The 57,671-nt window shown below is 57.4% G+C and carries 42 protein-coding genes (1 of these 42 running past the window's edge); 30 read left to right on the top strand and 12 right to left on the bottom strand.

Features of this window, described 5'->3' with window-relative positions; genetic code table 11:
• Positions 1–124, top strand: partial view of a relaxase/mobilization nuclease RlxS gene (rlxS, locus tag Q0072_RS02855; protein WP_298325450.1) — the end only. The gene continues 1,859 nt to the left of window position 1, outside the view; 124 of the gene's 1,983 nt are visible here — the last part of the coding sequence; the start codon falls outside the window, past its left edge; it ends in the stop codon at positions 122–124.
• Between the two features lie 442 nt (positions 125–566).
• On the opposite strand, the gene Q0072_RS02850 is transcribed toward rlxS, so the two are convergent.
• Both Q0072_RS02850 and Q0072_RS21885 read right to left on the bottom strand, forming a co-directional pair.
• On the bottom strand, positions 567–818 hold the full coding sequence (locus Q0072_RS02850; protein WP_298325447.1) for a hypothetical protein: 252 nt from the start codon (positions 816–818) through the stop codon (positions 567–569).
• Between the two features lie 279 nt (positions 819–1,097).
• Positions 1,098–1,304 carry an SOS response-associated peptidase family protein gene (locus tag Q0072_RS21885; RefSeq protein ID WP_366941774.1) on the bottom strand — a complete coding sequence of 69 codons (207 nt, stop codon included), beginning with the start codon at positions 1,302–1,304 and terminating at the stop codon, positions 1,098–1,100.
• Positions 1,305–1,757: 453 nt separating this feature from the next.
• Here Q0072_RS21885 and Q0072_RS02845 point away from each other — a divergent pair, with 453 nt between their 5' ends.
• From Q0072_RS02845 to Q0072_RS02835, 3 genes are read left to right on the top strand one after another with little or no spacing between them, the layout of a single operon-like run.
• Positions 1,758–2,510 (top strand): damage-inducible protein, encoded by a 753-nt coding sequence (locus Q0072_RS02845; RefSeq protein WP_298325445.1) that lies wholly within the window; start codon positions 1,758–1,760, stop codon positions 2,508–2,510.
• Positions 2,425–3,951: a DNA polymerase Y family protein gene (locus Q0072_RS02840; protein ID WP_298325442.1), complete on the top strand. Its 1,527-nt coding sequence runs from the start codon at positions 2,425–2,427 to the stop codon at positions 3,949–3,951. The genes Q0072_RS02845 and Q0072_RS02840 overlap by 86 nt, the downstream gene beginning before the upstream one ends.
• The gene (locus Q0072_RS02835; protein ID WP_298325439.1) at positions 3,951–7,193 is read left to right on the top strand and encodes an error-prone DNA polymerase; all 3,243 of its coding nucleotides are present in this window, start codon (positions 3,951–3,953) and stop codon (positions 7,191–7,193) included. Before Q0072_RS02840 ends, Q0072_RS02835 begins: the two co-directional genes overlap by 1 nt.
• 74 nt (positions 7,194–7,267) lie before the next feature.
• Here Q0072_RS02835 and Q0072_RS02830 read toward each other — a convergent pair whose 3' ends face one another.
• Positions 7,268–9,511: a hypothetical protein gene (locus Q0072_RS02830; protein ID WP_298325436.1), complete on the bottom strand. Its 2,244-nt coding sequence runs from the start codon at positions 9,509–9,511 to the stop codon at positions 7,268–7,270.
• A gap of 266 nt (positions 9,512–9,777) precedes the next feature.
• On the opposite strand from Q0072_RS02830, the gene Q0072_RS02825 reads away from it, so the two are divergent.
• A complete protein-coding gene (locus Q0072_RS02825) occupies positions 9,778–11,292 on the top strand; it encodes a hypothetical protein (RefSeq protein WP_298325433.1) in 1,515 nt (504 codons plus the stop codon).
• 103 nt (positions 11,293–11,395) lie between these two features.
• Entirely contained in the window at positions 11,396–11,968 is a 573-nt protein-coding gene (locus Q0072_RS02820) for a hypothetical protein (RefSeq protein WP_298325431.1), read from the top strand.
• 43 nt (positions 11,969–12,011) lie between these two features.
• Here Q0072_RS02820 and Q0072_RS02815 read toward each other — a convergent pair whose 3' ends face one another.
• Positions 12,012–12,533, bottom strand: coding sequence for a hypothetical protein (locus Q0072_RS02815; RefSeq protein ID WP_298325428.1), 522 nt, complete (start codon positions 12,531–12,533; stop codon positions 12,012–12,014).
• 510 nt (positions 12,534–13,043) lie between these two features.
• Here Q0072_RS02815 and Q0072_RS02810 point away from each other — a divergent pair.
• The 14 genes from Q0072_RS02810 to Q0072_RS02745 all read left to right on the top strand — a co-directional run bounded on the left by Q0072_RS02810 (position 13,044) and on the right by Q0072_RS02745 (position 28,346).
• Positions 13,044–13,811 carry a hypothetical protein gene (locus Q0072_RS02810; protein ID WP_298325425.1) on the top strand — a complete coding sequence of 256 codons (768 nt, stop codon included), beginning with the start codon at positions 13,044–13,046 and terminating at the stop codon, positions 13,809–13,811.
• Positions 13,812–13,897: 86 nt separating this feature from the next.
• Positions 13,898–16,558 carry a hypothetical protein gene (locus Q0072_RS02805; RefSeq protein ID WP_298325423.1) on the top strand — a complete coding sequence of 887 codons (2,661 nt, stop codon included), beginning with the start codon at positions 13,898–13,900 and terminating at the stop codon, positions 16,556–16,558.
• A 156-nt stretch (positions 16,559–16,714) separates the two neighbouring features.
• Positions 16,715–18,772: a conjugal transfer protein TraG gene (locus Q0072_RS02800; protein ID WP_298325421.1), complete on the top strand. Its 2,058-nt coding sequence runs from the start codon at positions 16,715–16,717 to the stop codon at positions 18,770–18,772.
• Positions 18,773–18,781: 9 nt separating this feature from the next.
• Positions 18,782–19,189: a CopG family transcriptional regulator gene (locus Q0072_RS02795; protein WP_298325418.1), complete on the top strand. Its 408-nt coding sequence runs from the start codon at positions 18,782–18,784 to the stop codon at positions 19,187–19,189.
• Entirely contained in the window at positions 19,189–20,214 is a 1,026-nt protein-coding gene (gene trbB, locus Q0072_RS02790; RefSeq protein WP_298325415.1) for a P-type conjugative transfer ATPase TrbB, read from the top strand. The genes Q0072_RS02795 and trbB overlap by 1 nt, the downstream gene beginning before the upstream one ends.
• Positions 20,215–20,574, top strand: coding sequence for a TrbC/VirB2 family protein (locus tag Q0072_RS02785; RefSeq protein ID WP_298325412.1), 360 nt, complete (start codon positions 20,215–20,217; stop codon positions 20,572–20,574).
• Positions 20,574–20,837 carry a VirB3 family type IV secretion system protein gene (locus tag Q0072_RS02780; RefSeq protein WP_298325408.1) on the top strand — a complete coding sequence of 88 codons (264 nt, stop codon included), beginning with the start codon at positions 20,574–20,576 and terminating at the stop codon, positions 20,835–20,837. The genes Q0072_RS02785 and Q0072_RS02780 overlap by 1 nt, the downstream gene beginning before the upstream one ends.
• Positions 20,831–23,251 carry a conjugal transfer protein TrbE gene (gene trbE, locus Q0072_RS02775; RefSeq protein ID WP_298325406.1) on the top strand — a complete coding sequence of 807 codons (2,421 nt, stop codon included), beginning with the start codon at positions 20,831–20,833 and terminating at the stop codon, positions 23,249–23,251. Before Q0072_RS02780 ends, trbE begins: the two co-directional genes overlap by 7 nt.
• A gap of 94 nt (positions 23,252–23,345) precedes the next feature.
• The gene (gene trbJ / locus Q0072_RS02770) at positions 23,346–24,071 is read left to right on the top strand and encodes a P-type conjugative transfer protein TrbJ (protein ID WP_298325403.1); all 726 of its coding nucleotides are present in this window, start codon (positions 23,346–23,348) and stop codon (positions 24,069–24,071) included.
• 35 nt (positions 24,072–24,106) lie between these two features.
• Positions 24,107–25,345 (top strand): P-type conjugative transfer protein TrbL, encoded by a 1,239-nt coding sequence (gene trbL / locus Q0072_RS02765; RefSeq protein ID WP_298325401.1) that lies wholly within the window; start codon positions 24,107–24,109, stop codon positions 25,343–25,345.
• A 3-nt stretch (positions 25,346–25,348) separates the two neighbouring features.
• On the top strand, positions 25,349–26,095 hold the full coding sequence (gene trbF / locus Q0072_RS02760) for a conjugal transfer protein TrbF (protein WP_298325398.1): 747 nt from the start codon (positions 25,349–25,351) through the stop codon (positions 26,093–26,095).
• The gene (gene trbG, locus Q0072_RS02755; RefSeq protein ID WP_298325395.1) at positions 26,092–26,964 is read left to right on the top strand and encodes a P-type conjugative transfer protein TrbG; all 873 of its coding nucleotides are present in this window, start codon (positions 26,092–26,094) and stop codon (positions 26,962–26,964) included. The genes trbF and trbG overlap by 4 nt, the downstream gene beginning before the upstream one ends.
• Positions 26,957–28,144, top strand: a complete 1,188-nt coding sequence (locus Q0072_RS02750; RefSeq protein WP_298325392.1) for a TrbI/VirB10 family protein — start codon at positions 26,957–26,959, stop codon at positions 28,142–28,144. Before trbG ends, Q0072_RS02750 begins: the two co-directional genes overlap by 8 nt.
• Entirely contained in the window at positions 28,137–28,346 is a 210-nt protein-coding gene (locus Q0072_RS02745) for a DUF2274 domain-containing protein (RefSeq protein WP_298325389.1), read from the top strand. Before Q0072_RS02750 ends, Q0072_RS02745 begins: the two co-directional genes overlap by 8 nt.
• 9 nt (positions 28,347–28,355) lie before the next feature.
• Here Q0072_RS02745 and Q0072_RS02740 read toward each other — a convergent pair whose 3' ends face one another.
• Complete coding sequence (locus tag Q0072_RS02740; protein WP_298325386.1) at positions 28,356–29,108, bottom strand: HEPN domain-containing protein; 753 nt, start codon at positions 29,106–29,108, stop codon at positions 28,356–28,358.
• A gap of 323 nt (positions 29,109–29,431) precedes the next feature.
• On the opposite strand from Q0072_RS02740, the gene Q0072_RS02735 reads away from it, so the two are divergent.
• The 9 genes from Q0072_RS02735 (at position 29,432) to Q0072_RS21875 (ending at position 46,371) form a co-directional block, all read left to right on the top strand.
• Complete coding sequence (locus Q0072_RS02735) at positions 29,432–35,494, top strand: ATP-binding protein (protein WP_298325383.1); 6,063 nt, start codon at positions 29,432–29,434, stop codon at positions 35,492–35,494.
• Between the two features lie 136 nt (positions 35,495–35,630).
• On the top strand, positions 35,631–35,831 hold the full coding sequence (locus tag Q0072_RS02730; protein ID WP_298325380.1) for an AlpA family transcriptional regulator: 201 nt from the start codon (positions 35,631–35,633) through the stop codon (positions 35,829–35,831).
• A gap of 243 nt (positions 35,832–36,074) precedes the next feature.
• Positions 36,075–40,145 carry a helix-turn-helix domain-containing protein gene (locus Q0072_RS02725; RefSeq protein ID WP_298325377.1) on the top strand — a complete coding sequence of 1,357 codons (4,071 nt, stop codon included), beginning with the start codon at positions 36,075–36,077 and terminating at the stop codon, positions 40,143–40,145.
• A 923-nt stretch (positions 40,146–41,068) separates the two neighbouring features.
• Entirely contained in the window at positions 41,069–41,707 is a 639-nt protein-coding gene (locus Q0072_RS02715; RefSeq protein ID WP_298325375.1) for a DUF4433 domain-containing protein, read from the top strand.
• A gap of 8 nt (positions 41,708–41,715) precedes the next feature.
• Positions 41,716–42,750 (top strand): macro domain-containing protein, encoded by a 1,035-nt coding sequence (locus Q0072_RS02710; protein ID WP_298325373.1) that lies wholly within the window; start codon positions 41,716–41,718, stop codon positions 42,748–42,750.
• Positions 42,751–42,881: 131 nt separating this feature from the next.
• Positions 42,882–43,124: an AlpA family transcriptional regulator gene (locus Q0072_RS02705; protein ID WP_366941773.1), complete on the top strand. Its 243-nt coding sequence runs from the start codon at positions 42,882–42,884 to the stop codon at positions 43,122–43,124.
• A 368-nt stretch (positions 43,125–43,492) separates the two neighbouring features.
• Positions 43,493–45,349, top strand: a complete 1,857-nt coding sequence (locus Q0072_RS02700; protein ID WP_298325367.1) for a recombinase family protein — start codon at positions 43,493–43,495, stop codon at positions 45,347–45,349.
• A gap of 664 nt (positions 45,350–46,013) precedes the next feature.
• Entirely contained in the window at positions 46,014–46,268 is a 255-nt protein-coding gene (locus tag Q0072_RS21880) for an Arm DNA-binding domain-containing protein (RefSeq protein ID WP_366941772.1), read from the top strand.
• Positions 46,201–46,371, top strand: coding sequence for an XRE family transcriptional regulator (locus tag Q0072_RS21875; RefSeq protein WP_366941771.1), 171 nt, complete (start codon positions 46,201–46,203; stop codon positions 46,369–46,371). Before Q0072_RS21880 ends, Q0072_RS21875 begins: the two co-directional genes overlap by 68 nt.
• A 608-nt stretch (positions 46,372–46,979) precedes the next feature.
• Here the strand turns inward: Q0072_RS21875 and Q0072_RS02695 are convergent.
• From Q0072_RS02695 to Q0072_RS02680, 4 genes are all read right to left on the bottom strand, one after another.
• Positions 46,980–47,900 carry a sulfate ABC transporter substrate-binding protein gene (locus Q0072_RS02695; protein ID WP_298325364.1) on the bottom strand — a complete coding sequence of 307 codons (921 nt, stop codon included), beginning with the start codon at positions 47,898–47,900 and terminating at the stop codon, positions 46,980–46,982.
• Positions 47,901–47,983: 83 nt separating this feature from the next.
• Positions 47,984–50,356 carry a TonB-dependent receptor gene (locus Q0072_RS02690; RefSeq protein WP_298325361.1) on the bottom strand — a complete coding sequence of 791 codons (2,373 nt, stop codon included), beginning with the start codon at positions 50,354–50,356 and terminating at the stop codon, positions 47,984–47,986.
• A 69-nt stretch (positions 50,357–50,425) separates the two neighbouring features.
• The gene (locus Q0072_RS02685; protein ID WP_298325358.1) at positions 50,426–50,614 is read right to left on the bottom strand and encodes a YezD family protein; all 189 of its coding nucleotides are present in this window, start codon (positions 50,612–50,614) and stop codon (positions 50,426–50,428) included.
• A 707-nt stretch (positions 50,615–51,321) separates the two neighbouring features.
• Positions 51,322–51,615, bottom strand: a complete 294-nt coding sequence (locus Q0072_RS02680; RefSeq protein ID WP_298325355.1) for an MBL fold metallo-hydrolase — start codon at positions 51,613–51,615, stop codon at positions 51,322–51,324.
• Between the two features lie 209 nt (positions 51,616–51,824).
• On the opposite strand from Q0072_RS02680, the gene Q0072_RS02675 reads away from it, so the two are divergent.
• On the top strand, positions 51,825–54,665 hold the full coding sequence (locus Q0072_RS02675) for a beta-L-arabinofuranosidase domain-containing protein (RefSeq protein ID WP_298325353.1): 2,841 nt from the start codon (positions 51,825–51,827) through the stop codon (positions 54,663–54,665).
• A 298-nt stretch (positions 54,666–54,963) separates the two neighbouring features.
• Here the strand turns inward: Q0072_RS02675 and Q0072_RS21870 are convergent, their stop codons facing one another.
• The 3 genes from Q0072_RS21870 to Q0072_RS02665 form a co-directional block, all read right to left on the bottom strand.
• Positions 54,964–55,125, bottom strand: a complete 162-nt coding sequence (locus Q0072_RS21870) for a helix-turn-helix transcriptional regulator (RefSeq protein ID WP_366941770.1) — start codon at positions 55,123–55,125, stop codon at positions 54,964–54,966.
• 126 nt (positions 55,126–55,251) lie between these two features.
• On the bottom strand, positions 55,252–57,066 hold the full coding sequence (locus Q0072_RS02670; protein ID WP_298325351.1) for an Svx/AvrXca family virulence/avirulence protein: 1,815 nt from the start codon (positions 57,064–57,066) through the stop codon (positions 55,252–55,254).
• 8 nt (positions 57,067–57,074) lie between these two features.
• Positions 57,075–57,671: DUF6805 domain-containing protein (locus tag Q0072_RS02665; protein ID WP_366941769.1), on the bottom strand; the 597-nt coding region annotated here is incomplete at its 5' end.

The raw sequence follows: 57,671 nt of genomic DNA, 5'->3' as shown, positions 1-57,671 counted from the left end.
CTTTGCCCTCGTGCCGTGGCGGCCGGTGCTTGAGAAGCATATCGGCAAAGAGGTCTCGGGCATGGTCCGCGAGACCGGCATCAACTGGCGGATCGGGAGAGATCTCGGAAGGGACATAGACTGAGGCGATAGGGTGCGTTTTCGTTAAGTGGAGATGTGCTGCAAAATCAATCGGATGGGTTGTGATTCGAGGGCGGCATGTCTGGGGCGGTTGCGGAAAAGAAAAAGATCGTGGATTTGGATCGTCGATTCTACGATGTGTCTCAAACGAGCGACACAGAGCAAACCTATAGAGCCAACTTCAGAGGTTTCGGCTCGGAGAAGTCAGGCATGCCGTGGCTCGCGCTCCTGGAGCAAAAGCTTGTCGTCATTTTGGGGGCCGCGGGCTCAGGCAAATCGACAGAAATCAAGGCGCAGGCCGCTCGTCTTCGGCTGGAAGGAAGTCTTGCCGTGATATTTAGGCTGGAAGCGCTATGCCGGAGTTCGGCAGACCACAGCATAGACCCTAGACGCCTTCAACGTTGCCTTAAAGCCGGCCGATTAAGGGGTTTGCAAGGAGGCTTTTTTTAGATTTCCAGATCCGGCGTGTGGTGTTCGGCCGCGCATTGGTAGCCAGCGGCAAAGGCTTCAGCCAGAGTTGTTACGCCCATGGCCCCGACTGCCAGAAGATAACCAAACCCTGCGGTGGCTAAGGTGGCAACGCCGCGTTCGTCATCGAAAACAAAGCCGAGCCGTCGGCATTCGTCGGCGCCGAGCTGGGATTGCAGTTTCTCGATCGGCCCCATGTGCTCGAAATCGATGACCTTGCCGGTTGTCATGGGCGCCTCCGTCTAATGCCTCTCAATATATCACCCTGCCGGGCCGCCGGCAAAACACGCCTTGCCAGCTAAAGTGATCATGCGGATTTGACCGTAAACGCCCCTATCCTCCCAAGCCGTGGAGACAGGTAGATTGTCGGCACCGTCCAGGCACGACTGCTAGGAATTGGGTTCAAGGACAACGGGCCCGCGCGGATGCAGGCGCCTCAGGGCCACACGGGCTTCGCAGGTCAGAATGGCGAAAGACGAGATCTGGCCCTCGGCCGTATCGGCGTGATCTCACAGGCCCGCAAACGCTGGGGGCTGGTGGCGTGCGCTTTGGACGCGCCAGCAGATTTTTGCGCCGGTCGGACCAGTCCATTCGTAATAGTGCGAAGCAGGCACGAGCACGCGTCGCTTGAGGTCCCAAGCGTTTTTGAAGGTCGGTTTGGTGTGGGGGTCATCGAGACGTGCGTTGAACGTGGTCAGCTTCCAATCCTTCTGCAAGGCCCTTGTGTGTGGCCTGGAAGAACCATCAACGCATGTCCTTCAGGACCGTCTCACCTCCACGGTTCTTGACGAACACTGAGGCGAGATCGGTCGGCCGATAATCCTGATATCGACGAATATTTGAAAAAGGGGCCACCACATCGAGGAAGCCGGCGTGGACCTCCGCCTCGCGAGGACTGCATATCGACCGCACATGCACTCACGCCTCACGCCACTACCCCTGCGAGATGGTGACAGGTGGCGGGCGGTCATTCACACATTTTTTTGAGCAACCCATTACCCGTCGTTCACCGTCTAACGGCTTGTGACTCCACGCAAAAACGCCGAGGCGGGGTCCAGTGACATTTTTTTTAGCATGATGGTTCGACAATAAGTCCTCTTGACAGCTTACCGGTCGCGGGAACAAAAAGAGAACATATTCGTAAATTCCAGAAAGGATGTGAGCATGTCATGGGCCGAGACAACCGATCCCAATTCCATGCCCTTAGAGCCCGTTTCGGCAATGGACGCGGTACCGACCGAACCGTCCTGCCGCTCGGAATCGAAGAGGTCGATCACAAACTGCCCGGCGGGGGACTGGTTCGTGGCGCCCTTCACGAGGTCGCCGGCGGGGCCAATGGCGCCGTGGACGGGGCAGCCGCAGCCGCTTTTGCCGCGGGCGTAGCGGCGCGAACCGGGGGGAGGGTGCTGTGGTGCTTTGCCCAGCCCGACCTCTTCCCGCCAGCCTTGGCCCAATGCGGACTGACGCTCGACCGCGTGGTCTTCTTCGAGTGTCGCGACGAGACGGCTATTCTAGGGTGTTTTGAGGATGCCCTCCGACACGGCGGTCTGAGCGCCGTCGTGGCTGAGATAGGTCATCTGAGCCTGAAAGCCTCACAGCGACTTCAGTTCGCGGCTGAGGTTTCCGGCACGATGGGCATCGCCGTGCGGCGCTGGCGGCGGCAGACCGAAGCCCGTGATTTCGGGACGCCGACAGCGGCGTCCACACGCTGGCGAGTGACGGAGCTCGAAGCGCAGAGCTTGCCGGTCCGCGGTGTTGGGCCCGGTCGTTGGCTTTTGGAATTGATGCGGGCGCGCGGAGGAGAATGCGCCGATTTTGAAGTAGAGGCGTTCGACAATGCACAGGGTTATCTCGGTCTACCTGCCTACCTGGCCGACCGACCGGCTGCGTCGGTTGCCGGCGGGCGCCGCGCCGCCTCCTGACGTTCCACTGGTCCTGAAAGGATCGGACGGTCGCCGGCGGGTTGTGACTGCCGTTGATGCGTTTGCCCAGTCTCTGGGTATTCGCATCGGTATGTCTGTGGCCAAGGCGCAAGCCCTGGTCAACGATCTTCATTTGATCGATGCCGCCCCTGAGGCCGACCGAAATGGCCTTGACGATCTCGCGCTCTGGGGCCTGCGTCGATACTCGCCCATCGTAATGGCCGATCCGCCCGACGGGTTGGTGCTTGACGTCACCGGTGCCGCGCATTTGCATGGCGGTGAACGCCCGCTTCTGGAGGATCTTGTTTCTCAACTGTCTGCCAAGGGCATTGCGGCGCGGGTGGCGATATCTGAGACGTGGGGCGCGTCGCACGCCTTGGCACGCTTTCTATCGGGTCCGATAACGCTCATCGAACGTGGTAAAACCAACGACACCATACTGAAACTGCCGGTAGAAGCTCTCCGCCTACCTGCCAATACGCTCGATGGCCTGCGTATCCTGGGCTTCGACAGCATTGGCGAACTGGCGTCTCAGCCGCGAGCGCCGCTGACCTTGCGGTTCGGGCCGGAGCTGTTTCGCCGCATCGATATGGCCTTTGGCAGACTGGCAGAGCCGATTTCGCCGATTGAACCGCCTGAAATGATCGTGACGCGCAAAGCCTTTTTCGAACCGATCAGTGCGCCTGAAACGATAGCGAAATACACGAACCTTCTAGTCGAAGACCTTTGCCTCCATCTGGAAGAGGCTGGGCAGGGCGCTCTTCAACTGGACCTGCGTTTCCATCGTGTCGATAGCCGGGTCGAGGCCATCCAGATCAAGACGGCTCGGCCCGTCAGAAACGTCAAGCGCCTGTCCCGGCTTTTGTGCGACAAGATCGAGACCGTCGATCCGGGGTTCGGGATCGAGCGCATGGTGTTGGCGGCTACACTGACGGGGTTGCTGTCTCCGCACCAGACCTATGCGACCTACGGCGAGGCGGCGCCGCCCGATGTCGAGGATTTGTGGGATACGCTCAATAATCGCTATGGCGCGATCGCACGTCTGTACAAAGCAGAAACTTCGCCCAGCGATATTCCGGAAAGGGCGATCCTGCGCCTGCCGCCGCATTCCAAAGCCATCGGCTCGACGCGCAATGTGCGGTTTCGCCGGCCGTTCAGGCTGTTGCGGCCGCCCGAACCCATGCAAACCATGGCCCTCTTGCCGGACCATCCGCCGGTGTCCTTCCAGTGGCGCGGTAGCCGCTATCGTGTGACTGCCGCTGACGGGCCAGAGCGGGTGCGCGGCGAGTGGTGGCATACCGAGAAAGAGGCCGGAAAGGTCAGGGATTATTTCGTTCTTCAGGTCGAAGGCGGCGAGCGCTTCTGGGCTTTCCGGACAGGGGACGGTCAGAACGAAGATACGGGCAGCCTGCGCTGGTATATGCACGGGAAATTCGTCTGATGGCAGGCCATGGCGGCATCCCCTATGTCGAACTGCAATGTGCCTCGCACTTTTCCTTTTTACGGGGCGTCTCGTCATGCGACGAGTTGTTCGAGCAGGCCAAGGTCCTGGGTATGGAAGCCTTGGCCATTACCGATCGCAATACGCTCGCGGGTATTGTTCGGGCGTTGGTCGCCTCGCGTGCCACAGGGGTCCGCCTCATTATCGGTTGTCGACTCGATCTGACAGATGGCAACTCCCTCCTGGTCTATCCCACCGATCGGGCCTCCTATGCGCGACTGAGCCGCCTCCTGTCACTCGGCAAAAGCCGGGCGGGGAAGGGGAAGTGCGACATCGACTGGACCGATGTCGAAGACTTCAGCGAAGGCCTGATCGCCATCTACCTGCCCGATGAGGCGGACGACCAGTGCGGGCTTCATCTGAAGCGCTTCAAAGCGATATTCGGGGAACGTGCCTATGTGGCGCTGACGCTGCGCCGTCGGCAAGGCGACTATCTGCGTTTTCTGGCACTGTCGAATCTTGCCGCCCGCGTACGGGTGCCGATTGTGGTGACTAATGACGTTCTGCACCATGCGCACGACAAGGCCATGCTCCAGGACCTGGTGACCTGTATCAGAAATCGCTGCACCATAGATGATCTGGGCGATCGGCGCGAACTCTATGCCGACCGTTTCCTGAAATCGCCCGAGGAAATGGCACGGCTATTCCCCGACTATCTGGAAGCCTTGCGGCGTACCGTTGACATCGCTGAGCGCTGCCGCTTTTCGATGGAGGAATTGACCTACCAGTACCCGGCCGAAATCACCGACGATGGTCTGGTGCCGATCGAACGCTTGAAACGTCTGTCGTGGGAGGGCGCAAAATGGCGGTTCCCGGAAGGCGTACCCGCCGAAGTCATTAAGCTGCTGAAGCACGAGCTGGGTCTGATCGAACAGTTAAACTATGCGCCGTACTTTCTGACGGTCAATTCGATCGTGCAGTATGCCCGCTCTATTGGAGTGTTGTGCCAGGGGCGCGGCTCCGCCGCCAATTCCTGCGTCTGCTATGTTCTGGGCATTACGTCGATCGACCCTGCCCGGAATGATCTGCTGTTCGAGCGGTTCATCTCGGCCGAACGCGGCGAACCGCCTGACATCGATGTGGATTTTGAACATAACCGGCGTGAAGAGGTCATGCAGTGGGTCTTCAATACCTATGGCCGTCATCACGCTGCGCTATGCTCCGTCGTCACCCGCTATCGCACACGTGGGGCTTTGCGCGACACCACGCGCGCCCTGGGCTTGCCCGAGGACCTGATCAAGACCCTGTCGTCGCAGGTCTCGCATTGGTCGCGGGACGGGTTCAAGGCGGAGGACGCTGCCGGGCTGGGGATCAACCTGAACGACCGGCGCATCCGGCTGGTGATCGATCTGTCGCGCCAGCTCATGGGCGCCCCCCGTCATTTGAGCCAGCACCCCGGGGGCTTCGTCCTGACGCACGACCGGTTGGATGAAATGTGCCCGATCGAGCCGGCGGCGATGAAGAACCGGCAGGTCATCGAATTCGATAAAGATGATATCGAAGTCCTGAAGTGGATGAAGGTAGACTGCCTGGCGCTCGGTATGATGTCGGCGATGCGCCGGGGGCTCGATCTCCTTCGCCAGCATAAGGACATCGACCTCAATCTCGCGACCATCCCTTCCGAAGATCCCCGGACATACGCCATGATCCGGCGAGCCGATACAATGGGCACTTTCCAGATTGAAAGTCGCGCTCAGATGTCGATGCTGCCGCGCATCAAGCCCAGAACATTCTACGATCTGGTCATTGAAGTCGCCATTGTCAGGCCCGGGCCGATCCAGGGGGATATGGTTCATCCCTTTTTACGGCGCCGGGAGGGCAAGGAGCCCGTCAGTTATCCGTCGCCGGAGTTGGAAGCCGTTCTGTCGAAAACCTTGGGCGTGCCCTTATTTCAAGAGCAAGCGATGCGGGTCTGCATGGCCGCCGCGGGGATGTCGGCGGCGCGCGCAGATTTGGTTCGCAGGGCAATGGCGACCTTCAAATTCACCGGCGGGGTCAACAAGTTCCGCGATGAAATCGTCGAAGGCATGCTCAAGAACGGATACACTCAGGATTATGCTGAGACGCTGTTCGGGCAGCTTGAAGGGTTCGGCAGCTATGGTTTTCCAGAAAGCCACGCCGCTTCGTTCGCGCTCATCGCCTATGCCTCGTCCTGGCTGAAGTGCCACCATCCCGATGTCTTCTTGGCGGCGCTGCTCGATAGTCAACCCATGGGATTTTATGCCCCAGCCCAACTGATCCGGAATGCCCAAGAACACGGCGTCCAGATACGGCCGGTTTGCGCCAATAGCTCGCGCTGGGACTCGACGCTGGAACCGACCAGCCACCCGAACCGGTTTGCTGTCCGCATGGGCTTTCGCATGATCAAAGGGCTGAAGAATGCTGACATGGCGACACTGCTTGCCGCGAGAGGTGAGACACCCTTTAAATCCTTGCAGGACCTATGGCGCCGGTCAAGTGTGCCGATCTCGACGCTCCAGACCCTGGCGCGGGCTGATGCCTTCAAACCCTGCTTTGGCCAGGAGCGCAGAGAGGCGCTGTTTGGTCTGAAAGGGATGCGCGACGAACCCTTGCCGCTGTTTGCTGACCTGCTGGACGCTGAAGGCGGGCATCAGCCGGACGCCATCGAGCCGGAAATGCAGCTTAAACCCATGACGGCCGGCCATTCCGTTGTCGAGGACTACAATACCCAGGGCTTCAGCCTGAACCGGCACCCGATCCAGTTCCTGCGCGGGGAGTTGAAGGATAGGGGCCTGATGTCCTGCAAGGAAGCTATTGCGGCACCTGACGGCAAGTACGTGAAGGTGGCGGGGCTGGTGCTGGTGCGTCAGCGGCCGGGATCGGCGAATGGCGTGACCTTCATGACGATTGAAGATGAGTCGAGCGACATGAACATCATCGTTTGGGAAAAGACAGGACAGCTTTTCCGGCGGGTTTTGCTGGCTTCGAGCCTTATCGAAGTGTCGGGGCAAATCCAGAAAGAGGGGCAGGTGGTGCATTTAATCGCGCGTACCCTCAATGATCTTTCGACGCGTCTGGCAACGATCAGCCAGCGCGACGTCGCAATGAACCTGCCGCATCAGCCTGGCGACGAGTTCCGCAATGGTGGCGCGCTGATGGATTCGCGGATGGCGAAGTCGCCAACGGGTCATGCTTTGGTGAAGGCGCGGGATTTCAGGTGATACGCACATGACACGCCCATTGTATCCAAACGTTCGCACTGTTCAGGTTTTGACACTGTGACCGAAATGGGCGGTTACACTTGGGACACACCATCAAAGTCGAGGGATGTATCTGACTCATGGGATTGCGGCCTGACGACATACCTATAGAAGCTAGCTTGGGCGAAGCTTGAAAGTTTTGGACGCCTTACAAATTGAAATGAAACGCATTCGACAGCACCGCCCTCGGGCGATAACCACCGAGTAAAGTTCCTGCCCCAAACGTGAAATTCACTCGGGTCGCGCATTTGCGGCAGAAGGTGAATCGCAACTACAAATTCTTTTTTTCCGACGTTGAACTTGCTGAAAATGACGTCGTCTTTTGGTGTCGGTTCTCCTCGCCGAAAGCGCCGGATCCGGCGTTCCAACTCCCTGAGGGACTGAGGTGGCTGGTTAAGAAGCGTGTTGATGATATCGAAACGGTGGCGCTGGCTTTTATCCCGATATAGATTGACAATGATTTCACGCCATAACGGCGGGTAAAGTTCATTGATTTCAACGACACTGCGATCTTGTCTTGGCGTTTTAGGCTGGCGAACCGCGCCATCGGAATCCTGAAAAATGACTTTGCGACCATCGAGCACCTCCGGATTGATCCAAAATCCGTTGTTTAGGTAGGCGGACAGCACATCCTGCTCGTCGCCATGGAAATCGAGCACCTGTTCAAGGGTGGCCCGACGGCTTAAGTAATGGACAAAGGATACCTCGCTGTCGAGAAACCGAACGATCATCTGCAGTTCGCCCAGTGTGAGCGCCGGAGTCCACGGAGAATCATCTCCTACAAAGCCTAGATCTCTTAGATAGGCCTTGGTGCTTGTCAGCACAGTGAAATGCTCGAGGCAGATGCTGTAGTTGAAAACAACCTTTGGCCTGTCGAGCTGCAGATCGATCAGCTTTCCAGTTACCTTATCTCGAAGTTGAGCTTTAGCGCCGGACGTATCGAGGTATTTCTGAAGTCGATCCGCTTGTCTGGCAGGCTCGATGAAAAGCTCATTTATATTCTTCTGAAGGCTTTTTAGGCCGCCGCGCCGGGCGGCATCTTTAATATGGCCAGACTTGGCTTCGAACACGAATAGAAAGTTGCCGACTACGGCGACAATGTCGTTTTCCCATATTTTACCATCGTCTGTGTCGGTCCATGTAACGTTGCGGTGGATTGAAGCGCTTGGCATTGCTGTCGCGAGCAGATCAAAAACCGCATCTTCAAGATACTTGCTCCGGGCCTGCTCGTAGGATTTCTCAAGACTTGCGTGCCCTTTTACAAATTGTTCGAGGATGAGGAATGGAAACGAGAAGATCAGTGATGGCAACGGCGCGAAGAGATTGTCGTCTGCGGTTCGCACGTAAGGCTGTCGCCAAACAGGATTGTTGAGGTAGATATGGTCCGGGTTCTCGCCCTTGAGCTCGCCTGGCCGGATCGCAAGTTGATACAAGGCCGCAACGATTTCCGGCGAGAAGCTGGTATTAAGCTCATCCTGGGTAATGGTGAACGCCCACGGGTATGCCAGTTCCGAAACTTGAAAGCCTGCGTCTTTCAAGTCTTTAAGGGTTCTGAATTTATCAGTTCGATCGCGCCAAGCGCGGTCCGCCAAGGGGTAACAGGCGCGAAAAAAATCTATAGCTTCTGAGGCGCCTGCCTTATCCTTCGCCTCTAGCAGGCGATAGACCTTGCTCCAATAAAAGCTCAGGTTCTCGCCGATGATTTCAGAAATCCGAACACAGGCTCGAAAGAGATCAGACAAACGATAGCCGAGCACTTTTTCCGACGGTCCATCGATCCGACCGAAAAGTGCCTGCATTGTTTCAATGCAATCCTCGTGTTTGAAGAGGTTTCGATAGAACATCGTTCCCACCTGAGTCTGTCGGATGACAAACCGCTCAATCGGGGAAACGCCAGCTTTATCAGGTTGTTGCTTAAGAAACGCATGCATATGCTTGTCGACGAGAGGCCATAACCGCATCATGTTTCCGGGCGAAGCCGGAACATGCCTTGTCTCATCACATAGTAAGAGAAGGCACTGGATAATCTCAACATGTGCCTGCTGAAGCGTCTCCGGACCACGCTGCGAATGCTGAGCGTCCAGGTAAATCCCAGCCGCCGTTCGGGCGGCCACCATATAAGGGTCGCGAACTTGAAAAAATCGGCAGAGGGACTTGCGAGTAGTGGCGAATTCGTGAGCCCAGTCTTCCCGACTTCGGGTTGTTTCAGCGTCGGAAGCGCTGCCCTCCGATATTTCGGAGAAGGAATAACCGGGAAGTCCGGCTTGTAGATCTTTCATGTGCATCCCCCGTGAAGCCACTCAATATCAGGGCCAAAAGGAAAAACTTCAATCCTTACAAGCTTATTTAAGCTCAACCCAGGATTTGCCGTCTTGCCGCAGATTGAGATCGACGGTTATGTTCGATTGAGTGGGGGATGGAACGGGGGGGATCCAGAACTTGGCGACGTCGAAAGCCATTTCCAATCATTTGGAGTCAATCGAACACATCAAGGCAGTCGACTTACAATAATACTTCCCGCCCTGTTTCTATGATGAAGGACGCTATGGACAATACGAAAGATGATTTTCGGCACGAGTTTTGGGCGGAAGAGTGTGCCCGCTACGGCGATCAGAGCGTCGGCGAATTGTTCAGAGCGCAGGGATGGGCCACGACATCGCAAGTCGTGTCAGGCATGCCCTGCGCCATTCTCACCGGTTCTTTAAACGGGATCACGCGCCGAGTCGCCCTCTTTCCACGCTACAAAATTGCGATGCAATTTCGCGAGGCGGTTATCGGCTCGGCCGATCTACTGCTGTTTCACACCGATCTGCTGTCTGGAGACCCAGCCCCGCAGAGTGAAGGCGGGGAGGGCTGGCCCAAACGTGACGCTGACTTCTGGGCCTACCTCATGGAGTGGAACAGGCTGGCCTGGCCCGGTCAGATGGCGCCGGATACGCCATTGGATCTGAACGATGGGGATCGTCGTGAGATCGACCAGACCCACGCGCTGAAGTCGGAAAACCCGTTAGCCGCTGTGTGGTTGCGGCTCGCTAGGTTGCAGAGTGTCACACTGGCGCGGAAGACCATCAAGGCGCGCTGCGTGGACCAGCCACTTGAGGAAAGCGGTCTCGACAGCAAAGCCACGGGGGTGGCCTTTGCCCTGCGCAATGCCGCCGACTATTACCGGCTAAGTGACGCCGGCAATCTCAGCCAGCGCATTCTGAACCTCTATTATGGAACGATGTCGTTTGCAATCGCTGAAATGTTGGCGCGTCCGGACGGGCCGACGCGATTGGAAGAGGTCGAAAGCGGCACAAAGCAAGGGCATGGGCTCTATACCTTCGATGGCGCAAGCGACGAATTTAAGGACATACATGTCGGCGCATTGGCCAGCGGTTTCTTCGGCACTTGGGTCGCGAATTCAGGCGTGTCGGATTATCGGATGTCGAGCAAGAAGGCAAAAGCAGCGGCCGACATCCCCGGACTGACCGACGGAAGCTATATTACGCTTGAGGGCCTGCTCGCTCGCATCCCGGAGATCGGAGACCTCTACGAGGAGGTTTTCGACGCACCGAATATGTGGATCCGACCGGTCTATATTGACGAATGGAACGAGCAGATGGGATCGATTGGAGGAAGGCCGGCGGAGCGCACTTACTGTCTTGTAATCGATGCGTCTGGTAGACTGAGCAAGGCCGAGGTAGCGGCGTTTCCGTTTAATCTGTCCGAGGTTCGTGAGATCAATCGGCGGGGCAGGGCGCGGTATTACAAAGTCGCCTTTGATCATCCTGGGCACGACACATGGCATGAAGCGCTTGCCTACCACAAATCACCACTGGGTCCGTCGTCACTGATTAAACCGATATTCGGTCAGGTGGGCGATTTCCGGATGATTTGCTTCGTCCTTCTCTATGCTCTGTCAATTATCGTACGCTATCGCCCAAGCCTGTGGCGCCGGCTTCAGGAGGGCGATCTTGATCACGTTCGCGCACTCATTGAGACGTTCTTGGTCACCGTGGAACGGCTTCTGCCGCAGCATTTTCTGGCGTCAGTTACAGGAAATCCCATTGACCAGTAGCTCTGTGATCGATGGAAGCTTTGCGCGTTGAACCCATAGGCATCGACCGACTGGGTACGCTTCAATCCTAACAATATGAGACATTCAGATCAGACAGGTACACATGACCTATACGAGATTGGCGACGCCATTAACCGAGCAAGAAAAAAAAGGCGTGAGTCGCTATTGTGATGACTCCATGATTTTTCACGCCATTCAGCAAGGCTGGCGTGAGCTTGCCTGCCATCACCCTGACTACGCGGCCCTTGCTCATAGCCTGCCAACGGACCTTGTCGGGCTGGATAGCGCGATCGAAAAGTCGTATCTTGTTCAAGCCACGACCCTCTGGTCCGCGCACGGATGTGGTACCGGTTGTCGGGGCGCATTGATAGGCGACGCCAGGAGCTTCGTCGGCACCCAGTTTCAATATCCAGGGTTTGTTTCGACGTCGACCGTAAAGGACGTCGCCGTTTTTTTGTTCCTCCGGAAGAAGGCTTACAGCAACTCAAGGCCGACCCTGTTGCAGTTTGAACTTCCGGCGGGATTTAACGTCGTCGGGTCACATCATTGCGGCCACCATGGCGAGATGGAGTATATAATAGGCCGGGATCGCTTATTCGACGTCGCAGAGGCATCGTACGAAAGATTTCCAGAGGTTGAAGATGAGGCCTTGGTGTTAAAGCTCTTGCCCGCTTAGGCTCTTTTTCTCTTGCTCGACATAGTACTAACGCTCAGCAATATTAAGTCCGTGCCGCAACCCGCTTCTTGTGCACTTCTTTGAACAGGAGGAAGGTGTCGCCCGTAAAGTCGGACCCGGACGCAATCTGCCAAGCGTAGTCGACCTTCGACACTATGGATTCAAGGTTTTTGATAAAGGCAGCTTCAATCTGCTCGGCGTCGTGAAGCGAAATGACAAGCAACCCAAACCGCTTGTCAGCTTCGTGATGCGTCAGCTCACGCGCCGCCTGACAAGCCTTTTCAACCCATTTCAAAATGGTTGCTGGCCTGTGCACCCCGCCACGGTACTTTATCTGCTTGACTTCAAAGGCCCAACTGAGCTGGCGACCGCATATCCAAAGGTCACATCGTCCGTTCGATGGTAACTTTTGGACCCGCTTTGTTGACACGAACTCCGCAAGTGCCAGTAGCTCAACCCGAGCGGCTGCGGCGATCAGTAGGCTAACAGTAGCCGTTTCATTGTATCTAAAAGGGTCGTCTTCCAGCTTGCTGAATTCATGGGCGAGTTCAGCTGCGGAGTTCATCCACCCGTGCCATATCCGATATTCCGGGCTGGACGGTTGCCCGATTAGTCGACGCGCCTTTGTCTGTCCCAATCTATCCCCCTCTCAGAAATCTCATGCTGACCGGGTATGGCGTGATCCGTGACGGATTTTCTGCCCAAACGCGTCCAAAGTATGCTCAACCGCCTTGCCCACTCAAGTTATCAGTTCATCCGCTGTGATGCTTGCGACGGAGTGCGTGCCAAGGATGACATTCCACTTCGAGAGCAACCGATAAAGCCGCTCAATATGGCGGATAAAAGAGGAGTGCGAAGCTTTGCGTATTCCACATGCACATTTTTTTTCCCCTACTGTGTGTGACGCGCACGCACTCCATTCGTGTCTTCCCTTTGCAAATCAGTGTGCCCCCGTTCTACATTGTTAAGCCGCAGATTGGGGAGGTGAGCGATTCTGGTGGTCAGGCAGATTGGCAGCTGTATTCGTAAGTTCTGGACAGACCTTCGGCCTTTTTGGCGGCCTGTAAGTGTCGGGTTGGCCTTTGTCGTGCCCAGATATTGGGGTAGCGCGAACGTCCAGGCGAGAGATGAAATCACACATCTGAAACGAAAGAATCGTTGGGCACAGCGAGAGCCTATCCCCCTTTATGATCGCCTGACTAACTTGGCAGACCACGCGTTACCTTGGCTCTTGTGTAGCCTGCTGATGGCGCTTTGCGGCCATTTGGCCTTGGCCAATATTCGGCCATGGGTGCTCTTTAATCCGGTTACCCTGACCGGGACGTTGATGCCGGACTACCCTATACTGCAAACCTGTAGCTTGTCGGACACCACAAAGTGTCCCAATGGGGACAACTACCACGCCCTGCTTGGTACCATTCAGGCCACGGTACTTGGTCTGCTAATTCCTATCGCGATTTCCGCCTATGAGTTGATGGCTAAGGAACGCCATCTTCAAGACGAAATGAAAGATTTCGTTATGAAGGAAGCTAGGGTCGATCTGATCGTTCGCAGTTCAATTTCCTTACTGATCTGGCTGGCCGCAGCAGAATTATTCAAGGTGAACACGCCAGGGGCGAGGCTTGCAGTCTATACGAACATTGTCGAATGGATATGGGTCTCGCTCAACCTGTTGATGATTGTTTACTTCATGTCCAAAATTTTGGGACTTTTAAGTCAATCCACGTTTAATCAGACAATGCGACGGTTCATCCTTCGACGAGCGTATGAAGGGGAGATGACCTCTAAAATCGCCGGTCTCCGATACCGCAATCTCACTCGCTCGGATCGGGATGACTCATGAAGCCATCTCGTCAGCGGCCGCACATTTGGGTCTATCCCAGCAATGAGGTTGGGCAGTATACGGTAGCACGACGTATATCCCGATCTATGACTTTGACGGATGTGAATGTCACCCTTTTAGATTGGGTGGCGGAACGGTGGTATGCACGAAACTCGCACGAATTGCCCCCTGACCGTCGCGGCCTCTATGCGCCCCGGCCGACCCTTCAGTTTCCTTTGGTCATCGGGCGATATTATGAAGGCAATGTCGTTCTTTCCAAAGTGCTTAACCACGGCGGTGACCTGACGTCCTTCGAAAAAATGTGTGTGTACCGAGCTTTTACGTTTCGGCGATCAACAAAACGGCCAGACTCTATTCTGTCGACACAACAAGGGATGGGAATCCTTGCCGAACAGGCATTGCAAGCCATGTCGTCTGGTCAGTTACAGATGTTCAATTACATATTGGAGCAGATGACGAGTTTACACGCTGAGCTTCTTCAGTTTGGCGAAATCATTGACGAGACCGGTAAACCTACGAATTATGGCCTTGTTCATGACGATAACCAGTACGGAACGGTTGAACGAGCGTGGAACTTTAGTTATCGGCGTTTGTTTGAGGAGGCTGTTCGTCTTCTCGATCAAGAACCTCAATATTTTGCCAAATTGTCCTTTGTGGCGACCAGAGTGGCGCCATCGCTTTTTGCGCTACCCTCGTTAACGGGCGCAACATCCACAATCGATTATCAAGGATATCTTTGGTATCGGCTTAACGATTGGTGGGAACGAACAGCGGAAACGCAACGTTTGCAGCACGGTGCCAACCAACCGGCGGTGTTGTTGGAACCGGTCGCTGGTGTGCACTTCAAGGCACTAAGGGACTTCATTGGCGGATGGGAGTCACTTCTCCAGTACCACATTCGGCCAGAAATCGAGCGGCGCGAGTTATGGGCCGATAAAGTCAAAATATACCCGATCTTGGCCGAACAACTTTCAGAAACCGCTTTATATGCCGCGCGTGCTGTGCTGTCCGGCAATCTTGTGGCCGCCGAACATTGGATCGACGCGTTACTGAGATGGTGCGGTAACGCGCTGCCAATGTCCGCAAACCAGTCCCTTTTTGATCTTAATTTATCCCAAAAGGTAGTACTAGGTCCTCAGGCCATAACTCAGTCGTGGGAGGAAATTCAGGCCAAAATGATGGCGCTGTCGGACTTCCAAAGGCCGAACTTTACTGTCACGTCCATGTTCGCCAATCTCGTGTATAACATGTGGCAGGACACGTGCTTTGTCTTGAGTGCCTTCCTCGTTCAATGGGCTGGTCTGGGCAACGCGGTTGGGTCGACCCTTTCGTTGCAGGCGGCGAAACAATTGATCGATAGCCGTACTGTGGGCGGAGAAGGGGACGACGGGCCGGACGAACACTTCTATTCTCATCAAGCAGACTTCGTTGCATCGTTCCTTCGGCGAAACTCGATACGAGAATGGGCCCTTGATCGATCCGTGCCCGGATTTTGGCGCTTGGCTGAACAGTTTGAACAGTTGACCCGAGAGCCGATGTTGGCGGGACGAGTTTATACGTTTGCAGGACGAGGGATGGGGGCAACGCTCGCCTCTGATCTAATCTTGGGGAGTCTGAGGATGGAGCGGCAGCCTCTTGATTTCCAATCTATCTTCGAGCGACTGCCGCAGTGGCTGACAGACGACAGCGAGGCGTTGCATCTTAAAGATCGACTATCGGCGATTACGGCTGATTTGGACGCTATCGACGTCGCGGGTCTATCGCCCGTGTTTAACTTTCTCCACCAACACGCCCTGCCAGACGCCCCCGTGAGCGAAATTACGCCTGACGTCCCTTTGGAGGCACCTCTGGGCGCTGCGGAGCAAGTGGTCTTCGCAGATCGCTTGGCGGCTTTTAGGGGCCTAATTTCAACCCTAGAATCACGCATTGCCTCATATCGTTCGGAACGAATCCGAAATGCGCCGATCTCCACCCAAAAGCTCGTCGAACTTGCACGCAAGGTTGCAGATGACGTCTTCGCCTACGAAAATGACACCTTTCTTGGCGCATTGTTTGGGCCGGTCGTTTACACAGTCGCAGACTTGGAAGAAGTCCGTATTCAGGATTGGAGCAATTTCCCTAAAGGCGTGATCACTGACCCACAGCTCGATCAAGTAACAGGCTCTGAGGGGATACTTGCCTCTTGGGCGGCGGCTCGCGCGAAAGCGCGAGCCTTAGGACAAGTTCTGGAGCAAAAGCAGGCGTTAGGACTTGAGGGGGTAAAAGCCGTCGGTGACCGGGAGGAACTCTCTCAAGTTATTTTGACGTTCGCCGATAATCTTAGGGCTAGGAAACTAACACCAGTCATCCTCATTGGTTCAGGAGAAGTGTCTGAATGGGTGCGCGAATGGTCGAACGCGACATACCGCCCCAACCTTGTATTGCCGGCGGGCATCGTAGTCGAACGACCACAGCACCGCTCGCAAAACGGAAATACTTACAACATTTCATCTATCCCTGTATTTGCCACAGGCAGCAATTTGGGTGGTGTGTGGGTCGTGGCAAGAGAGGCATTTAAGCAATTAAAAGTCACTAGATCTAGTAGCGCAAATATTACTATCAATCTCACGTTCACTCCAGACCCTGAGGACCCTTATCACGGGACTATGCAAACAAGGTGGCGGCAGGGGATTGAAACAGATACGTCACCCGTGTTGCGCATCATAACTCCGGTCGACGATCCGGACCGACCTGATGGAGTGAGGTGAGAAAAGGCAGTGTCTAGGTCCTTCAGACCATAAAGGGTCTGCGAGATTCGGCAAAACGGTACCAAGAGCGTACGAAACGGCAATGTCTGTTTCATAGGGGATCGAGGATGCTTGGATCCTAGACCCGCCGCGCTGGCGGGCTCGAGAGACAGCATCGTGACCCCCACCAAACTCCTCATTGGCCAAATACTCACCGTCCTCGGGATTATAGTCCTTGGGGTCTGGGCCTCGACGCAATGGGCGGCCCATCAGCTGGGCTATCAGGCGCAATTGGGCCAGCCGTGGTTCTGGACCTTTGGCGGTCGCGTCTATCGGCCGTGGCAGCTCTTTGTCTGGTGGTTCCATTTCGAAGCCTATGCGCCGCAGGTGTTTCACCGCTGCGGCCTCTTGGCGGCGTCGTGCGGCCTTATGTGCTGTAGCGTGGCGGTGGCGGGGTCATTGTGGCGGGCCCGCCAATCGCGTTTGGTGACTACGTATGGCTCCGCACGCTGGGCGTCCGTTCCTGAGGTCGCTCGGGCCGGTCTCTTGCGTGATCGCGGCGTCTTCCTCGGCCGTCTTGGGCCGGACTACCTGCGCCACGACGGACCTGAGCATGTCATGGCCTTTGCACCGACCCGTTCCGGGAAGGGCGTGGGGCTGGTCGTGCCGACCCTGTTGTCGTGGACCGGCTCTGTCATCGTGCACGACATCAAGGGCGAAAACTGGGACCTGACCGCCGGCTGGCGCGCGCGTTTCTCCCACGCCGTCCTGTTCAACCCCACCGACCTGCGCTCCGCTCGCTACAATCCCCTTTTGGAAGTCCGCAAGGGCGTCAACGAGGTGCGCGACGTCCAGAATATCGCCGACATCCTGGTCGATCCCGAAGGCTCATTGGAGCATCGCTCTCACTGGGAAAAAACCAGCCATTCCCTTTTGGTGGGAGCCATTCTTCACGTTCTCTACGCCGAAGAAGAGAAGACCTTGGCGCGTGTCGCCACCTTCCTGTCGGATCCTCAGCGCAGCCTGACCGACACCCTTCACCGCATGCTTGCCACGAACCACCTCGGTGGGGAAGGGGAGGTGCCTCTGGTCCATCCCGTCGTCGCATCAGCGGCGCGGGAACTCCTGAACAAGTCCCCGAATGAGCGGTCGGGCGTCCTATCCACGGCCATGTCGTTCCTGGGCCTATATTACGATCCCGTCGTGGCGGCGACGACGTCGACCTGCGATTGGCGGATCGCTGATCTGGTCAACGCGAAAAGCCCCGTCTCCCTCTATCTGGTTATTCCCCCGTCCGACATCTCGCGCACCAAGCCTTTGGTCCGTCTCGTGCTGAACCAGATCGGCCGCCGCCTAACGGAGCGACTGGAAGGCGATCCGGCCAAGCGCAACCGGCATCAACTCTTGATGATGCTTGACGAATTCCCCGCCTTGGGCCGGTTGGACTTCTTCGAGTCGGCCCTGGCCTTCATGGCGGGCTATGGGCTGCGGGCCTATCTGATCGCCCAATCCCTGAACCAAATCTCCAAAGCCTACGGCGACAACAATTCGATTCTCGACAACTGCCACGTCCGTATCGCCTTCTCTTCGAACGATGAACGCACGGCTAAGCGCATTTCCGACGCTTTGGGCACCGCGACCGAACAGCGCGCCCAGCGCAATTACGCCGGTCATCGCCTTGCACCCTGGCTCTCCCACGTCATGGTCTCACGTCAGGAGACCGCCCGCCCGCTGTTGACGCCTGGCGAGGTGATGCAATTGCCATCGACCGATGAGTTGGTGCTGGTGTCGGGTCTGGCCCCGATCCGCGCCAAGAAGCTGCGCTACTACGAGGACCGGAACTTCACCGGTCGTCAGGTGCCAGCGCCGGCGCTGGCAGCGGGTCGCTTCGGCGACTGCCCGCCCGCGCGCCCTAATGATTGGGAAGGCCACGTCCGCGATACCGATCAGAGGCTCGTGGCCGCTCTGGGCGATGCCGGTGCCGAGGTAAGTGAAGAGGGCGGACTGGCGAAGGATCGTCATCCAGTGGTGCCTGAACCCAAGGGGCCGCCCATGCCTCTTGATCAGGGTGAGGTTGAGGTGCGGGGCGACGACGACAGCGATGTGGCGTCCGACAGGCGCGCCATGGATGGACTGCGGACCGCCGCGGCGGTCGCCCGCGCCGACCTCCTGCAGATCGAAGCCAAAGCCCAACACAAGCCGGGACAGACGATCGATCTGTTCCCGAGCTTTTAGGAGGCACCGATGTCTGCTCGTGTCCGCTATCAACTCTTTCTCGACCCCGATGTCAGTCAGCGTTTCGAAGCCCTGGCCACGCGACCGGGCATGAACAAATCGGCCGTCTTGCGGGATGCCCTGACCGCCTGGCTCGATCGGCGCGCGACCAATGAACTCGACGACCATTTCGGGCAGCGCCTCAATCGCCTGTCCGCCCAACTCAATCGCATGGAGCGGGACCAACTCATCCTCCTCGAAAGCCTCGCCCTGTTCATCCGCCTCACGCTATTACGTGATGCACACCTGCCGGAAGCCGATGCCGGTACCCGTGCGATCGCACGAGATCGCTACGAAGCGTTCGTTGCTCAGGTCGGCCGCCACATAGCGACAGGTCAGCTTTCACTAAATCCGCAGCCTGTTGGGGATGACGCCTGATGCATACGCTCTCGATCCCGCATCAGAGACTGCGCGGCATGTTGCGCACCGCCATGGGCGAGGGCCTGGCGGCGGCGCTTGCCGATCCCGCCGTGTTCGAAATCCTCGTCAATCCCGATGGCGCCGTTCGGTTCGATCGGGCGGGCGAAGGCCGGGTGTTGAGCGAGGTCGTTCTACCGTCAGCCGACGCCGAACGCATCATCCGGCTCGTGGCCAGCCATGTCCGCACCGAACTCCACCCGGACGCCCCGATCGTTAGCGCAGAACTGCCCATGGCCGCCAATGGTACCGGCGGTGAGCGCTTTGAAGGCCTATTGCCGCCGGTGGCGCGTGGGCCCTGCTTTTCCATCCGCAAGCCGGCCTATCGGCTCTTTGATTTGAACGACTATGTGTCTTCGGGCGTTATGACGCAAAGCCAGGCCGGTGTCCTGCGGCGCGCCGTCGTCGAACGGCGCAATATTCTGGTGGTGGGCGGCACCAGTTCGGGCAAGACCACGCTCACCAATGCCCTGCTGGCCGAGGTCGCAACCCGTGGTGACCGGGTGGTCCTGATCGAGGACACGCGCGAACTGCGCTGTGCCGCCGAAGATGTCGTCGAACTGCGCACACGGCCCGGCCACGTCACAATGGGGGACCTGGTGCGCTCGACCCTGCGTCTGCGACCGGACCGCATCATCGTCGGCGAGGTGAGGGGGGCTGAGGCGCTCGATCTCCTGAAGGCCTGGAACACCGGCCATCCCGGCGGCATCGCCACCCTACACGCCAACTCCGCCAAAGGCGCGCTGTTCCGGTTGGAGCAGCTCATTCAGGAGGCCGTCGTCCATGTGCCAGCGGCGCTGATCGCCGAAGCGGTCGATCTCATCGTGTTCATACGTGGGGCCGATCCGCTGTCAGGCGCGCCCCGCCATGTCGCCGACATCGCCGGGGTCGAAGGCCTCGATGATCGGGGCGGCTACGTCCTTCGCCCGATGCTCACGCACGGGGAAGACCCTGGTACCGCGCATTCAACCCTTATGGAGACATAGATGTTTCAAGATCCAACCCTTCGGTTCGCGCCCGCGCGCCGGTCGCGCACCATAGTCACTTCGGCCGCCGCTCTGGCTTTGTGTGGCCTCGCGATCGGCCTGACCACCGCAGCCCAGGCGGCCGGCTCCGGCATGCCGTGGGAGGCGCCCCTTCAGCAGATCCTTGATTCCGTACAGGGTCCCGTGGCCAAAATCATCGCCGTCATGGTGATCATCGTCACGGGCCTGACACTGGCCTTCGGCGAAACCTCCGGCGGCTTCCGCAAGCTCGTGCAGATCGTCTTCGGTCTGTCGATCGCGTTTGCCGCCTCCAGCTTCTTCCTGACCTTCTTCAGCTTCGGTGGGGGGGCCGTCATCTGATGACTGCTCGCGTCGAGGGGTTCGATGTCCCCCTGCACCCATCCCTCACGCAACCCCTGCTGCTGGGTGGCGCGCCACGGACCCTGGCCATTGCCAACGGAACCGTGGCCGCCGCCTTAGGCCTCGGCCTGCAAATGTGGCTGCCCGGTCTCGGTCTCTGGCTGGCCGGGCACACCCTGGCCGTCTTCGCCGCTCGCTACGATCCGGATTTCGTGCCGGTCCTCCTGCGTCATCTTCGCCAGAAAGGCTATTTCGCATGCTGAATTTACGTCAGTACCGCCAGACCGCCGATCGCCTGTCGGATCACCTGCCCTGGGTGGCGCTGGTCGCGCCGGGCGTCATCCTCAACAAGGATGGCAGTTTCCAACGCACCGTCCGCTATCAAGGTCCGGATCTGGAAAGCGCGACACCCTCAGAACTGGTCAGCGTCACTGCCCGCGTCAACAACGTCCTGCGCCGTTTCGGAACCGGCTGGGCGCTGTTCTTTGAAGCCTGCCGCGCCCCCGCCATGCAGTATCCTGCCCCCGGCGCCGAGACCGGGATTGCGCGTCTCATCGATGAAGAACGCCGCGCCGCTTTCGAAGGGGAGGCGGCCGAGCACTTCGAGAGCCGCTATTACCTGACCTTCGTGTTCATGCCGCCGGCCGACGCCCTGTCGCGCGCCAGCCAGGCCCTGATCGAGACGCCGGACGCACCGCCGGGAAGCGAGGCGCGCCGGGACTGGAAGCGCGAGCTTCAGATGTTCGCCAATCGCACCAACAGCGCCATCGATCTGTTGGCGGGTGTCATGCCCCTGGTCGAGCCCCTGTCCGATGCCGAAACCCTGACTTATCTGCACAGCACCGTCTCCGCCAAATCCCATCCCGTGGCCGTGCCCGAGATCCCGGTCTATCTCGACGCCATTCTCGTCGATACGCCTTTAACAGGGGGCATGTCGCCCCGGCTCGGCGATCAGCATATCCGCACAGTCACCGTGCTCGGTTTCCCAAACCACACCCATCCAGGCCTGTTGGACGCGCTGAACCATCTCGCCTTCGGTTATCGCTGGACAACCCGCTTTATCGCGCTGGACAAGGAAACCGCCGTCAAAACACTGACCAAGGTGCGTCGGCAGTGGTTCAATAAGCGCAAGTCCCTCACGGCCATGCTCCGCGAGGTGATGTATAGCCAGGCTACGGCGCTCACCGACACCGACGCCGACAACAAGGTGGCCGACGCCGATGCCGCCCTTCAGGCGCTTGGTGGCGATCACGTCAGCTTCGGTTACCTGACAACGACCATCTCTATCTTCGATACCGATCCTCATCTGGCGGACGAAAAGCTGCGGGCTGTAGAGCAGGCCATCAACAGCCTGGGCTTCACGACATTCCGCGAAACGCTCAACGCAGTGGAGGCGTGGCTGGGCTCGTTGCCCGGTCACCTCTACGCCAATGTGCGCCAGCCCCTGATCCACTCCCTCAATCTGGTACACCTCATGCCGTTATCGGCGGTATGGGCCGGGCCAGAACGCAACCCCCACCTCGATGGGCCGCCACTGCTGCACGCAGTCAGTTCGGGCGCGACGCCGTTTCGGCTATCAACCCATGTCGGTGACGTCGGGCACATGATGGTCTTAGGACCTACCGGCGCCGGTAAGTCAGTGTTGCTAGCTTTTCTGGCCCTTCAGTTCCAGCGCTACACAGACGCGCAGACCTTCATCTTCGACAAGGGCGGTTCGGCGCGCGCCGCGACGCTCGCCATGGGCGGCCGGCACCACGCCCTGGGCCGGGCCGCAGACCTCTCGTTTCAACCGCTGGCCGCGATCGATGATCCGGACGAACGGGCCTGGGCACTGGAGTGGATATTAAGCCTTCTGATCAACGAGAAAGTCGAGCCGACGCCGGACATCAAGGCCACACTCTGGACGGCGCTGAACAATCTGGCGATGGCGCCCGTGCCGGAGCGGACCTTGACGGGGTTCACCGTCCTACTGTCATCGAACGCCCTGAAGCAGGCGCTTGCCCCATACACCCTTGAGGGGGCCTATGGTCAGTGTCTCGACGCCGATACTGACGGTCTCGATCTCGCGCACATCCATTGCTTTGAGACGGAAGACCTGATGGGCGATACGGGCCTCGTATCACCCGTCCTGACCTACCTCTTCCATCGGCTCGAAGCCCGGTTCGATGGGCGGCCGACGCTGCTCATTCTGGATGAGGCCTGGGTCTTCCTCGACAACCCGCAATTTGCGGCGCGCATACGTGAATGGCTGAAGGTCCTGCGCAAGAAAAACGTCAGTGTCGTCTTTGCCACCCAGTCCCTAGCCGACATCGCCGATAGCGCCATTGCGCCGGCCATTATCGAATCCTGCCCGCAACGCCTCTTTCTGCCCAATGAGCGCGCGGTCGAGCCCCTATCTCAGGCGGCCTATCAGCGCATGGGCCTGAACGACCGGCAGGTCGAACTGATCGCGCAGGCCATCCCGAAACGCCAATATTATCTGCAGTCCCGGCGCGGCAACCGTCTGTTCGATCTGAACCTCGGGACGCTGGCCCTGGCACTCTGTGCGGCGGCGTCCCCAGACGATCAACGCCTGATTGATACTGTGTTGGATGCGGCTGGTCCGGGCGGCTTCGCGCCGGCCTTTCTGGAGGCGAGGGGGCTGCCGTGGGCAGCCGGTCTCCTGAAGCCACCGTAAGCGCGCCGGTCAAACGCCCATCCACCCTCCCAACGCAATTTCAGGCCTGTCCTCGCAGGTCACGCCCTTCCTTTGTCCAAAATCGGAGACTCCGATGCCTTCCAAAACCATCCGCCGCTTCGCCATGGCCCTGATGATGACCGCCTCGCTCGCAGGGCTCGCGGTCCCGGCCTCGGCCCAACTCGCGGTGTTCGATCCGACCAACTACGCCCAGAATATCCTTCAGGCGACGCGTGCGCTTCAGACCATCAACAACCAGATCCAGTCGCTTCAGAATGAAGCTCAGATGATCCGCGATATGGCGACCCAGCTAAAGCGGCTCGATGTCTCTGCCCTGCTAAAGCTCAACAAGGACATCGCCGCCATCAACGACCTGATGAAGGAGGCCAAGGGCATTGCCTTTACCCTGTCCGAAACCCGAGCCGCACTTAAAGCGCAGTTTCCGCAAGGCTACGATTTGTCGATTACTGGCAAGGGGTTAGCCGGTCAGGCTGAAGTGCGTTGGCAAAGCGCCATGGACGCCTTCCAGCAAACCCTGATGGTCCAATCCCAAATCTCAGAAGCCCTTCAAGCCGATGCCGGCACGCTCAACGACCTGGTCCGAGCTTCGGAGAACGCCGACGGCGGCTTGCAGGCGCAGCAGGCCGCCAATCAGCTTTCGGCCTTGGTGGCTAAGCAGCAAATGCAGATCACGACTCTGATGGCGGCGCAGTACCGCGCCGAAGCGCTCGACGCGGCGCGCCGGGCGGAGGGCGAGGCGGCAGCCAAAGCGGCAACCAAAATATTCCTCGGTTCGGGCAAGGCCTATACGGCGCAGTAAGCGCGACAAATCAATCGCTTGTCTGGGTATTCCTCATGACCGATCTCAACATCATCGATTCCTTTCTGGCGACCTTCATCGCCTATATCGACTCCGGTTTCGGTCTGCTCCGGGGCGACCTTGTCAGCCTGACGAGCCTCCTGATCGCCATCGACGTCACGATCGCCGCGCTGTTCTGGGTGCTGGACGAAGAAAGCCAGCTGTTCGGCAAGCTCATCAAGAAGGTCCTCTACATCGGGGCCTTCGCCTACATCCTGAATAACTTCCAATCCCTGGCTAACCTGATCCACCAGTCCTTCACGCAACTGGGGCTGAATGCCAGTGGCGGCACAGTCGCCGCCGGCGATCTCCTGAAACCCGGTCGCTTGGCCGGGATCGGGTTCGAATCGGCGCACCCCTTGCTGGAGCAGGTGGCCGACTTGACGGGTCTCGATACGGTCTTCGCCAACCTCCTGACCATTATCGTCTTGCTGATTGCCTGGCTGATTGTCCTGCTGGCCTTCTTCGTCCTCGCCATCCAGCTCTTCATCACCGTGCTGGAGTTCAAACTGACGTGCCTGGCGGGCTTTGTGCTGGTGCCCTTCGCCTTCTGGAACAAGACGGCCTTCCTCGCCGAACGGGTGCTCGGCAATGTCGTGACCTCAGGCATCAAGATCATGGTGCTGGCCGTGATCGTCGGCATTGGGTCAGGTTTCTTCGCCACCTTTGTCGGCGCGCTGGACGGGGCGGAGCCCGATATCAACCAGACCATGACGCTGGTCCTGGCGTCGCTCACCCTTCTGGGGCTCGGCATCTTCGGTCCCAGTATCGCTTCAGGCCTCGTATCCGGCGCCCCCCAACTAGGGGCGGGTGCTGTGCTTGGCACGGTGGGCGCGGCTGCGGCCGCAGGCATGCTGGCGGGCGGTGGGGCCATGGCGGCTGCACGCCTTGCTGGTGGCGCAGCGGGCAGCACCTCGGCCGTTCAGGCTGCCTCAAGCATGGGCGGCGGGTCCGGCGGATCGTCAGGTGGATCTTCGAGCTCGGGCGGCGCTGTGTCTCCACCGCCCCCGCCGCCACCGCCACCTCCGGCATCTTCCTCCCCTTCAGGTGGGGCCAGTGCGGCGGCTTCTGGCGCATCAACCGCCAAGGGTGCCGAACAGGCCCAACCCGATTGGGCCAAAAAGATGCAGCGCGAGCAGCGCCTGGGCGGTCATTTGCACGCCGCTCAGACCGCCATCGCCTCCGGTGACCAGCCTATTGCCTCTGCCACCCCCGACATCTCTCAAAAGGAGTAGACCATGCGGTTTAAACGCCCCGTTCAGCGCTACGGCGACAGCCCTGCGCCCGAAACCCCCTATCAGAAGGCCGCGCAGATTTGGGACGCGCGTATCGGTACGAGCCAGGCGCAGGCCGCCAATTGGCGGCTGATGGCCCTTGGCGCCTCTATGGTGTCGCTGTGTCTCGCCGGCGGGATGATTTGGCTCGCCTCGCAAAGCCGCGTCACCCCCTATGTCATCGAGGTCGATGGGCAGGGCGGGGTGAGGGCGGTAGCACCAGCCGTTGAAACGTATGAGCCGAGCGACGCTCAGGTGTCGTGGTTCCTGGCCCGTTTCATCACCAACGTCCGGTCCCTGTCCATCGATCCTGTCCTGGTCCGTCAGAACTGGCTCGACGCCTATGCCTTCGCCACCGACCGCGCCGCGCAGGCCCTCAATGCCCAGGCTCAGGCCAATGACCCCTTCGCCGGTATCGGGGAACGCAGCGTCACCGTCTCGATCCTGAGCGTGGTGCGCGCCTCACCAAAGGCTTTCCAGATCAAATGGCGCGAACAAACCTACCTGCGGGGAATGCCAGAGAAAACAACGCACTGGACCGCAATCCTCAGCGTTCAGCACAGCCTGCCCAGGCGTGAGGACGTCCTGCGCAAGAACCCGCTCGGTCTCTACGTCACCGACCTGTCCTGGTCTCAGGACTATGGCGGACCGGAGATCAAGCCCCCCGTCGTCGCCATGACCACGCCGTCCTCAGAAGGAGTACAGCCATGAGAGCCCTTGTTCTGACCTGCCTCGCCGGGTCTTGCCTCACCCTTATCTCGCCTACGGTGGCAGAGGCTAAAGCTGCGCAAAAGGTCTCCCCGACCGCGCGGGCGATACAGGTTGCCAATGCGTCCGCAACCCAAGGCCCGGAGACCGGCAACTATCTCAATGCCGTTCAGGTCTACACCTTCAATGACGGCACGATCTATCGACTGTTCACAGCGCCCGACAAGGTCAGCGACATCGTGCTCCAGCCCGGTGAAAGCCTGATCTCGGTCTCAGCCGGCGACACAGCGCGCTGGGTCATCGGCGATACGACCAGCGGTACGGGAGAGGGGCGGCAGACCCATATCCTCGTCAAGCCCTATACCGCGGGCCTGCGGACCAACCTGATCATAACCACGGATCGCCGCACCTATCGTCTGCAACTGGAGAGCACTCAGGTTACAGCGATGGCGGCGGTGAGCTGGCGCTACCCCCAAGATCAAGCATTGACGCGAAAGGTCGACCTGCCGCCGGCATCGGTCGCCGCACCGGCGCCAATCGTGGTAGGTCTGCCGTTGGAAAACCTTCGGTTCACCTACACGATAACCGGTGACAAGCCGGAGTGGCGACCGGTCCGGGCCTTCGACGACGGTCAAAAGGTCTATATCGAGTTCCCGGCGGATATTGGATCGGGGGAGGCACCGCCGCTATTTGCTGTGGGCGCGGACGGCAAGGCCGATCTGCTCAACTACCGCGTTCAGGGTCGGTACTATATCGCCGACACCCTGTTCTCTGCCGCTGAATTGCGTCTGGGCGGGAAGCGGCAATCGGTCGTCCGCATCGCCCGTACAGGGGTGTCGGCACCAAAGGATGCGGGAGGTCGTCATGACTGACGCTGCTTCCCAAAAGGTCGATCCCGAAACCCTGGTTCTGCGCGCCCAACCCCGGCGCGTCGTGCGCTTCAAGCGCCATGTGCTGGTGGCCTCGACCGCGGTGGCCTGCGTCTCCCTCTTCGGCGTGACGTGGCTGGCGCTCGGCGCGTCGGTACCAAAAGTCGTTACCCAGCCGGAAACCTTCAATCCGGACAAGGCGGCCGATACCCAGAAGGCCAGGCCGGAGACGCTCGCCAACCTGCCTCAGGCCTACGATCAGATTCCGGACGACGTCCCGGTGCTCGGTCCGCCACTACCGGGTGACTTAGGGGGCCCTATTCTTGAGCGCCAGCGGGGACAGGTGCAGGCGGTTCAAACCGGTCGCGCCGATGGAAGTGGAGGCACGCCCCCGACCGCGGTCAGTAGTGTGTTCTTCCACGTGGCGCCGCGAATCGCACCGGCCGCCGAACAGGTGCCGGTCCCGGATGTCATGCCTTCGGAAGTTCCAACACCGGCGGTTCCCGCCGGCGCCTTCTACGTCACCCCGACTGGCAAACCCGAGTTCGTCGACCGTAAAGGCTATGGCGGGATCTACAACAGCCACAAACTGGAGACGCCGGCCTCACCCTATCAGGTGATGGCGGGCACGGTGATCTCGGCTAGCCTCGTGACCGGCCTGAAATCCGATCTGCCGGGCTTCGTCATCGCGCAGGTGACCCAGCCCATCTACGATACCGTTTCGGGCAAGCATCTTCTGATCCCGCCGGGGACGCGGCTGTTGGGCCAGTACGATGATCAGGTGGCCTTCGGCCAGTCACGCGCGCTGGTCGTGTGGAAGCGTCTGATCCTGCCGGACGGCTCTTCCCTCGAAATTGACAACCTGCCGGCGACGGACACTCATGGCTACGCTGGCCTCGCCGATAGCGTCGATTATCATACTTGGAGCCTTCTCAAAGGCGTGAGCTTGTCGACACTTCTGGGACTGACATCCCATAGCGGGCTGGTCGAAAGCGACAGTGATCTGGTGCGCGCGTTCCGTGACGCCACGCGCGACACCGCCAATCAGGCGGGTCAGCGCATGGTCGAGAAAGCCTTGAATATCCGGCCATCGATCACCGTTCGGCCGGGTTGGCCGGTGCGCGTCATTGTCCACAAAGACCTGATCATGAGACCATATAGGGGAGGGATCGACCATGGCTGATCTCAAGCTGGCAAAGCTGCCGGACCGGACACCGGTCAAACTAACCATCACCATCGGAGCGGAACTGAACCAAGCCCTGAAAGCGTACGCGGACATCTATGAGGCGACCTACGGGTCAGCGGAGCAGGTCGTTGACCTAATTCCATTTATGCTGGAGGCTTTTATCGCGAGCGATAAAAGCTTTACCCGATCCGGAAAATAGACCCCGTTGCTAGTCGACAGACTCACTTCGATCCCGCGGGCGGTGCGGCGATACCTTTGCAATACCATCTTGAATCATGGCGTCGACCAAGTCGAGATCATCTGATGAAATGGGTGTAAGTTCGGAAAACACCGCGTCATATCGGTATCGGGGTCTAAGCTGACCCAAGCGGTTGAACAGATCAACAAAAGCGCCCTCGATGTTTCCCAGCTTTCGCCAGTTATTGAGCGAGCTTGCGATTTGTCCGTGAGATTTCGAGTCCATTTTTAGCATATGTGACGAAACAAGTTCTGCCTTGGATACCAGTTCGCACGCGCTGAAAAGTGTATCCACCGCTACCGCCGAATGACCCCGTGCGATACTATCCTGCGCAGCTTTTAAGAACTGCTTGGCTTTGTCCAAAAGATCTAGGCAACGCGCACGATGGGTGAGAAAGTTGAAACTGGTGAACCACCTGCCATTCAGCCTGATGACCGTACAGTGGCCACTGTCGAGGTCCTCATCTATAAGGTCGAAACTATGGATGCTGGTTATCTGATCTAGATACGCGTCGTCCCCAATTGCGGCGCCGGGTATCGGCCCAACCTGCATCAATCCGCGCACTTCGTCATTCAAACGGGTGAGGTTCGTGCCGTCTGGCCTCTGGATTCGCTGAGCCATATTGAGCTGAAAATCGTCGGGTAAACGGCCGGCCGCGCGCCGGGCTTCGACCTCTGGAATGATCCACAGTTCAAACGCCTGCTCCAGCAAGCGATTTGCCATTTGTTCGCTGTCTAGAGGTGAGTCAATTGAGTCGGTGTGTGGGGATACCACGTCGATACTCCCTGCAAGTAATAGTCATTTGGTCGGCTTCAGGTATTTCTCGCGACCGGATGTCGCCTTTTGCCCGCTTGATCTTTTGCCAGCCGACCTGCGATTGCAATACCTTAACCGCAGACCTTTGCGGAGGCGGCGCAATTCTATATGACCGCAGCGCCGCTTGAGAAGGTTTAATAACGAGCTGCGGGCGCGCTAAGTTTCACTTAAAATCACGCGCAGTTTCAGACTGTCGCAGTTGGTGTCCGACCGCTTGCAATAGTTGATCCATGAGTTTCGCCGGGATTAAACTACAGGCTAAGAATCGAGCGGAAAGGCGTGGCGTTTTGGTGAAAGCTGAAGTTCAGTCTTTAAAGCGGGGGCGGCGAAAAGTCCCATCGGGTGAAGGTGAACGCCGTGCCATGGGCGGGTATGTCCCGCAGTACGCGATGGGAGCCCGTCTCCTGTATCAGGCTATCGCCTCAGGTACGTTGCGATGGGTAGGCCTGGCTGATCGCGGAGCAGGCGCGTTTGACGATATCGTTCTCGGCTTAGAAGCGCAAGTTGTCGCATATCAGTTGAAAACAAGCCAACATCCGGAGGAGTTTGGGCTGCGAACCTTGCTGCTTGGAGAGGCAGGGCTTTGGGAGAAAATAGTCGATAGTTGGTTACGGCTCACTTCTCAGCATCACAACATACCTGTGGAAGTAGTGTACGCGACCGATGATGTTCCCAGATCCCACGACAGGATTGGCTTGGAGGCGCAGGTATCGTCGCAGGACTTCCTGAACGCCCACGCCGCAAATCGCCTGGCGTGGGATTTATCGCAGTGGCGTGCTTCTCCATTTGGTTCATTTGTCGACGAATTATTTCATTGCTCCAAATTAGAGGAAGTGGCGTTCCTCTCTCTATGGCGAAATCTTCGGTTTGTAACGAGTGGCGACAGCCGAGGGCTGGGGTTCGGAGTGGTACGGGCACCCGACGCCAATCGCTTGAAGCGGTTGGCAGCCGCGCTACCTGAACTCATTGCAACAGAACGGCAAAAGGACCGGTGGACGCGTTCAGAACTGATGTCTCGCTTGGAATGGCGCGATGTCTTCACGCTCAAACATTCGCATGCCTTTCCCGTTAGCGCGTTCTACGAAACAAACGAAAAGACACAGGCTGCGTTGGAAGCGGCAATTGCAAGTCACTCCAAAGGATATCTTTCATTGCTTGGCCCGCCCGGTTCGGGCAAATCAACCATGCTGGCCAATGGTTTGAGACCGACGTCCAAACTCCAGATTGTAAACTATCTTGCGTATTTGCCTTCAGAACGGCATGGCTTAGGGCGCGCCGAGGCTTCGAGCTTTCTCCACGACTTGGTAGTTCAGTTCAAACAGTTGGGTCATGGAGAGGATACGTTCACGGGTACCGATCTTTCCGAATTGAGGGCGCAACTCGAGGAACTGTTGGGTGAGGCCGGTGAACGCTACGCGACGGAGGGGATTGTAACGCTTGTCGTCGTGGATGGTCTTGATCATGTGCCGAGGGAAGAACAGCCGGGTACGTCTCTGCTTAAAGAGCTGCCTCAGCCCCAGTCGTTACCCGAAGGTGTTCTAATCTTACTCGGGTCGCAGCGACTCGATCTTCCTGGCCTGCCGCCAGCCGTGCAGGATGAGGCGCAGGCCGAAAGCAGGAATATTGTCGTCGCTCCACTGAGTGCTGAGGCAGTGATCGCTCTCGCAAGTGATATGGGGCTCCCTGTCGATGTCAATCGAAAGCAGTTGTTTAGCCGAACAGCCGGACATCCGTTGTCGACGCGGTACGCTATGGAGGCGCTGCTAGCCCTGGATACGGCTGAAGAGCGGGAAAATTGGCTAGAATCGGGCCCGGCGTATGAAGGTGACATTGAGGCCTATTACCAAGCCATGTGGAGTGATTTGCAAGGTGACGATAAGGCGAAAGAGGCGTTATCTTTCCTTGCATTTTCGGAAGGCTTCATAAGCCCGAAGTCCCTCGATCGTCTGGTGGGCGAGGTGCCGACGGATGCTGCGTGGCGCGCAGCCAGACACTTGATCTTGAGAAATTCCGATCTGGCCTGGTCGGTTTTTCACAATAGCTTCAGGCTTTATCTCCTTGAGCAATGCGCAATGCGACACGGCGTGAGGGACGGAGATCGAGTGGCTGCGATCTACACCAAGCTGGCTGAACAGGCGTCAACCGCCGAAGCAGGTGACCCTCAACGTTGGCTGGAATTGCGGTATCGCGCGCGCGCGGGGGACCATTTACGGGTCGCTAACATAGCCACGTCAGCCGAGTTCCGCGCGCAGTTTCTGAGTGGTCGAAGCATCGAAGAGATTAGAATTGATTCAAATTTCGCGCTAAATAGCGCTGTGGCCCTACGATCGCCGGAGCTGGTGTTCTCGACCATTCTGGCGCGTACTGAGATTAGTAAAAGATGTGAGGCGTTGGGAGACAACGTTTTCGAGGCTTACATCGAGCTTGGCGATGATTCTGCAGCGCAAGGCATGATTGACGGCGCCAGCGGATATATGACCTCCGGAAAGACGTACGAGCTCGTTGACGCCTACCTGCGGTCGGGAGCGATCAGCGAGGCGACAAAACTCTTTAGGGAGCTTGAACCGGTAGCTATACTTACCGGAAGTGAAGCCTTCGATGCCCACGGTGGCCTGGATGAGCTAAGAGCCTGGGCAAGACGCGCGCTTGCATTCATAAGGCCAGCGGTCTTCGTCGATATCCTTGAAAAACTTCACTCGCCCGTAGACCGATTGGGAATGGAGTTTAACCTGCCGGGCCTTCAGGAGACGCTGAAGATAGATGCGGCAACTGGCCAAATTGGTCGGAATATACATTCGGACACACAATCGTTGATGAGCGAATTACGGTTGAGTGAGAAAAATCTCCCGTATCTTCTCTGTTTCACCGCTTTCAGATCAAAATTACAGGGTGATCTGCCGAGGCACATCGCATGTTTGCATCTTGCATCTCATTCCGCTCATCTCCTTAGCGAGCGAACACGCAGGGATGCTGCGCTTGAGTCCGCCCGTTCATCTAGGCTCGATATGGCCCATCTTTTCTTCGATGGCGTTTCAGAACCTGAGATATTTGACTCGGCATGCAGCGACCTAGAAAAAAGCCAAGAGTGCGTTAGGCAGATCATTCTGGACGCCGAACTTCGTACATGGCTTCATGACGCCAAGCGACCGTCGATGATATCGGACACCTTGCCGGCTCGCTTTGATAGCGGGCTACGGACTGTTGGTTATCTTATGGGCCGCGCCAGGCGAGGTGGCACTCCGGTCGGTGATGCGTTGTCGGAGCTGAAGGCGATTATGAACGTCTTCGAGCGTGATGGAGTGATGGACGCCTACAATACTGAGAGGTGGGGTATCGATCGTGTCCTGGACGTCGCTGTTGGCGCTACCGTTCATGCGGCGGGCATGCATGGAGTAGCTACGTTTTCGAGTTTTACGAAGACCTACGACGCTGCCCTTCGGCGTCCAAACACACGGCTAGGTCAACCAGCCGTTCGTCGGGCATATGCAGAGGCAGCTTTTCAATACGATAATGACGCGGAAGCCTTGATAGATCGGGTAGGCTATCAGCGCGGGCTTGCCCATACGCCGCAAGAGCAATCCGGTGATGCTGCGGAAGCCGCGAAGCTTCTCGCAAAGATAGGACAAATCGAAGCCGCGCGTACGATGCTGGAAGCCGTGCACGAAGAAAGCCTCGGCTATGATCTTCCTGCGAAAAAAGACCCCCAGTATTCGGTATGGGCTGAGGTCTTTGAACGAGCCAACAGTGAGCAGCCGTCGAAACGTTCCTCCCGCATGAAGGTGTTCGCGAAGTTGATTTCGGGGCTGTCTGAAACCGAAGGCCGCGATGCAGCGGGGAGGCTCGTCTCGACGATGGTTCGCGAAGCCGTCAAGGGCGGGTCCGCCATGGCGAGTGCTGTCATTGATCTAGCGGATGAAACGGGACGAGCCGATTGGGGCACCATTGTGTCTTCCGTTTCAACGGCTGTTGCCGAAGTTGATCCAGAATTAGCTACTTCGGCCGCGGCAGTTTGGGGGCGGATCGGGCTGCCGTTCGCTGCGGAACACATAGCCTCACCGTTTCCAGAACTGATACGAAGCGCGTCCGGCTTGGAAATGCAGCCGATTACCGAAGTGGCGGTTCGATGCGTCGAGACTGATGCCCCTCAGAAGCGGCGCATCGCTGATCTCCATGAGATTGCATTTTTCACGACGAAATATGGTAAAAGCATAGGAAATCCAGCCTTAACTCGGTGGCGCGAGGAGTTGCCAACACCTCGGTCGGGTAGCAGTCCTGAAGATCCCTTTTATTTAGTTGAGACATGTGCTGGCATTGTCCATATACTACGGGCGTTAGATGCGGAGATCTCAAAGTACGGGGCGACCAGGGCATTTGTAAAGCTATTGCCCAATACGGCTTATCTGGAGGCAAAGGCAGCTTTCGAAGAGTTCTCTGTTCTGCGTGATGACGCGCGCTGCATAGACGCACTAGCAACTAGGGCTTTCCACGAGGGGGACGTGGAGACATCGCGGCGGCTTCTCAAAAAACTGGAAACCGCGACCCAGCAATATGCCTCCTGGGGCAATGGATGGTCTAGCGATGCAAAACTGCGTTACCATCGGTTAAATGTCCTGATTAGCGGCGAGCCGGCGAGAGTTGCGGCGTTCAATGGCTTCGTACAGGACATGATCTTGGGCTATGAGACGGCCGACCGCCTGATTCCGTTTCTCACCGACGTCTTCGAATTATTCGACGTCAGGCTGCCTTGGGTGACCGCCTGGGACTTGTTGAGCGAACATCTGACCGAGTATCGCGAATATCGAATGGGTTCGGAGGTCAACCTAATCGAACGCGAAGATTGTGATCTACCCGCCGTTTTTGCCGACCTTATGTTTCGCGGCGTCCAAACGATGGCCACGGAACTAGTCAACATGATCCGTGTACTGTCGGTCGAATTGCTTGAAATTCCCGTCGCACATAGCATCGTTCGGAGATTGGTCGATAAGTTGTTGGCCGCAGGGGCATCCTACGGCTCCGAAGCCGCGCAAATTATATGGGAAGGTCGACACGCAGGTGCGGCCCGAGCAGTGTTTGATGGTTTGGTCCCTAAGCTTATAGATTCCGACGACATCTATGTCAGACATATTGGCCTTCACCTGAACGGGGTTTGGGATCTTGGACTAACGCAAAAGCATCGCGAGGTTCCCAAGTTTTATGACCTAAGTCTCCCGGAAAGCGAGGAGGCCTACTACTTTGATCCGCCACCAGGATTCTCGGATACGTCGTCCGGCGTTGTAACCGATAATAGTTACGCGCTCACTTGGCCTTTGCAGCAGGCCCTGGAAATCACCGCAAAAGCGAGTGACTTCAGCCTGCCTCAACTCAGGTTGCGCGCGGCAACTTTGATGCAGAGGTCGGGGGGCATTTCGGCTTTTGGTTCACAACAGTCGAAAGCACAGCACGACAGATTGGGGCGTTTAGAATTGCAAATGCCTTGGCGGAAGCTGGCCGTAGCCGCGGCATTCACGGCAATGCGAGAAGTTATTGGCGAACTGGATTCAGCGGGCGCAATTGATCGCGATGCTCTGCCTGTGCTCCTTGCTTTTACGTCAAGTTTCCCGCTTGGCCTTACCTCCTGCGTGCCGAATGTCCGGCCAAAGGGTATTCTCACACCAAAGATCGAACGCAGTTTCTCTCAGTCGGATTTGAAAGAATGGCTAACTCTCGCTGACAAAGATCTGATCCTGCCAAAATTGCCGGGTTCTCTGATCGTTGCCGCCGTGGCAACCAGTAGATGCCAGTCCCATAGAGCAATCTGGTCCGTGGACCAATATTACGGCCCAGGGGAGGCCGCAGCGTCGACATTCCAAGAGCAATTCTCCCTTCTGCCCAGCGTAATTCCATTAGAGCACTTCATTCCAAGATATGAGGGTGTGGCGTCTGGGGGTGTTGTTCGTATTTCCTGCATGTCACCGGGCAATTTCGTTTTTCCCACGCTTTGCCCTGTTCTGCTTAAAAAGTTAGGCTGGCAGCATGACCCTTGTGATCCATTTACTTTCCTAGACGCAAAGGGAGCTAAGGCTGGAGCGACCGTGATATGGAGGGACGGCGGCGTTAGAACTAACTTTCACGAGGCTCGCGTCTGCAGGGAAGGCGCTTTTCTGGCTATTGATCTGCAGCATGTCGAAGTTCTGAACGCGCTGGCCTTATCCCCTAGGGTCATTACTTCGTGGAGGACCCATAGTGACAACGGCAAAACGACTATTTCCATCGCGTCCAGAAATGTGAAGTCTGACGAATTGCAGTTGCTGTGATGCGACCGAATGAGATCGGCATGCGTCTATGCCCGCGAGAGTGCGAAGCCCGGCGAAGAGGCCGCGCACCGGGCTCCACATCAATTCGTCTTTAAAGTATGGCTCAGTCAGACCCCACCGAGAAGCGGAGGCCGGAATGACCAACTTAAGCGCAGGTGAGATATCAAAATCGCGAGGTCCGACCGCAACAAGGATCGTTCGGTTGGCTGAGGTGAGGGCATTGACCGGGCTCAGCCGATCGACAGTTTATGAGCGCATTCGCGACGGGCAATTCCCAAAGTCTGTCGATCTTGGTGGACGATGTGTCGGCTGGCTAGAAAGCGAAGTATTAGCTTGAATCGATGGGCGAGTTGCCGTCACCCGTGGCCTTTCAAAGTAGCCGGGTGGCTTGAGGCTCATGCCTAGCTTTGAACCGGGCACGGGCCTGCGAACGATGATGTGGATTGTACTTGTGTCTTAATCTCCGCCGAGAGGCAACCTTAGGGATCAGGACGGCTTGCTTTGCCATATTCTTCGCGGTGTGTAGTGCGTCGCAATACAAAATTTGATTGCGTTGGTGTAGCGTGATACAATACACTTCATGGCTGAGATAGTTGAACACCCTGGCAAGTACATTCGCGCCCACGTTCTGCCCAAGGAAATGAACGTCACGGCGGCCGCCAAACTCATTGAAGTTAGCCGCCCGACGCTCTCTAACCTTCTAAACGGTAATGCCGATCTCTCACCTGAAATGGCGGCCAAGTTGGAAGCGGCCTTTCATGTTCCCGTACGGGAGCTTCTAGACTTGCAAAGTGCCTGGGACGCGGCGAAGGCGACGGCGACTTCGCCGGCTGCAGCGATCCGAGCCTACGTTCCGCCCTTTCTTCAGCTGAAAGCTGTCGATATTGAGGCATGGGCTGTAAAGGGCGGGATCAGCCCTCGCCATCGCCTTTCCGTGCTTCTGCGAACTTTAGTCAACTCGACCGGTGTCGGGCTGAGCCGCGTCAATTTTCCAGGAAATGACGACAGCGAGAGGCCTGGATGGGACGGTGAAGTCGTCTCGGAACTGGCGAGCCCGTACATTCCTTCGGGCTGCTCCGGATGGGAGTTTGGCGTAAACGGCAACATCAATAAGAAGGCGGACGGTGACTACGAGAAGAGCGTAGTGGCGGTTGATGCCACCGAGCGCAAGCAGATGACTTTCGTCTTCGTGACGCCTCGCAGATGGGCTGGTAAGGATGCTTGGGTCAAGGCGCGAAGGGCCGAAAAAAAATGGAAGGACGTGCAGGCGCTTGACGCTGCCGATCTTGAACAATGGCTTAGTCAATCCATTCCAGGCCAAGTGTGGTTCGCTGGGGAGACAGGGCAGGCGGCACAGGGCGCTCAATCGTTAGATGCGGCTGAGCAAGTATGGGGTGCTGACTGCGAACCCAAGCTTAGTATGGACTTTTTTGCCGAGGCGGTCTCAGAGCATCGAGCCTTAATCATGCATCGCCTTGCATCAGGCAGTAATGAGCCGGTTGTCATCCACGCAGATTCTCGCGAGGAGGCCCTAGGTTTCCTTAGCGCGGTATTCTCCAGAAATGATCCAGACCTAGGCCTCTACCGGGACCGTATTGTTGTATTCCGCGAAGCCGGGGCGTTTTTAAAGCTTGGCTCACGAACGAGCAATTTCATCCCCGTCATCATGTCGAAGGAAGTCGAAAAGGAGTTTGCTCCGTATCGGAACGTGATGCCGGCCTTTATCATCTATCCAAAAAATGCGACGAGCACCGACCCAGATATCAAGCTTGAGCCTCTGGGTAGAGAAGGGTTCGATCGGGCGCTGGATGCCATGGGAGTTGACCGGGACGGGATCGATCAGCTTGGGCGGGAGTCTGGTCGATCTCTGACTGTGCTCAGGCGCCGGCTGTCGCGACTTGAGGCGATCCGTACGCCAGGATGGGCAGATGACGAAGAGACCGCCGCTCTGCTGGTTCCCTATATGCTGGCTGGCGCATGGAATTCGGACAATAGAGCTGATCGTGCGGTGTTGGAGATACTTGCTGGCGTCAACGACTATGGCCTCTTGGAGCGACGGCTTGCCAGCTTGCTTTCCAAAGAAAGTGCGCCTGTCTGGTCTGTTTCCAGCATTAGGGGAGTGGTCTCGAAGATCGACGTCCTCTTTGCAATTCGAAACTCGGTTTCTAAAGAAGATCTGGAACGGTTTTTCAGCACGGCGGAAATGGTCCTCGCAGAAATTGACCCAGCGCTTGATCTTCCTGAGGAGGATCAATGGGCCGCTGCGATCCATGGCAAAACGCGGGAGCTATCCGGAACCCTTCGCGAGGGCTTGGCCGAAACCCTCGTAATGCTCGCTGTCTATGGCCCTAATCTCTTCAAGGAACGGCTGGGTGTAGATACTGCCTGGATGGCTGAGAAGATGGTATCCAACCTTCTGACACCTCTAACGCGCGATGTGCTGGAATCGCAAAGTGACAAGATGCCGCTTTATGCGGAGGCAGCGCCTGAGCGATTCCTTTCAATAATCGAAGCTGATCTCACTGGTGAAGCACCTGTTTGCCTGACCCTGATGCGCCCGATCAATGACGTTCCCTTTAGCCCAGCTCGACGAACGGGGCTCATATGGGCGCTCGAATCCCTCGCTTGGTCGGAAAAGTTGTTCATGCGTACGGTCGTGGTTCTGGCCAAGCTATCGGAACGGGTCATTGATGACCGACTGATGAACAAGCCTTCTGGTAGCCTGTCGGCAATTTTTCGGTCGTGGATGCCCCAGACAACTGCGGTTCTCGAAAAGCGCAAGGCAGCATTTACCTGGGTGGCGACTCACCATCCGTCGGTGGCATGGCCGATCTGTATTGAGCAGTTCTCCGAAACTTCTCGCATAGGAATGCATTCAAAAAAGCCGCGTTGGCGCCCGGACGGCCACGGGTATGGCCATCCTCTGTCAAGAACGGAAGACAATGATTTCTGCCTTTTCGTGTTCGATGTGGCGCTGAACTGGCCCCACCACACTCGCGAGACGATCAGCGACCTGATGCGCGGCCTGAGGGGTATAGAAGAAACGCTACATGACCGGGTGTGGGACGTCGTTGAGAGCTGGCTGGCTGGATCGAGTGAAGAAGAAAAAGTGGAAATAAGGGAGGTTATTCGCTCGAACTTCCTCACGCACCGTGTCGCTCGACGTCAGAAGAAAGCAGGAAAGAAGCTCACGTCAAAAGAGCGAGCGAGAGCTATCTACGACCGTATTGTGCCTTCCGACCCAATCCTACGCCACGCATGGTTGTTTCGTACGCCATGGGTAGAGGAGTCTCTCGGCGAAATCGCGGAAGACGATTATGATTTTAAGGAACGAGATGCCCGAATCGCTGAACAGCGCAGAATAGCGGTGGGTGAGGTAGTGACGGTTGGCGGCGTGTCCGCGTTAATCGATTTGGCCCAACGCGGTCAGGGTGCCTCACAAGTTGGATGGGCGCTCGCCAGTATTGCGCCGTCCGATGACGTGCTTGCTGCGCAGTTGGAGGAAATAGTTGTCACCGGTGACCTTAGCGGCGCACGATCGCTGATCGTGTCGGGCGCGCTGATGAAGGTGTCGCAGGCAAGCTCTACCGTCCTTAGGAAGGTCATCGACAACATACCAGAGGTGAAGCAGCCGTACCTACTCGCACTTGCACCTTTTGATTCGTCGACCTGGAGCATTTTGGAAGCGCTTTCGCAGGCAACCGCTGAAGCCTACTGGACGGCGGTCCATCCGCAATGGGGCTCGGAAGACGCGGATGCTCTGACGGGAGCACGGCAACTCATGGCAATCGGCCGTCCAATGGCGGCGTTCCATTCTGTTGAACACATGTTGAAACGGATGCCACCCTATTTCCTTTACGAATTGCTGGTTACGATTGCAAGAAGTGCCAACACGCCTCCCGAACCCTATAAGCTCGACCCATACCGTATCCGTGAGGCGTTCAAGTTCATTACCGCCAGCGGCGATGTTGACGCAGAGAAGATGGCTGAATTGGAGTTCCAGTATATTGACCTCTTTGACCGAGGGGAAAGCCAGCCAGTGAATCTGATCAGGTCCATGGCGAGGGAACCTGGGCTCTATGTGCAGGCTGTAGCCTTTGCATTCAATCGAAAGGACGGGGGTGTTGATCCGGTCGAGCTGCAGCTCGACGACCCTGAGAGGCGCGGGGCGCGCAAACTTCAGTGCTACAAGCTATTGGATCGAATGGACTTCGAGGGCGCGGTAGACGAGAGCTTTTTTGAGCGGCAGAACCTGATCCGATGGGTCAATGAGGTCCAGAATGGACTCGATGTGCTCGGACGCCGCGTAATCGGCGATCAGATGATTGGCAATATGTTAGCGAAAACAAAGGCCGGCGAGGATGGTGTTTGGCCAAAGCCTTCGGTCAGGGACGCACTCGAACAAGTCGCAAATCCCGACGTTCAGAGTGGTTTGTTCATGGGTATTGTGAACTCCAGAGGTGCGATCTGGCGAGGCGAAGGCGGTGCACAGGAACGTAGTCTTGCAGAGAAATATCGCGGTTGGGCTAAGTCGATAGAGTTCACCCATCCGCGGGTTGGTGCCTTCATGCACCAGCTCGCTGATCGCTACAATCACGAGGCAGACGGAGAAGATGCGGACGCGAAGATTGCAAGGCGGCTCGGTCACTGAGTGATCGTTTCTCGGTGCAACTGACAGTGGCAGGTGACGTCGAGTGGTTATACGCCAGCGCTACGCATTAGCTTTGTTGCAGTGATCTTTCAGATTAGCTCAGCATCAACTGCATTGCGGTTATTGGTGGATTTCGTTACCAGCCTATGTCTGGTAGGGCGGAGACGAGATGGGCCTCCTCACGCCTGCTGGCCTTGTTGAACGCGAGGTCAGCGGGGTGGAGAGGGCGTTCGCAGTCTGAATCCATGGGGGATCGCGTCTTCACGTGCCCCCTTAGACACGGCCGGGTAAAGTGGGGGGTCTTTTTGGGGGTCTCGCCGCCGGTCCGAATTTGGGAAATTGCGTGGTTTCGGGCGGTTGGACTGGGAGTGCGGGGCCGGTCATCCCGGAATCGATGTGTTCCTGATGCTTGCCGAAAATGTCTAACCTTCAAAGCGCAGATGGATACGATGAGGTGGTCAATCACCCTGTTACGGGAGCTGGAGGAGATTACGAGCGACCACGCCTATCTCTTCCCGTAGATCCGGAGTTGGCTCCGCCCGATGTCCGAACCCGCTTATGCATCGACAGTCGGTTGCCCGCGCAGACGCGTCGTGTCATCTGCCAGTCTCTGGCTGTAGGCTATATCGAGTTTGGTCTCGCGCACGGCGTCGATCAGATCATCGGGCTAATGCCGACCCTGATCCTGCGCTCAGTCTTCGAGCGCGCAGGGCTCACCCTTGAGCGATTAGGGTCGCCCCGCGCCATTGGGGCACACGCTCGCATACCGGGAACGGTGCGATGTCTGACGGACAAGACAGCATCGTCTGCCCAAGACTTGATCGAAAGGCAAGAATCACGAATTCTAAAACCTCCTTACGTGACGGGAGTGGTTGGCCTCTGGCCGGTCCCTGCATTTGTCATCTCCTGAGCGGCAAAGACACATGGCGGTTCCTGCACGTCCGAAAATATATCACATCGTCCATCTCGACAGATTGTCGTCCATTCTCGCCTCCGGCGGCCTTATGTCTGATGCGAGGATGATCCAGCGTCAGGATTCTGGAACGACCATTGGCATGAACCATATTAAGGCGCGGCGCCTGAATGTGCTTAGTCTCCAATGTCACCCTGGCCTTTTCGTCGGGCAATGCGTTCCGTTCTACTTTTGTTCTAGATCTGTAATGCTTTATCTGATACACGTGCGTAACCCGGACTTGGCCTACCGTGGAGGACAGGAACCCATAGTCCACCTCGAAGCCGACTTGTTGGACACGGTCGCTTGGGCAGAGGCCAACGATCGGAAGTGGGCTTTCACATTGTCAAACGCGGGGGCTCGCTACTTCGAAGACCGCTGTGATCTCGCTCAACTCGGCGAGATCAAATGGGACGCCGTTAGCGCGACGAACTGGTCTGGCGTGAAGGAAGGCAAGCAGGCAGAATTCCTTTTGGAGGAATTCTTTCCGTGGCATCTGGTTGAGCGGATTGGCGTCTGTACTCAACCGATAGCCACCCACGTGGGTATCGCATTACACCATTCGGATCACCGTCCGGCGGTAGAAATCAAACGGGATTGGTACTATTGAGGCCCGCAATGATCGAATTTACGACTGGCAACATTCTGGAGGCGGAAGCCGATGCGCTCGTGAACACCGTCAATTGCGTCGGTGTGATGGGCCGCGGCATTGCGCTTCAGTTTAAAAACCTCTTCCCAGCGAATTATGACGCCTACGCCGAAGCGTGTGCGAAAGGGGAGGTGCGTCCGGGGGAGATGTTTATTTATCCGACAGGCCGCCTGACAAATCCCCGCTTCATCGTAAACTTCCCGACGAAGCGCCATTGGCGCGGCAAGAGCCGTATGGAAGACATCGATAGCGGACTAAAGGCGCTTCACAAGGATATAAAGGCGCTAGGCATCACCTCGATTGCTATACCGCCACTTGGGAGCGGTCTGGGCGGTCTGGAATGGGGACAGGTGAAGCCACGGATCGTGTCAGCACTGGCGGATTTGAACGATGTTCGCATCGTGATCTATGAGCCGATGAGCGCGCCCGTTGAGACGCAGTCGCGAGAGGTGCCCTCGATGACCGTTGGTCGCGCTGCGCTGGTTACCCTGATGAACCGTTACTTGCGCGGACTTATGGACCCTTTTGTGACGTTGGTCGAGCTGCAGAAGCTGATGTACTTTATGCAGGTCGCCGGAGCACCGCTGCGCCTAAATTACAGCAAGCACTTCTACGGTCCCTACGCTGAAAATCTCAGACATGTTTTGAATCGCATCGAAGGGCATTTTGTCTCAGGGTATCAGGACGGGGGTGACGCGCCCTATAAGCAGTTGTCGTTGGTCCCAGGGGCTGTCGATGAAGCCGAGCTCGTTCTGCAAGCGGATGAAGCGTCACGCGCCCGTTTTGATCGGGTGGGGGAGTTGGTGGAAGGCTTCGAAACGCCCTTTGGGCTGGAGTTGTTAGCCACGGTTCATTGGGTGGTTACTCATGACCAGGCAAGGGATGCGGCCAGCGCGATCAACCAAGTCTATGCATGGAACGAGCGTAAGAAGCAATTCTCGCCAAGGCAGATCGAAATAGCCTTCAATACGCTGGTTGAAAAGGGATGGTTACACGCGGCGTAATGATGGCGCACGCCACCATGCACCTTTGCCGACACCCGCCGCACACCACCGCAAAATCACCTTACCCCTCTCGAAGTATCGGACAGCCCACAGCATAGTCCTGCACTGGCTGCAGTGTTCTGGAGGCTGAAATGAGTGTTGCCGGTCAAGATGATGCTGTCGTGTCACCAAAGCCGCGTGCGATGAGGATCGTACGATTGCCTGAGGTAAAGACACTCACGGGTCTCAGCCGTTCGACGGTGTACGAGCGTATTCGGGAAGGCGGCTTTCCCAAGCCGGTTGGTCTCGGTGGTCGCAATGTCGGCTGGGTCGAGCGCGAAGTTATCGCCTGGATAGAAGACCGCGTGGCAGCGTCCCGTTCGTCGGTGCGATAGCCGGGCAGGGTGGGTTTTTTTGGGGGGCTCGCCGCAGGCGCCGGTTTGGGAAGTCGTGTGAGTTCTGGCGGTTCGCCAGGGAGTGCGGGCCGGGCCTCGCGGTATCGATTTGAGATTTATACCTCAATAACCGGCGATCTAGGAGGAATACAGTCCGCGCTCATCCCTCGGGCGCTCAGACACCGAATGGTTGGCATCGTTTGCCGCGTCCTCGGGCGTTCTTGGCGTCTGGGCCTGCCAACGTATCTTGAATGTGATTAGGCGTAAAATGAGGAGGCTTATAAAGTCCAACAGTGTGGCAGGAACCCGGCTAAATTTCCTCCCGCGTGGTGAAGACTCTCAGGGCTCTTGATCAGTGAGGACAGGCCATGAACGAGTTGGTTTTGGCGAGCCGACCTAATGCTGTGCGGTATGTTCGTGTTTCCACAGAGCATCAACGGTACTCCCTTGAACATCAGAGTGACCTTATTGCCAGCCACGCGACTTCGTGCGGTTACAACCTCATCGCCACCTATACCGATGAGGGCAGAAGCGGACTAACGATTGCGGGGAGGGAAGGCTTGGTTCGGCTTTTGCACGACGTGACCAAACCCCAGCGAACCTTCTCCATCATACTCGTGCTAGACGTCAGTCGGTGGGGGCGATTCCAGGATGTGGATCAACATGCTGCCTACGAGTTCATTTGCCGAGATATGGGTGTTCGCATAGAATACGTTAACGAGGCTTTTGCCAACGACGACAGTGTAGCCACGTCTCTTCTGAAGCATATGAAGCGGATCATGGCGAGTGAGTACAGTCGCGAACTTTCCGTGAAAGTCAGCCGTGCGGCCGTCTCCACAGCTGAGAGAGGTTTCAAGCAAGGGGGGCCGTTGCCCATTGGCTACCGGAGAATGCTAGTCTCCGGGGATGGTACACACCAACGCATCCTACAGGCGGGTGAGCGAAAATCACTAACATCGGACAAAGTCGTTATCGTTCCCGGGCCAAAGGAAGAGGTCGCGACTATTCGGCGTATATTCAAGCTTTTCACACGGGATCGCTTTGATCTGCGCACCATCGCCCGAAAACTTAATAATGACGGGGTTGCTGCCGACAGTGGCGGGGTGTGGACCGCTCGGAAGATAAAGGGTGTGCTGACGAATACACTGAATATTGGCGTATATAGCTACAATAAGACGACGACGAGGCTGAAAAGCAAAAAAGCGAAAAACCCTGAAGCGATGTGGATAAAGGTGAGGGTTGGGAAACCACTCGTGTCCGAGCAGACGTTCGATTTGGCAAAGCGATTGCTACTTAAGCGACCGACGAAGTACACAAGACGCGAAATGATTGCAGGCGCTGGGCGACTTCTCAAAGCAAAGGGCAGGATTTCCAGCGCGTTGATAGCCTGCTGCCCAGACATTCCGGGGCCGCATACATATGCGCGACATTTTGGTAGCCTGGCTAAGTTATATGAACTTTTGGGTTATAAGCCCGATACAGCGCACCAAAGAAACGCGTGTAAAATGACCCGCAACAAACATCAGAGGTATACGAGAGAGGAACTTCTCGACGGTTTGAAAAGACTGTTAGCGGAGAAAGGGGAGTTATCAGGACGGCTTATTCAGCAGTGCCCGTATACGGCGTCCCCAAGCGTCTACCCTAAACGGTTTGGATCCATGAGGTTGGCATACGCGGAGATAGGCTATGCCAAGGGCTATCTGAATTCTGGACGGAAATCCTATTGGGACGCGCACCAGGATTTGGCCATCAAAAAACTCAAAACATTGCATGATCGAAATGGGTTCGTCACGACCGCGCTCGTCGAAGCCGATCCAGAGCTTCCTGCGACGGATTGGTTCCGCCATCGCTTCGGCACCTTCACCAATGCTTGCGCCGCCGCTGGGATTACCCTGAGTCACGGTGAGCAGGTCGCGGAAGGTTATTACCGGATGATATCGAGATACGCAAAGTCGAAGCTTGGAGAGCCCGTTGTTCGACGGAGTAAAGCTAAGCTTGGTAGCGACGAAGAGCTCATAGCGGGCATCAGGCGGCTTTATCAAGAACACGGGCGGGTAACGGCCAATTTGATAGACGACGACCCCTTTTTGCCCACGACATATCGTATTTATGAGCGATACGCATCCCTCAAGCATTTATACGTACGGGCGGGCATCCCGAATGTCGGGCGGCTGGGAGGGCGGCGTAGCCGTGAGACGTTCCACGCTCATCCACCTTCCAGATAAGCACCCGTGGGCAGTGACTGGCCAGAAGGCGATCCGGCGAAAGTTAGCTCGGTTGTGATGATGATCGACGTGCGCTGTTAGAGATTACTGATCAAGTGGAACAGGAGCGGGCCCTCGGGTTGCGCGCAAGGTTGGCAGCGCTGATAGGCAGCGTTGCTCAGTCATCTTTCTCTGACAGATATATGGCCCTCGGGCGGTGCAGAAGGGACTATGAACGGAGCTGTCTGAAACCGCCATCACGTGAATTTTACCGAAAATAACCCCACTCAAGCGGATTTTCACCGAATGTTCCCGCTAAAATATTACCGTTTCAGCGAGGGAAATTTTTCATGAGAAACAGTAATATTTCAGCCACTTGGCACGGGTTCGATTCCAAAATCTGTCCCCATTTCGCCGAAAATTTTGGGGGTCTAATTGGTGGTCTCGAACAATTGTTACAAAGAAATAGGTGAGAGAATTCATCCCCTTATCCCGTGAATGTGGTTACGGCTCCAGCACCACTGCGCCTTCTCGCGGCCTGGGGCGCATTACAAAAATCCTTTAAAATTAATAGTTTAGGGCCTCAGTGAGGTCCGCCGACGTCCGACCAGATCCGCCCGCATTCGGGCGTATTGGGGGTCTTTTTGGGGGTCTCGCGACGAGCCTCAAAAAGCGAGACCCCCAAATGTCACTTTCAGACGCCGTAATCCGTTCCGCGAAACCAAAAACCGACGCCTATAAGCTATTCGATACAGGTGGCTTGTACCTGGTCGTCAATCCAACAGGATCGAAACTCTGGAGGCTGAAATATAGGTATCTTGGTAAGGAGCAGCTTTTAGCGGTCGGCGTGTACCCCACCGTTAGCTTGAAGGATGCCCGGCGGCGGGAAGACGCTACAGGCCTCCGAGTTTTTGGGTATTACTCAGCCACGCGTGTCTGATTTGCTACGAGGCAAGCTTGGAAAGTTCAACCTGGAAACCCTTATCGCCCTCTCAGAACGTACCGGCCAACGCATTGATTTGCAGAAGTCGCGCGCGGCCTGAATCGGTTGTCGGTCGTGGGCGGTAATCGCGAGCGCGCCCTAACCGTCGCAGTGCTACGCCCCCTTGTGACATGTTTCCGGCAATGGAAGAGCGGTGTTTCGTAGCCTCGCTTTGCGAGGGGTAGCTAGGCCCCATCCATCGAAATTGCGGTCTAAAATAAAACTCATTAGATAATAAAAATCTCCCTTTCGGATGAGGATTGATGGGTAAATCACCCTTCAGGACGCCAGGTAAAGTTTTGAAGATCGTGCGAAATGTATCACATAGCAATGATTTTTGGACCATTTTTGATTAATGGGGCTGATTTGTTACATCAGAATTTCTGGCCGTAAAAACGCAGATATTTTATCGACAAAATAAAATTCAGTCTATAGGAAATAAGCACCTGACGTCCTGGTGATCTCCCCCTCTCGCCGGTGTACGGTCGGCAGCGGGTTACCTGACTTGCCGGCAAGGTTATGAAACAGCGTCGTCTTGGGATATCCCCCCCAACCGATGCCGGTCACAGCTCATACTCGGAGGCTGCGACCCTGAAGGTCCGGGAGTAGTGCCCCGGACCTTTCCCTTTTCCCGCTAGAGTTTGGTTTGCCAGTCATCAGCCGTAATGCTTACCCCGACGGGTACTTCGCCGCAGCGGTTGCCTCCAGCGGACGGTAATAATACTTGCCGACAAGGTCCTGTGCAGGCGGGCTATAGAGATACTCCAGATAGGCTTTGGCCACCTCGGCGGTGCCGCGTTTGGCAACCACCTTATCGAGCCACGCCACCGGCGGTTCGGTCAGGATCGAGGTCGGCGGGGTCACAATCTCAAGCGCGTCTCCCGCGCCTAATTCTTTCACCGCGAGATGGGCTTCATTCTCCCAGGTGAGCAGAACATCGCCCAGCCCGCGCTGGACAAAGGTCGTGGTCGATCCCCGCGCGCCCGTATCGAGCACAGGCACATGGGCATAGAGCTGACGAATAAAGTCTTCAGCGCCCGCTTCGCCGCCCCGTGTTTTAAGCGCCCACGCCCATGCTGCCAGATAGTTCCAGCGCGCCCCGCCGCCGGTCTTGGGATTGGGGGTAATGACCTCCACCCCCGGACGGATCAGATCGCCCCAATCCTTGATGCCTTTCGGGTTGCCCTTGCGCACCAGAAACACAATCGTTGAGGTATAGGGGGCCGATTCATGCGGCAGACGGCCCTGCCAGTTGGGATCGGTCAGGCCCGCCTTGGCGAGGCGGTCGATATCGGCCGATAAGGCCAGCGTCACCACATCGGCCTCCAGACCGTCGATCACCGCACGCGCCTGTTTGCCAGACCCGCCGTGCGACTGGCGGATCACGACGTCCTGTCCGGTCGTCTCTTGCCAGTGTTTGACGAACAACCCGTTGAACTCTTCATAGAACTCCCGTGTCGGATCATAAGAGACGTTGAGCAGTTCAAGGGCCGGCTTCTTGGTCGCTGGCGCGGGTGTACAGGCAGACAGCAGGGTCAGCGCCGTTGCGCCGGTCAGGAGATGGCGACGGTCAAGGACAGGTGTGGTCATAGAATCAATCCCGTGAAGAGGGCGTCTGCACAGGTGCGCAGACGCCCGACATCAGAACATCAAGCTGAGCCGGTAAGCCCGGATCAGAACGCCTTACGCACCGTGACGCCGAAGCTGCGCGGGTCGCCGGGCTGGCCGTAGATGGCCCCGGAGTTGCCGGCCTGAAGGCTCAGGAATTGAAGATACTCTTCGTTGAAGGCGTTCTTGGCCCACAGGAAGACCTCGGTGCCGCCGCTGGCGCGGTAGCCAACGCGGAAGTTGGCGATGGTCGAGGCTTCAACGACCGTATATTTGGACACCGACGGATCAGAGTTCCAGTCCGAGCGGTAGGCAACATCGCCGCTGAAATAGGCGTCGCCGCTCAGCTTACCGATGGTGGCCGGATGGTTATATTCCCAGCCGATCGAGCCCGCCCACTTCGATACACCGGGCAGATCCTTGCCGCTGAGGTCGGCAACGGAGGAACTGGAGGTCTGAAGCTCCAGCGGCGCCGGACCATTCTTGAACGAGGCGTACTTGCCGTCGGTGTAGCTCACCGACCCATAGATCGAGAGGTTGTCGGTTGGACGCCACTTGCCATCCAGTTCAACGCCACGCACCTCGACCTTCTCGATATTGGCGAGATAGGGACGAATGGCGCCCAGATTGCCGTCCACCACAGTCGCCTGATAGTCTTTGACGTTTGTGCTATAGACGGCGACATTGACCGTGGCGCGCTTGTCCCAGAACTGCGTCTTAAGGCCCGCTTCGATGGTCTCCACCTCTTCCGGCTTGACGACGATGGAGGCGGTAAAGGGCTGGAAGTTGGCATCGACCGGCACGCCGGTGGCGTTGATGCCGCCCGACTTATAGCCCTTCGACAGGTTGACATAGCCCAGCACGGTGGGCGTCAGGTCATAGGCGAAGTTGATCTGACCCGACGGGCTGTCGTCCTGATAATCGGCCGTATAGGCATAGGTCGGGGCGATATTGTTCTTGGCCGTGATCTGCGACGCGACCGTGGTGGCCAGACCGCCGGTGACGATCTGACGGAAGCTGCCGTCCTTTTCCTCATAGGTATAGCGCAGGCCCGGCGTGATGCGGAAACGATCCGTCACATTCCAGGTCAGTTGCCCGAACACCGCGTAGGAGCGCACCTTGGTCACCACGTGGGTGTTGGAGGTCAGGCCGTCAATCAGGTTTGCGGGCACATTGGTACCGATCAGCCAGAAGGCGCCGTCCTTACCCCACTGTTCCACGCCATTGGTTTCGACGCGCTGATTGAAGCCATAGGCTCCGACCACCCAGTTGATCTTGCGATCGCCATTGGAGGCCAGACGGACTTCCTGCGAAATCTGCTGCTGTTCGGATGGGTTGTTGGACTTTGAGCGGATCGACAAGGAGGTGTAGTCGCGGTCGTTCTGCGGCGTCCAGTCCCAGTCACGATAGGCCGTGACCGAGGTCAGGGTGACATCGCCCAGATCCCAGTTCACTGTGCCCGACAGGCCATTGATCACCTGCTTGGCTTCCAGCGGCGAATTGACGTCAACCAGACGGTCATAGGGGTTGGTCGATGGTGGCGCATAGTTGAGCGCCGCGGCCAGCGCCGGGAACTGACGATTGGCCGCCCGCAGCGACGCACCATAGCGCACGAAGGTCTGGGTATTGGCTTCCGGGTCCTGATAGGCGAAGTCGTAGGACAGGCGCACATTGAGCTTATCCGACGGCTTCCACAGCAACTGGGCGCGCAGAACCTGACTGTTCAGATCGTTCTGCTTGACGTTCAGGAAGGTGTTCTTGAACAGGCCATCGCGCTTCGTGCCGCCAAAGGCGACGCGCACGGCCACCGTGTCGCTGAGCGGACCCGACAGGCTGATCTTGGTTTGCAGGAAGCCGTAGTCACCGACGCTGGCCTCAATGCGGCCTTCCGGCGTGAAGCTGGGGGCGCGGGTGGTGATGTTGAGCGCACCGGCGGTGGTGTTCTTGCCAAACAGGGTGCCCTGCGGGCCGCGCAGGATTTCGACGCGCTCAATGTCGATCAGATCGACGACCGCCGAGCCGGGGCGGGCATAAAAGACTTCATCGACATAGATGCCGACGCCCTGCTCAAGACCGTCATTGGTCAGGCCGATGCCCGACCCCAGACCGCGAATGGTCGTCGCCGTATTGCGCGGGTTGGACGAGATGAATTGCAGGCTCGGCTGCACCTTTTGCAGGTTCTCGACATTGTAGATCCCGGCTGATTCCAGCTGTTCACCGGAGATGGCCGAGACAGCGATCGGCACCTTTTGCAGGTTTTCGCTTTTGCGGCGCGCGGTGACATAGACATCAGTGATGGCGTTATCGCCAGAGGCTGCGTCATCGGCGGCAGGCGCATCAGTGGCGAACACGGGGGCGGCAAGGGCGAGCGAAGACACACCAGCCAGAAGGGCGAGCGAAATCTTCCCCGCCTGCAAAGCGGAGTGAGAATAGGACATGGAGGATACCTTCGTGTGTGAGAGGCGTCGCTTCCGGTCGGTCCGGTCAGGGCGCGCGTGCTTTTGTTTTCAGAGCCGGACGTCTTTGTCGCGGCGGGTCTCAAAGCGAACCTTTTCGCATTTCTCGATCTGAACGATACGGGAGTCGTGAATGACGATTTCCACGGAGCCGTAGCGGATCTGATCGATAGCCTGGAGGATCTGCTCCTCGGCTTCGGAGAGGTCGCGGTGTATTTTCAGAGCCTGCGGAGGGGTCACAGTGTTTGTCCTCAGCGTTAAATTACCATCTCATTAGTCGTGTATTGCCTCGGAAACGTCAACGGTAATTTCGTTCAGTTTAGAAATGATGAGCTGGTTGCGCGGTCCTCCGGCACTGCCCCCTACAGCGCGCCATTGGGGGTGATGTTTTTATAAAAAATTGAATATAATAATAAAAATGAATAAAAATAAAAACTGATGTGGTGAGTTGTAACCGTTGTTCCCTTTGGTCTCGCGTAAAACGAGATGCGTTGACGGTTTTTGAATTTAGTCATTCTAATGGCAAATCGGACAAAGTGAGTTTTATTTAACACACTTAACGTCTTATTTCTGCTGTTGGCGTCCTGGGAGGGGAGCGATGCCCTGCGCGCCTCTGACGCTGAGGGCCGTCCATCGGCGATTTCATCAGAGGGCCTGCAACACTGAGTGATTTGTCTTGGGGTGCCAAAAGACGGACCGCTCACACGCGGGCCACCTCCCCCCCCCAAGTGTAACGGGCTAAGTTAGGCAACCGGCGCGAAACGGCGGGGCATAGCCCTCACCGTGAGGGGGGGCAGGGATTGCCGCACGTCTGACGCACCTACGCAGGTGCCGTGGGTCCTGCGGGTCGAGGGTATCGGGTCTGGCCGGGGCCGCGTTTTATACGCAGGCTTGAACTCTCGCGGCGGGCTATCGGCACGAGGGTTCAGGTATTGAGTATCCAAACCCTACACCTTAGGGGGTAACAGACCCTGAGTGCCCTGAGGTATAGCCGGACCGATGGCTGAGCCGAGGGTGCCCGTGGCACTTTTTTCAAGGGGCCCGCCAAACTGATAGGCGGCCCGACGCACCATGGCCGGCCCCGCGACGACATTTTCACTGATGGCCGCGTTCAAAAATCCCTTTGGCGCGATCACCGGTGCGTCCTTTACCAGAAAATCGGCGAGACCCGCCGCCCCGCCAAAATGGTCGGTGTGCGAATGCGTATAGATGATCGCCACAACCGGTAGCTTTAATGCCAACACTGATCCTGCGCTCAGTCTTCGAGCGCGCGGGGCTCACCCTTGAGCGATTACCCATTGCCTTTCGGCACGAGTCCTCACGCTGTGACTTCGATCGCCATTGGTCTCCATGGAATGAGGACTTGGGGTGCCAAGAAAATAGCTTGTCAATCAAAATTGTCTGAGTATACACTGTATACTAAATAATTTCCTCAGGCCTTGGCGTCCCGATGCATAGAAAATTTATCGCTGACAATCATTCCAATTCGTGTGCAGCGGATTGCGCTTGCGCTGTCCTCACGCGGCGGTCTTTTTTCGCCGGTGCGGCGGGTGTATCGCTGTTTACCGGAATTGCGTCGCTGGCAACACCTAGCCATGCTGCGAACACTTCGGTCAATCTCGCCAAGGTCGCGACCGCCTCGACCTCTTATCATTCCGGCGATACCCGCGTATCGGCGCTGAATGACGGCAACACCCCGGCCAATTCCGCCGATGCCGAAGCGGGCATGTACGGCAATTGGCCAAAGACGGGCACGGAATGGGTGCAGTACGACTGGAGCGAGCCGGTCACGACCAACCGCATCGAGGTGTACTGGTGGGTGGATGGCCAGGGCGTTGGTGCGCCGAAAGCCTGTCGGATTCTCTATTGGAATGGCTCAGCCTTCACGCCGGTGAAAAACGCGCAAGGCTTGGGTGCGAAGAAAGACATCTTCAATATCAGCACCTTCGATGCGGTGACGACCGATAAACTGCGTCTGGAAATCGTTTCGGACGGTACGCTCTCGACCGGTATCCTGGAATGGAAGGTCATGAGTTCGGGGGTCGTGCCGATGTTCGCCCCAGCGGTGGCGGCCGGTATTGATCGCACGGTGGTCATGGGCGGTAAGACCTACCTCCGTGGCAAGGCCGAGTGGCTGACCTCTACGGCCGACGCTGGCATTCTGTGGCGCAAGGTGTCCGGGCCGGGCGAAGTCACCTTCGCCGATCCCAAGGCCCCGGTCACCACGGCTCAGGTCTCTGCGCTCGGCGACTATGTGTTGGAACTCGAAGCCCATACCGGAGGCAAGGTCAGCCGCTCGACGCTTAAGCTCCATGCTCAGGCCGCACCGCCGCCGCAGCGGCTCGATGTCGTCTATACCAAACGCTACAGCATCGACAGCTCGCTGTGGAATACGCGCGCCAAGACCCTGATTGTTAACTGGATTCCGCACGTCATCGACTATTGTGAACGCACCGATCTGACCATCGGCAATGGCGGCATCGACAACTTCATCGAAGCGGGCAAGGCCAATCGCGGCGAGCCGCATGGCCCGCACAAAGGCTACGTCTTTTCAAATGCCTGGGTGCTGGAAACGGTCGAGGCCATCTGCATTGCTCTGATGGTTGATCCGCAGGGCGACAAAGATATGATCGCGGCACAGGATAAGATGCGTGAGACGCTGGAGCGGTGGATTCCGATTATCCTCGCTGCGCAAGAGCCAGACGGCTATCTTCAAACCGCCAAGACCCTGGCCCCAAAATCAGAATGGCCGGAGCGCTGGTCGCCCGAACAGCGGAGCAATCACGAGGGTTATATCGCCGGCTATTTCATCGAATCCGCCATCAATCACTATACCCTGACCAATGGACAGGACCGGCGCCTTTATAATGCCGCCAAGAAGCTCGCCGATTGCTGGGTTACCCATATCGGGCCGGGCAAGAAGGAATGGTTCGATGGTCACCAAGAGATGGAGCAGGCGCTTGTCCGCTTCGGCCGCTTCGTCAATGACGAAGAGGGGAACGGCCGGGGCGACGCCTATATCGCGCTGGCCAAATTCCTGCTGGAATCGCGCCGGGGGGGACAGGAGTACGACCAGAGCCACCTGCCTCCGGTGCAGCAGTATGAGGCCGTCGGCCATGCCGTCCGCGCTGTCTACTTCTATTCCGCCATGGCCGACATTGCCGCCGAGACCGGCGACCGCGACTACCAGAGCGCTGTGGCCTCGCTGTGGGACAATATGGTCAATCGCAAATACTACGTCACCGGCGGCATCGGTTCTGGCGAGACCTCTGAGGGCTTCGGGCCGGACTACAGTTTACGCAACGGCGCCTACTGCGAATCCTGCTCAAGCTGTGGGCTCATCTTCTTCCAGTACAAGATGAACCTCAGCTACCACGACGCCAGGTACGCCGACCTCTACGAGCAGACCATATACAATGCGCTCCTGGGATCGACCGATCTCGAAGGGCGCAGCTTCTGTTACACCAACCCCCTGATCAATACCGAGCGCACCCTCTGGCACGTCTGTCCGTGCTGTGTCGCCAACATCCCGCGTACCCTCCTCATGATCCCGACCTGGGCCTATGTGAAGGATAAGGCGGGCCTCTATGTTAACATGTTCATCGGCTCAACGATTACCGTCGAAAAGGTGGCCGGGACCGACGTCGAGATGGTGCAAAAGACCGACTATCCCTGGAATGGCGCGGTCTCGATCACCGTCAATCCCAAGGAAGCCAAGACCTTTACGGTCCATGTGCGCGTGCCGAACCGCCAGACCAGCGCGCTCTATACCGCGACCCCGGAAATCAGCGGCCTGAAACGCTTCACCGTCAATGGCAAAGCCTATTCGCCGGAGATCATCAATGGCTATGTGGTCGTGACGCGTGAGTGGCGGGCAGGCGATACCATCGCCTTCGAAATTCCGATGGAACCGCAGCGAATCCACGCCGATCCGAAGATCGAAGCCGATCGGGGCAAGGTGGCCCTCGGCTACGGGCCTTTAGTCTACAACGTTGAACTCGCCGACCAGAAAAGCATAACCCAACCTCTTAGCAAGGCACCGATCAAGGCGGAATGGCGCGCAGACCTGCTAGGTGGCGTGGTGGCATTGACCGGAAAATGGGCCGATGGCTCGCCCATGTTGGCCATCCCCAACTATGCACGGATGAACCGCATCGGTGGCCAGGCCAGCGAAATGGGCGCTGACGATATCGACTACGCGCCGGGCACAAAGTCAGAAGTAGCTGAGGTCGGACCCCGCCAACGCTTTACTGGTCTGCAATCTCAAGTCTGGATAAACGATCAGGGGTGAGAGTCAGGCGCTTGCCTTGGTGTTTCACATACGTCCGCGCAGTACGTGAGCTTTTGTCGGGGTGCCAACCTGCCGAGATTTACGCGCCTAGGGCAAACCCCACATGGCATGTGTCTTGTCGGGATAAATAGCTCGGTCGGTGCGTATGGACCTAGGCGTAGGCTCATCTCTCCGAGCTCGTGCGACTTGCGTGAAGCTCGACACCACCGTGCAACGCGTCTTCATCACCACTGGCAGGCGCGTGCCCGGGTTTAAGTACAACCTCCATATCAAGGGCTCGGGCTATTTCGATGAGCGTCTAAAGCTGAAGATCAACGTCATAGCTTTCGAGTCTGGAAATATAACTCTGGGGGATGCCTACAAGGTTTCCCAACTCCGATTGAGACATCCCCTTCGCCCTACGTAGAGCCTGTAACTGGCGAACAAGACTATCGGACGCGTTCTGCTTTGTGGCGGACATTTCTTTTGCACTGAATAGAGCCTATCAAACGGCTGCGATGAGGCGTGAGGGTTCGATTAACCGATGGTGTGCCGTGATGTCTGATGGGCAGACGAAGCGTTATGTATCAATAAATCTAAATCCTCACTAGGGTCGCCACTTCACCTCACTTCTTTTGGTGATCTCCTGCGGAATCTCGTCGAGATTTCCACCTCTTTGAGGGGACTGCTGGCTGTCGGCCTCCACGAACCCGCTGTAGGCACCGCGCGTAAGGGTGGGGCCTCCCCGGAGTTCGACGTCGCCATAGAGCTTTGCCGTTCCCTTGATCACCGCCCCCGGTTCAAACTGTCCGATGCCCATAAAGCTGGTTCGAACGACAGCCTTGTCGGTGACCTTAACGCCATTCGAGATAAGGCTAAGCGCGCCGACGATAGCGTCACCGGAAACCTCACCCCCGTTCACAACGGCATGATCTTCGATGCGTGCCTGATCCAGCACCTTACCGCTCAATACACGGGCCTGAGGCCCCACATAGGCACTCGCTGCGACCTGCGCGCCATCGGCGACCCAACCGCCGCCATTCGGGTGTCGGTGTCCTTTGGCGGTAGGTGTCGGAGTGCCTGGCTCAAATCCCTCCGGCATGGCCCCTTCGAAGCTCGCCATCCAGGGATAGCGGTAAATGGAGTGCCAGGGCTGGTCCCATTGAATCTTCTGATAGATATCGGGGGCCCCCATCACGACGAGATATAAAGCCTTATCTGTCGGCTTGACGGGGAAGATCATGTCACCATCGGCCCCATCGACAACGGGGCTAATCCTCGATTGGCCATTCTGACTGATGGCAACTACCCCCCAACGCCAGTTTGACCCCGGATCAGCCAGTGTCGAAGGTTCATGCTCAAGGCCTGGAAGCGGGTTTGCCGGCTTCGTCTGAACGATGCCCCGAAAAGTAACTGTTACCGTCGTTGCGCCGCTATCGGGGAACAACCTGACAATGTTATAGCCCCAGCGCTGTGGTGCCCAATCGAAGGGCACCGCAAATTGCCGCTTTTGGGTGTCGATGGCATCAAGCTGGGTGACTCGCAGGAAGCGTTGGCCGTCGCGCTGGTCGTAGGAACCGTAGGCCTTACGATAGATTTGGCCTTGATCGCTGCCGTCCGGATTGATGTAGTCCCAGTTAACATTGTGCAGCGCCCAGTTGCCAAACACATCATTGAATTGGCTAAGGCTCCAGTCCCGAGTGCGCATCAGCACAATGAAGGGGTCTTCCTGCTCGTATCCCGCCTGACCTGGTTTCAGCGCGTCAGACCAGAGGCGATTGACCGCCTCATAGCCGAACTCATTCTTCAGGTATTCAAGAAACTGCCAGCTACAGTAGCGATCTCGGGTCGAGCCGTAATAGAGGTGGGGGAAGTTAACCAGCATCTCGGAGCAATGGACGTTATCCCGGAAAACAGGAAGTTGATGCGTCATCCAATTAGCGTGGTTTTCCCACAACCAGCCCGAATAGACAGAGTCCCGGAAGCCACGCGACGAACCCTGTAGCCCGTGGGCAAATTCGTGTGCGAGACCCCAATTGTCTTTGAGCGACAGAGGGTGAATCCACATGCCCATATCACGCTCCCCTGTTGGTCCGCCGGAAAGCGCAAAGCTCGGGTCGAGATTAATATTGGCCTTGTGCTTTTTGCCAGTGTCACAGTAGGGGACGGCAAACTTCGTTCCGTCCATATAGAACTTCCAGATGTATTCGAGCGTCTCTCCGGCGGAGATGGCATCTGCCTTGTTGACGGAGCCCTCTTTCCATCTGAAGGCGTAATGCTCAGTCTCATACTGTACAGGCGCTTCCTCCGGCGTGCCGGAGACAACGGCGAAGGGACCAGAAACGCAAGTGTCTTTGGCTTCGGCAACGGAGAAAAGGGCAGAAACGGCCAGCAGAGCGGTCGCAGATATCAAGGCGCGCATGGGAGTCTCTATCTGGCGGTGAACAGGCGAAGGCCGAAAATCATGCCGGTCGAGCGGCCATTTGTGGGCTGAAGACGAACAGTGACGGTCTCCTTGCCCTTGGTAAAAGTTTCGGGAATGTCGTAGATTTCGTCAAAGAACGCGCCGGGTCGGGGGGCCTCTGTATGGGCCACGCTGACCGCCTTTTGACCGTCGATCAGCACGTCGAAAGCGCGCTTGTCGCTCCCCCAGTAGGTCGCCTGCATCTGCAAAGGCCCGGCATCCAGGCCCGGCGTTTTGCGCACCTTCATCGTAAATTGCATGAACCCACCCTGCCGCGCATCGCGTCCATTGCGTCCGCGATAGGTGCCGGGCCAGGACACGTCCGATTCAAGATTGTGATCGCGTTCCGGCTGCATCTCGCCGAGGTGCATAACGTCCACCGAACGGGCGGCCAGATCACGCTGACGTTCCTGGTCGGCGAGAAAAGCCGCCTCTTCGTCCTTCCATTGCGCCTCTGTAAAGCGTTTGAAATAGACCCCGCTGCGACGCTCATACTGGGCGTAAAAGGGCACGAAGGTCATGTCCGCCGGGCGGCCAATGCCCTTGGTGCGAAACTGTGCTTT

The sequence above is a fragment of the Asticcacaulis sp. genome (assembly GCF_027484505.1).
Classification (GTDB): domain Bacteria; phylum Pseudomonadota; class Alphaproteobacteria; order Caulobacterales; family Caulobacteraceae; genus Asticcacaulis.
The sequence above is the reverse complement of the archived record's forward strand: the minus strand, read 5'-3'. Positions and strand labels throughout refer to the sequence as shown.

Coding starts and splice junctions, on each gene's coding strand:
- Q0072_RS02725 (WP_298325377.1), top strand. CDS start 36,075: ATGGCTGAGATAGTTGAACACCCTGGCAAGTACATTCGCGCCCACGTT.
- Q0072_RS02835 (WP_298325439.1), top strand. CDS start 3,951: ATGGCAGGCCATGGCGGCATCCCCTATGTCGAACTGCAATGTGCCTCG.
- Q0072_RS21870 (WP_366941770.1), bottom strand. CDS start 55,125: ATGTCCGCCACAAAGCAGAACGCGTCCGATAGTCTTGTTCGCCAGTTA.
- trbG (WP_298325395.1), top strand. CDS start 26,092: ATGAGAGCCCTTGTTCTGACCTGCCTCGCCGGGTCTTGCCTCACCCTT.
- Q0072_RS02795 (WP_298325418.1), top strand. CDS start 18,782: ATGTCTGCTCGTGTCCGCTATCAACTCTTTCTCGACCCCGATGTCAGT.
- Q0072_RS02845 (WP_298325445.1), top strand. CDS start 1,758: ATGGGCCGAGACAACCGATCCCAATTCCATGCCCTTAGAGCCCGTTTC.
- Q0072_RS02730 (WP_298325380.1), top strand. CDS start 35,631: ATGACCAACTTAAGCGCAGGTGAGATATCAAAATCGCGAGGTCCGACC.
- Q0072_RS02735 (WP_298325383.1), top strand. CDS start 29,432: ATGAGTTTCGCCGGGATTAAACTACAGGCTAAGAATCGAGCGGAAAGG.
- Q0072_RS02830 (WP_298325436.1), bottom strand. CDS start 9,511: ATGAAAGATCTACAAGCCGGACTTCCCGGTTATTCCTTCTCCGAAATA.
- trbL (WP_298325401.1), top strand. CDS start 24,107: ATGACCGATCTCAACATCATCGATTCCTTTCTGGCGACCTTCATCGCC.
- Q0072_RS02690 (WP_298325361.1), bottom strand. CDS start 50,356: ATGTCCTATTCTCACTCCGCTTTGCAGGCGGGGAAGATTTCGCTCGCC.
- Q0072_RS02715 (WP_298325375.1), top strand. CDS start 41,069: ATGGCGGTTCCTGCACGTCCGAAAATATATCACATCGTCCATCTCGAC.
- Q0072_RS02805 (WP_298325423.1), top strand. CDS start 13,898: ATGACTTTGACGGATGTGAATGTCACCCTTTTAGATTGGGTGGCGGAA.
- Q0072_RS02695 (WP_298325364.1), bottom strand. CDS start 47,900: ATGACCACACCTGTCCTTGACCGTCGCCATCTCCTGACCGGCGCAACG.
- Q0072_RS02785 (WP_298325412.1), top strand. CDS start 20,215: ATGTTTCAAGATCCAACCCTTCGGTTCGCGCCCGCGCGCCGGTCGCGC.
- Q0072_RS02850 (WP_298325447.1), bottom strand. CDS start 818: ATGACAACCGGCAAGGTCATCGATTTCGAGCACATGGGGCCGATCGAG.
- trbB (WP_298325415.1), top strand. CDS start 19,189: ATGCATACGCTCTCGATCCCGCATCAGAGACTGCGCGGCATGTTGCGC.
- Q0072_RS02815 (WP_298325428.1), bottom strand. CDS start 12,533: ATGAACTCCGCAGCTGAACTCGCCCATGAATTCAGCAAGCTGGAAGAC.
- Q0072_RS02780 (WP_298325408.1), top strand. CDS start 20,574: ATGACTGCTCGCGTCGAGGGGTTCGATGTCCCCCTGCACCCATCCCTC.
- trbF (WP_298325398.1), top strand. CDS start 25,349: ATGCGGTTTAAACGCCCCGTTCAGCGCTACGGCGACAGCCCTGCGCCC.
- trbE (WP_298325406.1), top strand. CDS start 20,831: ATGCTGAATTTACGTCAGTACCGCCAGACCGCCGATCGCCTGTCGGAT.
- Q0072_RS02745 (WP_298325389.1), top strand. CDS start 28,137: ATGGCTGATCTCAAGCTGGCAAAGCTGCCGGACCGGACACCGGTCAAA.
- Q0072_RS02750 (WP_298325392.1), top strand. CDS start 26,957: ATGACTGACGCTGCTTCCCAAAAGGTCGATCCCGAAACCCTGGTTCTG.
- Q0072_RS02670 (WP_298325351.1), bottom strand. CDS start 57,066: ATGCGCGCCTTGATATCTGCGACCGCTCTGCTGGCCGTTTCTGCCCTT.
- Q0072_RS02820 (WP_298325431.1), top strand. CDS start 11,396: ATGACCTATACGAGATTGGCGACGCCATTAACCGAGCAAGAAAAAAAA.
- Q0072_RS02825 (WP_298325433.1), top strand. CDS start 9,778: ATGGACAATACGAAAGATGATTTTCGGCACGAGTTTTGGGCGGAAGAG.
- Q0072_RS21880 (WP_366941772.1), top strand. CDS start 46,014: ATGTCACTTTCAGACGCCGTAATCCGTTCCGCGAAACCAAAAACCGAC.
- Q0072_RS02710 (WP_298325373.1), top strand. CDS start 41,716: ATGATCGAATTTACGACTGGCAACATTCTGGAGGCGGAAGCCGATGCG.
- Q0072_RS02675 (WP_298325353.1), top strand. CDS start 51,825: ATGCATAGAAAATTTATCGCTGACAATCATTCCAATTCGTGTGCAGCG.
- Q0072_RS02840 (WP_298325442.1), top strand. CDS start 2,425: ATGCACAGGGTTATCTCGGTCTACCTGCCTACCTGGCCGACCGACCGG.
- Q0072_RS21875 (WP_366941771.1), top strand. CDS start 46,201: ATGCCCGGCGGCGGGAAGACGCTACAGGCCTCCGAGTTTTTGGGTATT.
- Q0072_RS02740 (WP_298325386.1), bottom strand. CDS start 29,108: ATGGCAAATCGCTTGCTGGAGCAGGCGTTTGAACTGTGGATCATTCCA.
- Q0072_RS02705 (WP_366941773.1), top strand. CDS start 42,882: ATGAGTGTTGCCGGTCAAGATGATGCTGTCGTGTCACCAAAGCCGCGT.
- trbJ (WP_298325403.1), top strand. CDS start 23,346: ATGCCTTCCAAAACCATCCGCCGCTTCGCCATGGCCCTGATGATGACC.
- Q0072_RS02700 (WP_298325367.1), top strand. CDS start 43,493: ATGAACGAGTTGGTTTTGGCGAGCCGACCTAATGCTGTGCGGTATGTT.